53 protein-coding genes and 1 tRNA gene (2 of these 54 cut by a window edge) are annotated in these 56,619 nt (G+C 60.5%); 25 read left to right on the top strand and 29 right to left on the bottom strand.

Translation table 11 applies throughout. From position 1 onward, the window contains the following. Window positions 1-257, bottom strand: partial view of an EF-hand domain-containing protein gene (locus Q1A44_RS10560; protein WP_299624118.1) — the 5' portion only. It extends 190 nt beyond the left edge of the window; only the first 257 of its 447 coding nucleotides appear in the window; the start codon lies at window positions 255-257; its stop codon lies off the left edge, out of view. A gap of 218 nt (window positions 258-475) precedes the next feature. On the opposite strand from Q1A44_RS10560, the gene Q1A44_RS10555 reads away from it, so the two are divergent. Further along, window positions 476-877 carry a DUF983 domain-containing protein gene (locus Q1A44_RS10555; protein ID WP_299624115.1) on the top strand — a complete coding sequence of 134 codons (402 nt, stop codon included), beginning with the start codon at window positions 476-478 and terminating at the stop codon, window positions 875-877. Between the two features lie 39 nt (window positions 878-916). Next, window positions 917-1,612: an NUDIX hydrolase gene (locus Q1A44_RS10550; protein WP_299624112.1), complete on the top strand. Its 696-nt coding sequence runs from the start codon at window positions 917-919 to the stop codon at window positions 1,610-1,612. A 117-nt stretch (window positions 1,613-1,729) separates the two neighbouring features. Here the strand turns inward: Q1A44_RS10550 and Q1A44_RS10545 are convergent, their stop codons facing one another. Then, window positions 1,730-2,632, bottom strand: a complete 903-nt coding sequence (locus tag Q1A44_RS10545) for a DMT family transporter (RefSeq protein ID WP_299624109.1) — start codon at window positions 2,630-2,632, stop codon at window positions 1,730-1,732. A 16-nt stretch (window positions 2,633-2,648) separates the two neighbouring features. Then, window positions 2,649-3,578: a fatty acid desaturase gene (locus tag Q1A44_RS10540; protein WP_299624106.1), complete on the bottom strand. Its 930-nt coding sequence runs from the start codon at window positions 3,576-3,578 to the stop codon at window positions 2,649-2,651. A 112-nt stretch (window positions 3,579-3,690) separates the two neighbouring features. Here Q1A44_RS10540 and Q1A44_RS10535 point away from each other — a divergent pair, with 112 nt between their 5' ends. Further along, the gene (locus tag Q1A44_RS10535) at window positions 3,691-4,551 is read left to right on the top strand and encodes a helix-turn-helix transcriptional regulator (RefSeq protein WP_299624103.1); all 861 of its coding nucleotides are present in this window, start codon (window positions 3,691-3,693) and stop codon (window positions 4,549-4,551) included. A 61-nt stretch (window positions 4,552-4,612) separates the two neighbouring features. Here Q1A44_RS10535 and Q1A44_RS10530 read toward each other — a convergent pair whose 3' ends face one another. Genes Q1A44_RS10530 through Q1A44_RS10510 form a run of 5 tightly spaced genes read right to left on the bottom strand, consistent with a single transcriptional unit; the run spans window position 4,613 to window position 8,632 of the window. Continuing rightward, the gene (locus Q1A44_RS10530; protein WP_299624100.1) at window positions 4,613-5,359 is read right to left on the bottom strand and encodes an SDR family oxidoreductase; all 747 of its coding nucleotides are present in this window, start codon (window positions 5,357-5,359) and stop codon (window positions 4,613-4,615) included. Next, window positions 5,356-6,831 (bottom strand): carnitine 3-dehydrogenase, encoded by a 1,476-nt coding sequence (locus Q1A44_RS10525; RefSeq protein WP_299624097.1) that lies wholly within the window; start codon window positions 6,829-6,831, stop codon window positions 5,356-5,358. Before Q1A44_RS10525 ends, Q1A44_RS10530 begins: the two co-directional genes overlap by 4 nt. 15 nt (window positions 6,832-6,846) lie before the next feature. Continuing rightward, the gene (locus Q1A44_RS10520; protein ID WP_299624094.1) at window positions 6,847-7,179 is read right to left on the bottom strand and encodes a hypothetical protein; all 333 of its coding nucleotides are present in this window, start codon (window positions 7,177-7,179) and stop codon (window positions 6,847-6,849) included. Beyond that, window positions 7,176-7,721 (bottom strand): lipocalin family protein, encoded by a 546-nt coding sequence (locus Q1A44_RS10515; protein WP_299624091.1) that lies wholly within the window; start codon window positions 7,719-7,721, stop codon window positions 7,176-7,178. The genes Q1A44_RS10520 and Q1A44_RS10515 overlap by 4 nt, the downstream gene beginning before the upstream one ends. After that, on the bottom strand, window positions 7,718-8,632 hold the full coding sequence (locus Q1A44_RS10510; protein ID WP_299624264.1) for a 3-keto-5-aminohexanoate cleavage protein: 915 nt from the start codon (window positions 8,630-8,632) through the stop codon (window positions 7,718-7,720). Before Q1A44_RS10510 ends, Q1A44_RS10515 begins: the two co-directional genes overlap by 4 nt. A gap of 85 nt (window positions 8,633-8,717) precedes the next feature. Here Q1A44_RS10510 and Q1A44_RS10505 point away from each other — a divergent pair, with 85 nt between their 5' ends. Further along, window positions 8,718-9,659: a GlxA family transcriptional regulator gene (locus tag Q1A44_RS10505; RefSeq protein WP_299624088.1), complete on the top strand. Its 942-nt coding sequence runs from the start codon at window positions 8,718-8,720 to the stop codon at window positions 9,657-9,659. Window positions 9,660-9,797: 138 nt separating this feature from the next. Here the strand turns inward: Q1A44_RS10505 and Q1A44_RS10500 are convergent, their stop codons facing one another. Next, window positions 9,798-10,841 carry an aldo/keto reductase gene (locus tag Q1A44_RS10500; protein ID WP_299624085.1) on the bottom strand — a complete coding sequence of 348 codons (1,044 nt, stop codon included), beginning with the start codon at window positions 10,839-10,841 and terminating at the stop codon, window positions 9,798-9,800. A gap of 127 nt (window positions 10,842-10,968) precedes the next feature. On the opposite strand from Q1A44_RS10500, the gene Q1A44_RS10495 reads away from it, so the two are divergent. The 4 genes from Q1A44_RS10495 to metG all read left to right on the top strand — a co-directional run bounded on the left by Q1A44_RS10495 (window position 10,969) and on the right by metG (window position 15,359). Then, window positions 10,969-11,610 carry a hypothetical protein gene (locus Q1A44_RS10495; protein WP_299624082.1) on the top strand — a complete coding sequence of 214 codons (642 nt, stop codon included), beginning with the start codon at window positions 10,969-10,971 and terminating at the stop codon, window positions 11,608-11,610. Window positions 11,611-11,677: 67 nt separating this feature from the next. Beyond that, window positions 11,678-12,277 carry a YceI family protein gene (locus tag Q1A44_RS10490; protein ID WP_299624079.1) on the top strand — a complete coding sequence of 200 codons (600 nt, stop codon included), beginning with the start codon at window positions 11,678-11,680 and terminating at the stop codon, window positions 12,275-12,277. A 66-nt stretch (window positions 12,278-12,343) separates the two neighbouring features. After that, the gene (locus Q1A44_RS10485; protein WP_299624076.1) at window positions 12,344-13,567 is read left to right on the top strand and encodes an MFS transporter; all 1,224 of its coding nucleotides are present in this window, start codon (window positions 12,344-12,346) and stop codon (window positions 13,565-13,567) included. 79 nt (window positions 13,568-13,646) lie between these two features. Beyond that, window positions 13,647-15,359, top strand: coding sequence for a methionine--tRNA ligase (gene metG / locus Q1A44_RS10480; RefSeq protein WP_299624074.1), 1,713 nt, complete (start codon window positions 13,647-13,649; stop codon window positions 15,357-15,359). 108 nt (window positions 15,360-15,467) lie between these two features. Here metG and Q1A44_RS10475 read toward each other — a convergent pair whose 3' ends face one another. From Q1A44_RS10475 to Q1A44_RS10460, 4 genes are all read right to left on the bottom strand, one after another. Continuing rightward, a complete protein-coding gene (locus Q1A44_RS10475) occupies window positions 15,468-17,963 on the bottom strand; it encodes a methyl-accepting chemotaxis protein (protein ID WP_299624072.1) in 2,496 nt (831 codons plus the stop codon). 303 nt (window positions 17,964-18,266) lie between these two features. Further along, window positions 18,267-18,353, bottom strand: a tRNA-Leu gene (locus Q1A44_RS10470). Between the two features lie 45 nt (window positions 18,354-18,398). Further along, window positions 18,399-18,953 (bottom strand): tetratricopeptide repeat protein, encoded by a 555-nt coding sequence (locus tag Q1A44_RS10465; protein WP_299624070.1) that lies wholly within the window; start codon window positions 18,951-18,953, stop codon window positions 18,399-18,401. Between the two features lie 52 nt (window positions 18,954-19,005). Then, window positions 19,006-19,506 (bottom strand): Lrp/AsnC ligand binding domain-containing protein, encoded by a 501-nt coding sequence (locus tag Q1A44_RS10460; protein ID WP_299624260.1) that lies wholly within the window; start codon window positions 19,504-19,506, stop codon window positions 19,006-19,008. 81 nt (window positions 19,507-19,587) lie between these two features. On the opposite strand from Q1A44_RS10460, the gene putA reads away from it, so the two are divergent. From putA to Q1A44_RS10445, 3 genes are read left to right on the top strand one after another with little or no spacing between them, the layout of a single operon-like run. Then, on the top strand, window positions 19,588-22,998 hold the full coding sequence (gene putA / locus Q1A44_RS10455) for a bifunctional proline dehydrogenase/L-glutamate gamma-semialdehyde dehydrogenase PutA (protein ID WP_299624068.1): 3,411 nt from the start codon (window positions 19,588-19,590) through the stop codon (window positions 22,996-22,998). Between the two features lie 45 nt (window positions 22,999-23,043). Continuing rightward, window positions 23,044-23,778, top strand: coding sequence for a rhomboid family intramembrane serine protease (locus tag Q1A44_RS10450; protein ID WP_299624257.1), 735 nt, complete (start codon window positions 23,044-23,046; stop codon window positions 23,776-23,778). Then, entirely contained in the window at window positions 23,775-24,137 is a 363-nt protein-coding gene (locus Q1A44_RS10445) for a GFA family protein (RefSeq protein ID WP_299624066.1), read from the top strand. The genes Q1A44_RS10450 and Q1A44_RS10445 overlap by 4 nt, the downstream gene beginning before the upstream one ends. 92 nt (window positions 24,138-24,229) lie before the next feature. Here the strand turns inward: Q1A44_RS10445 and Q1A44_RS10440 are convergent, their stop codons facing one another. Further along, a complete protein-coding gene (locus Q1A44_RS10440; RefSeq protein ID WP_299624064.1) occupies window positions 24,230-25,015 on the bottom strand; it encodes an inositol monophosphatase family protein in 786 nt (261 codons plus the stop codon). A 419-nt stretch (window positions 25,016-25,434) separates the two neighbouring features. Between Q1A44_RS10440 and Q1A44_RS10435 the strand changes: the two genes are divergently transcribed. Continuing rightward, complete coding sequence (locus tag Q1A44_RS10435) at window positions 25,435-26,472, top strand: NADP-dependent oxidoreductase (protein WP_299624062.1); 1,038 nt, start codon at window positions 25,435-25,437, stop codon at window positions 26,470-26,472. Window positions 26,473-26,533: 61 nt separating this feature from the next. Here Q1A44_RS10435 and Q1A44_RS10430 read toward each other — a convergent pair whose 3' ends face one another. Further along, window positions 26,534-27,439 (bottom strand): LysR family transcriptional regulator, encoded by a 906-nt coding sequence (locus Q1A44_RS10430; protein ID WP_299624060.1) that lies wholly within the window; start codon window positions 27,437-27,439, stop codon window positions 26,534-26,536. An 86-nt stretch (window positions 27,440-27,525) separates the two neighbouring features. Here Q1A44_RS10430 and Q1A44_RS10425 point away from each other — a divergent pair, with 86 nt between their 5' ends. Then, window positions 27,526-28,383, top strand: a complete 858-nt coding sequence (locus Q1A44_RS10425; RefSeq protein WP_299624058.1) for a methylenetetrahydrofolate reductase — start codon at window positions 27,526-27,528, stop codon at window positions 28,381-28,383. A gap of 69 nt (window positions 28,384-28,452) precedes the next feature. Further along, window positions 28,453-28,935, top strand: a complete 483-nt coding sequence (locus Q1A44_RS10420) for a PaaI family thioesterase (protein WP_299624055.1) — start codon at window positions 28,453-28,455, stop codon at window positions 28,933-28,935. Window positions 28,936-29,062: 127 nt separating this feature from the next. Here Q1A44_RS10420 and Q1A44_RS10415 read toward each other — a convergent pair whose 3' ends face one another. The 3 genes from Q1A44_RS10415 to Q1A44_RS10405 all read right to left on the bottom strand — a co-directional run bounded on the left by Q1A44_RS10415 (window position 29,063) and on the right by Q1A44_RS10405 (window position 33,265). Further along, window positions 29,063-30,148 carry a DUF2235 domain-containing protein gene (locus tag Q1A44_RS10415; RefSeq protein WP_299624052.1) on the bottom strand — a complete coding sequence of 362 codons (1,086 nt, stop codon included), beginning with the start codon at window positions 30,146-30,148 and terminating at the stop codon, window positions 29,063-29,065. Beyond that, window positions 30,126-32,423, bottom strand: coding sequence for a xanthine dehydrogenase family protein molybdopterin-binding subunit (locus Q1A44_RS10410; protein WP_299624049.1), 2,298 nt, complete (start codon window positions 32,421-32,423; stop codon window positions 30,126-30,128). The genes Q1A44_RS10415 and Q1A44_RS10410 overlap by 23 nt, the downstream gene beginning before the upstream one ends. Window positions 32,424-32,506: 83 nt before the next feature. Then, entirely contained in the window at window positions 32,507-33,265 is a 759-nt protein-coding gene (locus Q1A44_RS10405; protein WP_299624046.1) for a DUF3592 domain-containing protein, read from the bottom strand. 99 nt (window positions 33,266-33,364) lie between these two features. Here Q1A44_RS10405 and Q1A44_RS10400 point away from each other — a divergent pair, with 99 nt between their 5' ends. Both Q1A44_RS10400 and Q1A44_RS10395 read left to right on the top strand, forming a co-directional pair. Beyond that, window positions 33,365-36,421, top strand: a complete 3,057-nt coding sequence (locus Q1A44_RS10400; protein WP_299624043.1) for a valine--tRNA ligase — start codon at window positions 33,365-33,367, stop codon at window positions 36,419-36,421. Window positions 36,422-36,462: 41 nt separating this feature from the next. After that, on the top strand, window positions 36,463-36,789 hold the full coding sequence (locus Q1A44_RS10395) for a DnaJ family domain-containing protein (RefSeq protein ID WP_299624040.1): 327 nt from the start codon (window positions 36,463-36,465) through the stop codon (window positions 36,787-36,789). Between the two features lie 148 nt (window positions 36,790-36,937). Here Q1A44_RS10395 and folE2 read toward each other — a convergent pair whose 3' ends face one another. Beyond that, on the bottom strand, window positions 36,938-38,041 hold the full coding sequence (folE2, locus tag Q1A44_RS10390) for a GTP cyclohydrolase FolE2 (protein WP_299624038.1): 1,104 nt from the start codon (window positions 38,039-38,041) through the stop codon (window positions 36,938-36,940). 157 nt (window positions 38,042-38,198) lie between these two features. Then, on the bottom strand, window positions 38,199-39,386 hold the full coding sequence (metZ, locus tag Q1A44_RS10385) for an O-succinylhomoserine sulfhydrylase (protein WP_299624036.1): 1,188 nt from the start codon (window positions 39,384-39,386) through the stop codon (window positions 38,199-38,201). A gap of 275 nt (window positions 39,387-39,661) precedes the next feature. On the opposite strand from metZ, the gene Q1A44_RS10380 reads away from it, so the two are divergent. From Q1A44_RS10380 to Q1A44_RS10370, 3 genes are all read left to right on the top strand, one after another. Next, window positions 39,662-40,600, top strand: coding sequence for an alpha/beta hydrolase (locus Q1A44_RS10380; RefSeq protein WP_299624034.1), 939 nt, complete (start codon window positions 39,662-39,664; stop codon window positions 40,598-40,600). A 25-nt stretch (window positions 40,601-40,625) separates the two neighbouring features. After that, the gene (locus tag Q1A44_RS10375; protein ID WP_299624032.1) at window positions 40,626-41,312 is read left to right on the top strand and encodes a glutathione S-transferase N-terminal domain-containing protein; all 687 of its coding nucleotides are present in this window, start codon (window positions 40,626-40,628) and stop codon (window positions 41,310-41,312) included. A 61-nt stretch (window positions 41,313-41,373) separates the two neighbouring features. Beyond that, the gene (locus Q1A44_RS10370) at window positions 41,374-42,003 is read left to right on the top strand and encodes a cyclic nucleotide-binding domain-containing protein (protein WP_299624029.1); all 630 of its coding nucleotides are present in this window, start codon (window positions 41,374-41,376) and stop codon (window positions 42,001-42,003) included. On the opposite strand, the gene Q1A44_RS10365 is transcribed toward Q1A44_RS10370, so the two are convergent. From Q1A44_RS10365 to ftsY, 3 genes are all read right to left on the bottom strand, one after another. Next, the gene (locus Q1A44_RS10365; RefSeq protein ID WP_299624026.1) at window positions 42,000-42,623 is read right to left on the bottom strand and encodes an inner membrane-spanning protein YciB; all 624 of its coding nucleotides are present in this window, start codon (window positions 42,621-42,623) and stop codon (window positions 42,000-42,002) included. The genes Q1A44_RS10370 and Q1A44_RS10365 overlap by 4 nt on opposite strands. A gap of 10 nt (window positions 42,624-42,633) precedes the next feature. After that, the gene (locus Q1A44_RS10360; protein ID WP_299624022.1) at window positions 42,634-43,536 is read right to left on the bottom strand and encodes an EamA family transporter; all 903 of its coding nucleotides are present in this window, start codon (window positions 43,534-43,536) and stop codon (window positions 42,634-42,636) included. A 118-nt stretch (window positions 43,537-43,654) separates the two neighbouring features. Next, entirely contained in the window at window positions 43,655-45,052 is a 1,398-nt protein-coding gene (ftsY, locus tag Q1A44_RS10355; protein WP_299624019.1) for a signal recognition particle-docking protein FtsY, read from the bottom strand. Between the two features lie 155 nt (window positions 45,053-45,207). Between ftsY and Q1A44_RS10350 the strand changes: the two genes are divergently transcribed. Further along, window positions 45,208-46,053 (top strand): FkbM family methyltransferase, encoded by an 846-nt coding sequence (locus Q1A44_RS10350; RefSeq protein ID WP_299624016.1) that lies wholly within the window; start codon window positions 45,208-45,210, stop codon window positions 46,051-46,053. On the opposite strand, the gene Q1A44_RS10345 is transcribed toward Q1A44_RS10350, so the two are convergent. Further along, window positions 46,050-47,744, bottom strand: a complete 1,695-nt coding sequence (locus Q1A44_RS10345; RefSeq protein ID WP_299624013.1) for an NAD(P)H-dependent oxidoreductase subunit E — start codon at window positions 47,742-47,744, stop codon at window positions 46,050-46,052. The two genes, Q1A44_RS10350 and Q1A44_RS10345, sit on opposite strands and share 4 nt — an antisense overlap. Before the next feature lie 211 nt (window positions 47,745-47,955). On the opposite strand from Q1A44_RS10345, the gene Q1A44_RS10340 reads away from it, so the two are divergent. After that, window positions 47,956-48,975, top strand: coding sequence for an alkane 1-monooxygenase (locus tag Q1A44_RS10340; protein ID WP_366942602.1), 1,020 nt, complete (start codon window positions 47,956-47,958; stop codon window positions 48,973-48,975). Between the two features lie 52 nt (window positions 48,976-49,027). After that, the gene (locus tag Q1A44_RS10335; protein WP_299624010.1) at window positions 49,028-49,423 is read left to right on the top strand and encodes a hypothetical protein; all 396 of its coding nucleotides are present in this window, start codon (window positions 49,028-49,030) and stop codon (window positions 49,421-49,423) included. A gap of 78 nt (window positions 49,424-49,501) precedes the next feature. On the opposite strand, the gene xseA is transcribed toward Q1A44_RS10335, so the two are convergent. Then, a complete protein-coding gene (gene xseA, locus Q1A44_RS10330; protein ID WP_299624007.1) occupies window positions 49,502-51,043 on the bottom strand; it encodes an exodeoxyribonuclease VII large subunit in 1,542 nt (513 codons plus the stop codon). Between the two features lie 70 nt (window positions 51,044-51,113). On the opposite strand from xseA, the gene purD reads away from it, so the two are divergent. Beyond that, window positions 51,114-52,388 carry a phosphoribosylamine--glycine ligase gene (purD, locus tag Q1A44_RS10325; RefSeq protein WP_299624004.1) on the top strand — a complete coding sequence of 425 codons (1,275 nt, stop codon included), beginning with the start codon at window positions 51,114-51,116 and terminating at the stop codon, window positions 52,386-52,388. Between the two features lie 94 nt (window positions 52,389-52,482). On the opposite strand, the gene Q1A44_RS10320 is transcribed toward purD, so the two are convergent. Both Q1A44_RS10320 and Q1A44_RS10315 read right to left on the bottom strand, forming a co-directional pair. Continuing rightward, complete coding sequence (locus Q1A44_RS10320) at window positions 52,483-53,244, bottom strand: VCBS repeat-containing protein (RefSeq protein ID WP_299624001.1); 762 nt, start codon at window positions 53,242-53,244, stop codon at window positions 52,483-52,485. Continuing rightward, on the bottom strand, window positions 53,244-53,567 hold the full coding sequence (locus Q1A44_RS10315; RefSeq protein WP_299623998.1) for a 2Fe-2S iron-sulfur cluster-binding protein: 324 nt from the start codon (window positions 53,565-53,567) through the stop codon (window positions 53,244-53,246). The genes Q1A44_RS10320 and Q1A44_RS10315 overlap by 1 nt, the downstream gene beginning before the upstream one ends. A gap of 125 nt (window positions 53,568-53,692) precedes the next feature. On the opposite strand from Q1A44_RS10315, the gene Q1A44_RS10310 reads away from it, so the two are divergent. Next, window positions 53,693-54,115: an OB-fold nucleic acid binding domain-containing protein gene (locus Q1A44_RS10310; RefSeq protein ID WP_299623995.1), complete on the top strand. Its 423-nt coding sequence runs from the start codon at window positions 53,693-53,695 to the stop codon at window positions 54,113-54,115. A gap of 66 nt (window positions 54,116-54,181) precedes the next feature. Beyond that, complete coding sequence (locus tag Q1A44_RS10305; protein ID WP_299623991.1) at window positions 54,182-54,712, top strand: peptidoglycan-binding domain-containing protein; 531 nt, start codon at window positions 54,182-54,184, stop codon at window positions 54,710-54,712. A gap of 64 nt (window positions 54,713-54,776) precedes the next feature. Here the strand turns inward: Q1A44_RS10305 and Q1A44_RS10300 are convergent, their stop codons facing one another. Beyond that, the gene (locus Q1A44_RS10300) at window positions 54,777-56,270 is read right to left on the bottom strand and encodes a Do family serine endopeptidase (protein WP_299623988.1); all 1,494 of its coding nucleotides are present in this window, start codon (window positions 56,268-56,270) and stop codon (window positions 54,777-54,779) included. A 169-nt stretch (window positions 56,271-56,439) separates the two neighbouring features. Beyond that, window positions 56,440-56,619, bottom strand: partial view of a DUF2065 domain-containing protein gene (locus Q1A44_RS10295; protein ID WP_299623985.1) — the 3' portion only. The gene runs 15 nt beyond the window's last position; 180 of the gene's 195 nt are visible here — the last part of the coding sequence; its start codon lies off the right edge, out of view — the gene reads right to left on this strand; its stop codon occupies window positions 56,440-56,442.

Genomic DNA, 56,619 nt, shown 5'->3' with positions numbered 1-56,619 from the left:
ATCCGCTCGGCGCGATCTTCGGCGTTGCCACGGGCGTGGGCGGCCAGCTCTTCCTGGGTCACGAAACCATCGCCATCAACATCGACCTCACCAAAGCGGGCCTGAGCGGAGGCTTGCATTTCCTGCAAGGTAATCTCGCCGTTGCCATCTGTATCCAGCGTTGCGAAATCAGGGCCTCGGGTGTTGGCCATGGCGGCCAGTGTTGTCAGGCCCATGGCGGCTGCTGCGACACCTGCGATAAAAGTTGTGCGGTTCATTGGGTCTCTCCGTTTTTTTGTCACGGCGCCGGTGTTTCTGGCCCCGTATGCAAGCTCAAACGGAGCGCGCGGAGGTTTCCGTCGAAAAAAATTTCGAAGGATGCGCAACGCGGCACGCCCCCGCCATAGGGCGCGACATGGCGACGCAAGGACGGTTTGCGCCATTCCGTTTCCGACAAAACAGGCCCAACTATCAATCCTCGCCTGAGGACATGAACATGCACACGCACCCCACAACACCTGCTGAAACCACGCCAGAACGGCCAATGCGGCCCGCCCTGTTGCGCGGTTGGCGCAGGCGCTGCCCACGCTGTGGCCAGGGGCGGCTGCTCAAAAGCTACCTTCAGGTGGCCAAGACATGCCCGGTTTGCAAACTGGATTATTCACACCACCGCGCGGATGACGGGCCTGCGTATCTCACGATTTTGCTGGTGGGGCATCTGATGGCGCCACTGTTGCATGTGGTCTTTGTCACCTGGCGACCCGAACCTCTGGTCTTGTTCACGATATTTGCGGTTGGCTGCGTTGGCTTGTCGCTCTACCTTCTGCCCAGGTTCAAAGGGGCCATCGTGGCCTTTCAGTGGGCACGACAGATGGGCGGCTTTGGCGCAGTGACCTAGAGTGCCCGTACCCTGAAAGCAGGGAAAGAGGGCAAGGCAATGACAACGATCGACAAGTCCCAGGTGCGCAATGCTTCTACTGTGATCGTGTTGCGGGACCGCGAAACACGACCCCGGATCCTGATGGGGCAACGCGGCGCACGGGCCGTGTTTATGCCGAACAAGTTTGTCTTTCCAGGCGGTGCTGTTGATGCCGCCGATGCGCAGGTCCCGCTTGGGTCACCGCTTGCCAAACCCAATGATACCAGGCTTGAAGATGACAGCACGCCGGGGCTTGGGCCCGCACTGGCGGCAGCGGCCATCCGTGAACTTTTTGAGGAAACCGGTCAGGTTCTCGGTCATCCCGGACGGTGGAGCGACGCACCTGCGGATTGGCAGGACTTTGCCGCCACTGGGCACCTGCCCCACGCAGCACCGCTGCAATTTGTGTTTCGGGCGCTGACGCCACCCGGACGCCCGCGCCGGTTTGATGCCAGGTTTTTTCTGATCGATGCGGCCGATCTTGCCTCTGACCCTGATGATTTCAGCCGGGCCTCGGACGAGCTTTCGCATCTGCAATGGGTGCATCTGGACGAAGTGCGCGGCTATGACATGCCCTTTATCACCGAGGTTGTGCTGAGCGAGATTAACGCCCGTGTGACGGATCACACGCCGCCCGACAGCGTCCCCTACTTCAAGAACAACGAGGAAGAGAGCCTCTTCTTGCGCTTGCGCGGCTATCCGATGCCTGACTGACAGCGCGAGGCGGGAGGCTACTCCGCCTGACGGGGCAAGCGAAATCGTCATGCTCCAATATTCCGACGCTCGGTTGCTTCCTGTTAAAACGTACCTCTTGGTACGCGATTGTCCACCTCAGATCACCGCGATCAACAACAGGATAGAGGCCAGCAACACCGCCATGCCCGCCCATTCACGTCCCGATATCGCCTCGCGAAAGATCAGGACCGAAGCCAGCATGCTAAAGACAAGCTCCACCTGCCCCACAGCTTTTACGAAAGCGGCATTCTGTAACGTGAAAGCCAAGAACCAGCAGAAGGAGCCCGCCATCGACATCAACCCGACCCACACGGCCACCCGCCGCGCGGCCCATACGGCCAAAACCTGACCGGGATCCCGCCAGCGCAACCAAACCACCATTGCGACAAATTGCATCATCGTCACAGCGCCCAAAGTCAGACCGGCACGGGCCACCGGATCGCCTAGCTCAAGGCTGAGAGACGCCCCGCGATACGCCACCCCGGACACGGCAAAAAGCACTCCCGCCGCCAATCCAAGGCCCGAGGCGGCGTTTACCATGTCCCGCCACCCGGCATTGGCCAAAGCAGGCGGCGCGGACAGCATCAGCACCCCCACAACCCCCAGCGCAACCGCAGCGAGCGCCCAAAGGCTGACGCCATCGCCCAGAACAATCCAGCCGATAAACACGGACTGAATGGCCTCTGTATTCTTGAAGGTGATCCCCACCGCGAAATTTCGCGCCTTGAACAGGCGGACAACACAGATGGTTGCCACAATCTGGGCCACGCCGCCGATCGCCCCATAGACCCAAAATGCCAATGGGAAATCGGGCCACGCCTGCCCAGAGGCGTACATGTAAGCGCAAATCAGCACCGCCACCAAAGGCGCCGAATACATGAACCGCGCCAGCGTGGCACCGCCCGCACTGAGCGTGCCCAACGAAAGTTGCCGTTGCAGCATGAAACGCAGCGTCTGAAACAGGGCCGCCGCCAGCGTGATCGGTATCCACAGGGTCATGCCCCTCTATGGGTGATCAGTGATCCGAGGGCCAGAGCGGATGCGCCACCGGGTCTTTGGCCTTCAGGAAATGCCGGGCGAAAACAGACCGATAGGAGGCGAATAAGTAGCCGTTATTTGCACGCAGATACCGATCGCGGTTGGCCCGGTAAAGTGTCGGCAATCGGTACCATGGCACCCGGGGATGCATGTGATGCACCACGTGCAAGTTGTTGTTCAAAAACAAAAATGCCAGGGGGCCGCGATCTTCTACAATGACGGTGCGCCCACGTGCAACGCTGTGAGCTTGATGTTCCAGAAAGGTGCGGATCTTGAGCACCGACATGGCCGCATAACAGGCCCCAAGATAAAGCAAAATCGGCATCGGCGCCGCCCAAACAACCAGCGGGATGCTCACAAGGCTCGGTATGTGCCATGCCCACCCCTTGATCACCTGACCATCGCCCGCCTGAATCGCCGCCCAATCTGCCCGCACAAAGGCAAGCTGGCCCACAACCGGACCCAGCAAAACGCGCCCAAGCAAGGTGTTGTTCCGCTCTAGCACCCACTGCCGCCACCACGGCAGCCGTGCCCAGACCGCAGGGTCGAAATAGTTGGATTCCGGATCATCATACGGGTCTGTCAGATTTGCATCCTGATGATGGGCCAGATGGGTGTCGCGAAACCGCAGATAGGGGATCCATAGCCCTGGATTGATCACGACCAGCGCCTGGCTCAGCCGAAAGGAGGGAAAGGGATGGCCATGGATCACCTCGTGAGTGAGCGAGCCATGCAGCACCAGCGCAAGAACCAAAAGCGGCAGCGCCAGCACCAAAGAGACCTGCGGCAGCACAAAAACCGCTGTACACCAAACAACCACGCACGCGGCAAACAACGCCAGCGTGATCCACTCGATCCGCGCCGGAACGTCCTTGGGCAAACGGCGAGTCGAAGGGGGCGTGGACATAGACTTTGTGGCTCCGGATTTGAGGGTGTCGAGTGACCCTAGCAACGCCGCCAGCAGCCGCGAATTCTGAAGATTGTTAACAAAGCACGCATATGGTGATATCTATGAACATATGACCGAAATACTCGACAAACGCATCCGCGCTGATCAATTCCGCACACGCCTGGCCCGCGCGCTTCAAGATCAAAAGATGTCGCAAAGCGCTCTGGCGCGGGCGGTTGGCGCCGACCGGTCCACCATCAGCCAAGCGCTGACCAGCGATACCGCACGACTGCCAAGCGCTCAGGTGGTCGGGGCCTGCGCGCAAGCGCTTGGGGTCTCGGCGGATTGGCTTCTGGGCCTTTCTGACAGGCCCGAAAGCGCATCCGCCCTGAGCGCGGCCGCGCTCAGCCTGACCGAAGCACCCCGCGCCCTGATCGACGAACGGATATTTGGTTGGCATCAAGAGGCCGCAGGCTACAAAATCCGGCACGTGCCCGCCGGCTTGCCAGACATGCTGAAAACCCAAGCCATGCTTGAATGGGAATACCGGCCCCATCTGGGGCGGACGACAACACAAGCGATCAACGCATCGCGCGACAGGTTAAACTGGATGCAATCGGCGCAATCTGACTACGAGATCGCCATGCCCATCTTCGAAGTCGAAAGTTTTGCGGCAGGCACGGGTTATTACCACAGCCTCCCCGCAGATGTGCGCCACGAACAGCTTAACCATTTGCAAAGGCTCAGCGCGCAACTCTATCCGCGCATGCGCATCTGTCTTTATGACGCGCGCGCGCTTTTTAGTGCGCCGATCACCGTTTTCGGCCCGCTCCTCGCAGTAATCTATACAGGCGGACACTACATGGCCTTTCGAGACCGCGAACGCATCGAAACGCTATCGCTGCATTTCGACGAACTCGTGCGGCAGGCCCAATACACCGCGCGGGACATGCCGAACCACTTCGAAACGATGCGCAGAATAATACTCTAGGCGAAATATGGGCCGGTGGGTGGGCGCATTTGCGAATGCAAACAGTGCCACGCCACCGGGCTCACAGCTTTGGGTCGGGGTTTTCGGTGTGCCCGTCCACCGCGATGACCTGTCCCGATACCCGGCGCGCCGCGTCCGATCCCAAGAACACCGCCATATCGGCAATGTCCGACGCGTTCACAAAGGTGCGCATCGAGGTTCCTGCCGCATAACCGTCATAGACCTGATCGCGGGTCATACCCTTGGCCGCCGCCTCGCGGTTCAGCACCCCTTCCATGCGCGGCCCCTCAACAGCCCCCGGACAAATCGCATTGGCGCGCACGCCAAACGGGCCTGCCTCCATCGCCACAGTCTTCATCAATCCGATGATGGCCCATTTGGCCGCCGCATATGGCGCGCGGTGGGGATAGCCGTATATCCCCGCAGTCGACGACGTAAACACGACAGAGCCGCGCCCCGCCGCTTTCATCGCCGGAAGGCCATGTTTCGCAGCCAAGAACGCCCCCTCCAGATTGACGGACACACAGCTGCGCCAATCGCTCAGCGCCACATCTTCGACGCGCGCCGTCGGTCCGGCAATGCCCGCATTGGCGCATAACACGTCTAATGGCCCGGCCTCTGCCATAACCCCCGCGACCGCCACCTCGTCTGCAGCGTCACAGACACGCGCGCACCAAGTGCCTGGCACATCGTCCAATGCAGTTGGATCCACATCCGTTACCCAAACCTCAAAGCCCGCCGCGTGAAACCCATGGGCCATGGCAAGGCCAATTCCGGACCCGCCCGCTGTCACCAAGACGCGCTTCAAGGGCGCTGCCCCACGAAACGCCCCGCCCCCTCAGGCATAAGCAGTGCTTCATGGGCCTCGGCGATCCGCGTCAGCACTGTCAAAATCGCCTGCGACGGGTCAGAGGGCCGCCGCGTCTCAAGGCTCACATGCAGCAGGAAATGCTCTCCTGTCGCCAAGAGTCGCTCGCCCTCATACATCTCATGCCACAGGTGCAGTTTCTTGGCTGCGCCCGCCAGAACCTGGGTCCGCACTTCGATCATGGCCCCGGCCAAGGCCTCATCGACATGGCGGATATGGGTCTCGGCGGTAAAGTAACTGCCGCCTGTCGCGACATAGTCCGCATCACAGCCGATCAGCGCCATGAACCGGTCCGTCGCGTCACCGAAAGCCTGCAAATACCGTGCCTCGTTCATGTGGCCATTATAATCGGTCCAATCCAAAGGCACCGCGCGACGCACGGTCAGGATCGGAGCCGACACATCCTCCAGATCATCCGCGTGCGCCCCCAGAACCGTGCCCGCCCGCAGGCGCGCCTCATGCGCGTTCAACACCGCACCGGCGCCCCAGTCATTGGCCTTCAGGCTCCGCATCATGCCCACCAGATTGTCGTCGCGCGCGGTCAGCATCTGGGCGATGGTCATATGGCCAGATTGTGCATCTGATTGCCCCGCAATCAGGTCAACCAGTTCATCGGTGAACTCGGGCACATCCATCAGCTTGGTCCAGGGCCATTTCAAGGCCGGACCAAACTGCGCCATGAAGTGACGCATGCCCGTCTCTCCACCCGCAGTGCGGTAAGTATCAAAAAGCCCCATCTGCCCCCAACGAATACCGAACCCCATGCGGATGGCCTCGTCGATCTCTTCGGTCGTGGCAACGCCATCCTTGACCAGCCAAAGCGCCTCCCGCCACACAGCCTCAAGAAAGCGATCCGCGATATGGGCGTCGATCTCCTTGCGGACGTGCAAAGGATACATGCCAAGGGAGCGCAGAATATCCTGGGCCTTAGTGACCAAAGCCGGATCGGTCACAGGCGACGGCACCACCTCGATCAGAGGCATCAGGTACACCGGGTTGAACGGATGACAGACCATGATCTGCCCCGGGCGCGCCGCCCCTTCCTGCAATTCGCTCGGCTTGAAGCCAGAGGTCGAGGACCCAATGATCGCCTCTTCCGGGCAAGCCGCTTGCAAATCCGCCAAAACACGGTGCTTGATGTCCAACCGCTCCGGCACACTCTCCTGAATCCAATCAACATCGGCCACAGCCTCCGCCAGATCAGCATGAAAACTCAGGCGCCCCTCATCGGGCAAGGCCACATCCGTCAGGCTCGGCAAGGCACGACGGGCCTGGGCCAAAACCGGGGCCAGCTTGGCCTCCGCCTCAGGATCCGGGTCAAAAACCCGCACATCCCATCCGTTCAGCAAGAACCGCGCGGCCCATCCGCCGCCAATCACGCCTCCGCCAATAATCGCTGCAACCTGTCCCATCGGGGTATTCCTTGTTCAGAGTGTTTGCGTGTCACTGGCGAACATCAGCAAGGCCATCACCGCCATAAGGAGGAAATAGACCCAGCCCGCCGCCAAAAGCGGATCGCCATCCGCGCCAGCCATCGCCGTCGCCCCGGTGGCAACGGTCATCAAAACCGCGCCGAACAGGGCAACGCCGCCGAACCCGGTGTCCAGCAACGGCCAGGCGAGGCCGCCCAGAACGACAATGATGGCAAACATGGCCAGCAAAACACGCGCGCCCCATATTTCCCGCGCGACCACCCCGGCCCAGGTCAGGGCAGCAGGCACAACCGGAAAAAAGAAGACGGCGAGGGCTTCAGGAATCATGGGCGCATCTCCATCGCATTCAGGTCAAAACCACTGAACGCCAGCACCTGCCGTGCGGCCTTGATCCTGTCCGCCCCACCACGCGGAGCACGATCCAGCACCCAGGCGAATTGCCCAGACGGGTCGCCAATCGCAGCTGTACGAAACCCCTCGTCGAGCCAAAGGACAGCGGCCCGGCGATCCGCCGCGCCCCAGGGATCGGCCAAGACCTCAGCACCCGGGCTGCCACCATCCACTTGCCAAACCGTTCCCACCTCTTCGCAATCACCGTTAGGCTCGCAAGTGCGCGCCACAAGCTCCCATGCCGGGCCATCGACAAAGCGCTGGACTTGGGTCAATTGCGCATCAAGCGGATATGCGCCGCGCACATGCCAGGTCCCGGCAAAACGAGCCGCGTCAAAACGGCTGGTTATACCGATTGAGGCGCTTGGATCGCGAAACGTTTCGCGCAATGGCTCAGAGGTGCAAGCCACCAGGACAAGCGGCAACAGTCCTACAATCAGCAAACAGATGGCACCGAACGAGTGCACAACCCTCTTCACCCCTGAGGGGCCTGTTTCATGAGCCCGAGTTTTTCGCGCACTTCTGCCGCACCAATGACGCGAGCGCCCATATTTTCGATAATGGTGCCCGCCCGTTCAACCAACTGCCAGTTCTGCGCCAGCTCGCCCTTGGCCAGCCACAGATTGTCCTCAAGCCCGACGCGCACATTACCGCCAGCCAGGACCGCAGCGGCCACATAAGCCATCTGATTGCGCCCCAGACCAAAGGCGGAGAATGTCCAATCTTCGGGCACATTGTTGACCATCGCCATAAAGGTGTTGAGGTCATCCGGCGCGCCCCACGGCACCCCCATGCACAGCTGGACCAAGGCCGGACTGTCCAGCACACCATCGCTCACCAATTGTTTTGCATACCACAAGTGGCCTGTGTCAAAGGCCTCGATCTCCGGCTTGACCCCCAGTTTGGTCATCATACCACCCATGGCGGTCAACATTCCGGGCGTGTTGGTCATTACATAATCAGCCTCGGCAAAGTTCATGGTGCCGCAATCGAGCGTACAAATCTCAGGACGGCATTCCGCCACATGGGCCACGCGCGCACTGGCCCCGATCATGTCGGTGCCCGCCTCTTGCAGGGGCAATGGATTCTCCACATCGCCAAAGATCATGTCGCCGCCCATACCCGCAGTCAGGTTCAATACGACATCAACATCCGCATCCCGGATGCGGTCCGTGACCTCTCGATAGTATTCGAGCTTACGGCTTGGCGCGCCTGTTTCCGGATCACGGACATGGCAATGGACGATGGCGGCACCCGCTTTGGCGGCAGCAATCGCACTGTCCGCAATCTGCTGCGGCGAACGGGGCACATGGGGGCTGCGATCTTGGGTGCCGCCCGATCCGGTCACGGCACAGGTGATAAAGACGTCTCGGTTCATGCTCAGCGGCATCATAGTTTCCTTGCGATTGAGGCCTTGTGTTTCCCTCCATTCTGCCGTCTTTCTGGAAAAGGTTTTGACAAAAAGCGCAACTTTCATGACAAAAACTGTCGTTTTGGCAATGGATGAAACCAATACGCTATCGTTGGCCGCAGCCGTGGACCCAATGCGCGCGGCCAACCGACAAGCAGGCAGAATGGTTTTTGACTGGCAGTTCGCAACGCCAGAGGGGCGCGATGTCTCGCTCACCAGTGGCCTTACCGTTCCTGCAGCCCCGCTACACCGTATTGATGCCTGTGACCTCCTGATCGTGGTGGCAGGATTTGATTTGCAAGGACAGTCAACACCGCAGTTGATGGCTGGTTTACGCAGGCTCGCCGGAAAGGACACGATGATTGCGGCAATTGATGGGGGGCCCTGGGTGGTGGCAAATGCCGGTCTCCTCGACGGCCAGAAAGCCACAACGCATTGGGAAGACTTGGAGACGTTCGCCAACAACTTTCCCGATGTTGACACTGTCAACGCACGTTACGTTGCGGCGTACAATCGTTGGACCAGTGGCGGGGCCGCGCCAGCGCTCGACATGATGCTTCATCTGATCAGCGACCGGCATAGCAGCAGTCTGGCGCGCAAGGTCGCCGCCAGCTTCATTCACAACAGCCGACCTGCCCCAACAGACCCGCAGTTGCGACATCCGCATCCCAACATGCGAAGCACACTGACCAAACGCGCCCACCAGTTGATGGAGGCGCATCTGGACCAACCGTTGCCCATACACCAGATCGCGAAACAGCTCGGGCAAGGCACACGAACACTCCAGACCCATTTCCAAACCGAATTCGGCACAACGGCCAAGGCGCATTATCTGATGCTACGGCTATCAGAAGCGCACCGCTTGCTAATCCAAACCGACATGTCGCTGCACATGATCAGCCTGGCAACCGGATTTGGGGCACAATCCAGCTTTAGCCGCGCCTACAAGGCCCATTTCGGCCAAAGCCCCAAATTCGCGCGCCAAAACAAGTCGCGTCGTTCCTGAACACCCCCCGGAGGCCGGTTCAAGCCAAAGGCAAACGACGCCATAGCTGGGTCGGCCCGAACAAGGCTTCCTTCCCCCGAGGGGAAGGCCAGGTCGGGGGTCACGGAAATCGGATGCGCCGTATGGCGCGCAATTGGATCAATACGGCATCGGATGGGCGCGATGGGCCGCGTCCAGATCGGCCATCACCTCATCGTTCAGGCTCAGATCGGCCGCTCCCAAAGCAATCTCCAACTGGGCCATGGTCGTGGCCCCGAAAATCGCAGAACACATGAAAGGACGGGTCAAACACCAAGCCAACGCCATCTGTGACGGATCAAGGTCATGGCGTTTTGCGACGGTCAGATAGGCGTCTACCGCCGCAAAGGCACGTTCCGTCTTGCGACCACCGAGGTCAGCATTCAGCGACAATCGTGACCCTTCGGGCACGGCACCACCTTGATATTTGCCGGTCAGCAAACCCGCTGCAAGCGGCGAAAACGCCAAAAGGCCAACGTCCTCATTCACGCTCGTTTCGGCCATATCAGTGTCATAAAGGCGGCACATCAGCGAATATTCGTTCTGCATCGAGGCCACGCGCGGGCCGCCCACCCGCTCGGCCGCAGCTAGCCATTGGCCCGTGCCCCACGCGCTTTCGTTGGACAATCCAAAGGCGCGGATCACGCCGCGGTCCACCTGATCCTGCAACGCGCCCAGACAGTCTTCCATATTCTGGCGCACGGCGGCGGGGTCTTGGCCGGACGGGTCATAGCCCCAGTTCTGGCGAAACATATAGCTGCCGCGATTGGGCCAGTGAAATTGATAAAGGTCAATATAGTCGGTCTTGAGGCGGCGCAGCGACCCTTCGATCGCTTCCGGTATCGTTTGGGCCGTAATCTCGGCCCCCTCACGCACATGGCCCATGCCTGCACCGGAATGCTTGGTGGCGAGCACCACATCGCTGCGGCGCGCGTCACGCTCAAACCACAGACCGATGATACGTTCGGTCCTGCCGATGGTTTCCGCACTGATCGGGTTCACGGGATACATTTCGGCGGTGTCGATAAAGTTGATGCCCGCGTCCAGGGCGCGATCAATCTGGTCGTGCCCCTCTTCAGCGGTGTTCTGCGTGCCCCAGGTCATGGAACCCAGGCACAAGACCGATACATCAATTCCTGTCCGCCCCAATGCGCGTCGTTCCATGGGTTTATCCTTCTTCGGTATTTGTGCGAACGGACCCTAGCCCTCAGATAAAGCGCCGCAAGTTAATTTTCCCCGAAAACGCAAAATGACATCTTGAAAACAAAACGGGAACATGTAAGCTTGGATCATGCCTTCGTCTCAAACCCTGCTCGCGCGGGCACCTGCCCGTGCCGTGCCCTGCCTGCCGCTTTTGCCCGACGCGGCACAGCACGGTCTGGGCCATGGTCTGGCACTGGGCCGGGTGCACGAGGCCTGCGGCCCCGCACGGCACCGTCTGGCCTTGTGGCTGGCCGCACAGACCACCGGCCCCATCTTATGGATCGCCCCGGAGTGGGGCGCCGATCAGATCAATCCCTGTGGCGTGATGCCCTTTGTGGATCCCGCCAGGCTCATCCTTGTTCATCCCAAACGGGCCGAGGATGTGCTGTGGAGCATGGAGGAGGCGCTGCGCGCAGGTACGGTGCGCCTGGCGGTGGCCGATCTGCCGGGGTTGCCTGCACTGACCCCGGTGCGGCGGATGCATCTGGCGGCGGAAAATGGCGGCAAGATGGGCGGGCCTGCTCCTTTGGGTCTGTTGCTGACCCCCGGAATGGGCGGCGCGCAGGGGGTTGAGACCCGCTGGCATCTGGCGCCTGATCATCACTGCACCCCCGGCGCGTGGCAGCTCACACGATTGCGTGCGCGCACCGCGCCCCAGCAAAGCTGGCATGTAACGCGCCAGCAGGGGCAAGCTCTGCCCCGGATCACCGGCGCGATCAAGGCTGCGTGAGCAGGCCGAATAAACCGCCGCGATACGTGTTATACTTTGTGACAGGCATCGCCAAAGGAGCTTTTACATGCATCGCCGCCACCTCATCGCTCTTGGCCTTGCCGCCTGCGCCACACCGGCCCTCGCGACTGCGAGCCTTGCCGCGCCCCGCACCTACCGGCTGGGCGGCAAAGGTGCGACAATCACCTACACCTTCATGCTCAGCGGCGCACCGGTCAAAGGGACAGTGCCCGTGGAGGGCGCAGACCTGCTTGTGGACCCCGAAAACCTGGCCGCCTCAAAAGCGGACGTGACCGCAGATGTGCGGCGCGCGCGCACAGGTCTGATCTTTGCCACCGAAGCGTTGAAGTCCCCTAGCGTGCTGGACGCGGCGCAATTTCCGCTGGCCCGTTTTCAATCGACCAGGGTGGTCCTGGGGCCAGGCGGACGCATCTCGAACGGGGCCAGCATCGAAGGGCGGCTGACACTACGCGGGGTGACGCGGCCTGTCCGGTTTGATGCAAACCTTTATCGTCAGCCGGGCAGCGACGCGAACGACCTGACAACTTTGATTGTCGCCCTCAAAGGCCAAGTGAACCGGCGCGATTTCGGCGCCATGGGCTATGCCGACCTTGTCGCGGATACAGTCGACATCGCCATTGATGCAGAAATCACCGCCGCCCGCTAAAAACGACGCCCTGCAGTCGATTAACCGCTAGGCACCACCTGCGCGATAGGCCACGTTGCCCCTGTCATGCGCATGCTCATTTCCTTCGCGGCCCTGTTTTTGTCGGTCATCCTGATGCAACTCAGTTCGGGTGCGCTGGGGCCTCTGGATGCGCTGTCTGGTCTGGCCCTCGACTTTTCGCGCCAAGAGATTGGTGTGCTGGGCTCGGCACATTTTTTGGGCTTTTTCATCGGATGCTGGTGGGCGCCACGCCTAATGGGCAGCGTGGGTCACTCGCGTGCCTTTGCCGCCTTTACGGCCGCAGGGGCCATTGGCCTTCTGGCCCATATGATCATTGTCGACCCTATCGCCTGGGCGGTGATGCGGGTGGCCTCCGGGCTCTGCGTCGCAGGCTGTTATACGGTTGTCGAGGCCTGGTTGCAGGCCAAGGTCAACAACGAGACGCGCGGGCGGACCATGGGCATCTACCGCGTGGTCGATATGGGGGCATCTCTGGCTGCGCAACTGATGATCGGCGTCTTGGAACCGGCCAGCTATATCAGCTACAACATCCTTGCCATCGTTTGCTGCGCCGCCCTGTTGCCGCTGACCTTAACCACCGTCAAACAGCCTGAAACGCCGAGCGCGCCTCGGTTGCGGCCAAAATTGGCCGCGCAACGCTCACCTCTGGCCGCCGCAGGGGTGGTCGTGGCGGCGCTTTCCAGTGCATCCTTCCGCATGGTCGGCCCGATCTATGGTCAGGAGGTGGGCCTGAGCGCGAGCCAGATCGCCTGGTTTCTGGCCGCCTTCGTCCTCGGTGGCGCCATCGCGCAATATCCCATCGGCTGGTTGGCAGACAAATACGACCGACGCTGGGTGCTGATCTGGCTCTCGGCGGCGGCCATGTGCAGTTGCGCAGTGACGGTGATGTCGGCGGGGCTGGGCACAGCCGGCATCATGCTGACCGCAGGGCTCTTTGGGCTGACCACATTCCCGATCTATTCGGTGGCCGCTGCACATGCTCACGATTTTGCCGATGCCTCCGAACGGGTCGAACTGTCGGCGGCGCTCATGTTCTATTTCGCGCTGGGGGCCATTGCAGCTCCCTTTACTGCCTCCGCTCTGATCGACGCATATGGACCTACAGCTCTTTTTGCGATGATCGCGGTGGGGCATGGGGCGCTGATCCTGTTTGGCTTGGTGCGCATGCGCGCCCGCGCTGCACCGTCCGAGCGGACGCGCTATATCTATGCGCCGCGCACCTCTTTCCTCATCGGGCGTTTGACCGGACGATCCCGAGAGAAAGGCTAGGCATCCGCGCCTTGAATGCGCCCTTTTCCCAGCTGCGCCGCGCTGTTAAACGGGGCACAACTTTGCCAAAGGCCTCCTCATGCAGCGTCACCTTATCACCTCCGCCATTCCCTATATCAACGGGATCAAGCACCTGGGCAATCTGGTGGGCAGCCAATTGCCCGCTGACCTCTATGCCCGATACCAGCGTGCGCGCGGCAATGAAGTCCTGTTTTTATGCGCTACGGACGAACACGGCACCCCGGCCGAATTGGCCGCCGCCAAGGCGGGTAAACCCGTGGCCGAGTATTGCGCCGAAATGCACGCAGTCCAGGCCGAGATTGCCGAAGGCTTCGGCCTGTCTTTTGACCATTTCGGGCGATCCTCCTCACCACAGAACCACGCGTTAACCCAGCACTTTGCAGGCCGATTGGCCGATGCTGGATTGATCCGCGAAGTGGTCGAAAAACAGGTCTATTCCAACGCGGACGGCCGCTTTCTGCCGGATCGCTACATCGAAGGGACCTGCCCCAATTGTGGCTATGACAAAGCGCGCGGCGATCAATGCGAAAATTGCACAAAGCAGCTCGATCCCACCGACCTAATTGACCCGCGCTCAGCTGTCTCGGGCTCCACTGACCTTGAAGTGCGCGATACGAAACACCTGTATCTGCGCCAGTCGGCCCTCAAAGACGACCTCGATGCGTGGATCGACAGCAAATCGGATTGGCCCATCCTCACCACGTCGATTGCCAAGAAATGGCTGCATGACGGCGATGGGTTGCAAGACCGTGGGATCACCCGCGATCTTGACTGGGGCATTCCTGTCCGCCGCGGTGATGCGGATTGGCCGGGGATGGAAGGCAAGGTGTTCTACGTCTGGTTTGATGCTCCGATCGAATACATCGCCTGTGCAGATGAATGGGCGCAAGCCCAGGGTGGCGCGGATTGGCAACGCTGGTGGCGGACCGACAAGGGGGCCAAGGACGTGCGCTACACCCAGTTCATGGGCAAGGACAATGTTCCCTTCCATACGCTCAGCTTTCCGGCCACGATCCTTGGCTCGGGCGAGCCGTGGAAGATGGTCGATCATCTCAAATCCTTCAACTACCTCAACTATGAGGGTGGCCAGTTTTCCACCAGTCAAGGCCGCGGGGTCTTTATGGACCAGGCGCTGGCGCTGCTTCCGGCAGATTATTGGCGGTGGTGGCTTTTGTCGAATTGCCCCGAAACATCCGATACCGAGTTCACGTGGGAGCTTTTTCAGCAAGGGGTGAACAAGGATCTCGCCGATGTGTTGGGGAATTTCGTGAGCCGAGTCACCAAGTTTTGCCGCTCCAAATTCGGCGAGACTGTGCCAGAGGGCTGCGCATTTGGTCCGCAGGAAAACGCTCTGATTGAAACCCTGAACAGTCGCATGGACCAATATTGCCAGTTGATGGACAAGATGGAAGTGCGCAAATCCGCTCAGGAATTGCGCGCTATCTGGGTCGCGGGCAATGAATATCTGCAAACAGCAGCACCATGGGCCACGATCAAGGAAGACGAAGCAAAGGCAGCCATGCAAATTCGCCTCGGTTTGAACCTGATTGCGCTCTACGCGGTTTTGTCGGCCCCCTTTATTCCAACTGCTTCCGCACGTATGCAGGATGCCATGAATGTGCCCGACATGGATTGGCCCACCGACGCAGGTGAGGCGCTCGCCAAGTTGTCGCCTGGGCACGCATTTTCTGTCCCGGACAACCTCTTCGGCAAGATCAGCGATGACGATCGCAGCGACTGGCAAGAGCGGTTTTCCGGAATTCGAACTTAAGACAATCCGGCGGTTCTGCCCGAACGAGACTGCGCCCGGCATCGCAGGATGCCGGGCACAATTCTTGGTACATGCCTTTGCTGATTGGGCGAATTCAGCCCAATTCGCTTAGAATTCTTCCCACCCCGTGGCTGTCGACGGGGCCACATCGTCAAGCTTCAAGGCCGTGTTTCCTGCTGTCATGGGCGTTTGGACGGGTTTTGGGGACGCGGGCGGTGCTGTATTGTCAATAGGCAAAACCGAAGTGCTACCGAGTTCAAATCGCGCCACAGCCGAGGCCAATGCATCCGCTTCCGAAGTCAAAGCGTGGCTGGCGGCGGTGGTTTCCTCAAACATTGCGGCGTTTTGCTGGGTCACGTGATCCAACTCGTTCACAGCAACGTTGATCTCGTTCAGGCCTGCAGATTGCTGACGCGCAGAACTTGCAATCTCCGCAACCCGTTCAGAAATTTCGGCGACCGATGACACAATGGATGCAAGTGCAGTACCGGTGCTGTCCACCAGATCAACACCCTGTTGAACCTGATCGCCACTGCTGGAAATCAACGTGTTGATTTCACGCGCCGCTTCCGATGATCGCTGCGCCAACGCACGCACTTCGGTGGCAACGACTGCAAATCCGCGTCCCGCCTCGCCGGCACGCGCCGCCTCTACGCCCGCATTCAAGGCGAGCAAGTTGGTTTGGAACGCGATATCGTCGATCACGGAAGTAATTTTGGAAATCTCCTGAGATGACGTTTTGATGCCATCCATGGCCAAAACCGCCTTGCGCGCAATCTCTCCGCCTTCTTCAGCGTTCGCTTGCGCATTTGCGGACATTTTACTTGCCGCGTCAGCCCCTTCTGCTGCCGAGCGGACGGATGAGGTCAGCTCATCCAACGCGGCTGCCGTCTCTTCAAGCGTGGCCGCCTGTTTTTCGGTACGACGTGAAAGATCATCGGCCGCGCTGGTGATTTCGGTGGTCTCATTGCGAATGGATTCCACGTTTTGCGTCACCGCGCCCACAGCCTCACGCAATGCCACCACGGCCGAATTAAAATCCTGGCGCAGTTTTTCGTAGTCCTGCGGAAAGGACTGCGGCAAATCCACCGTCAGGTCGCCGCGTGCCAGGCGTTGCAAAGCTTGGCCTAGGGCCGTGACCACCATGTCCTGATCTTCGCTGATCCGCTTTTGCGTTTCACGTGTGGCGCGCAAGTCGTTTTCAACATCCGTAACGTCCGATCCCATGAGGATACACCGCTCAATCGCGCCATCCTCAGTTCGAACGATGATAAAGCCGCCGTCCAGCACGAACCTGCTTTCTTCCTGCGCCAGCAAATCAAGTTTGGCATGCACGGCTTCACCCGCCAGGACACGCGCGGCAATATCAGCGCCCTTCATTCCGTCGCTTTGTGTTTCTGCCAAAACAGTGGTCATTGATAGTTCGTCGCAATCGCGCGCCGCAACACCCAAGCGGTCCGACGCGACTTCATTCAATGTAGAGCATCGCCCATTTGCAGCAAATTCAATCCGCAGCTGAGTACCATCGATGCTGTCCAAGACAGCCGCGTTGCGTTGCGCAATTGTTCTGTCGCTCCATTCGACAACCGCGCCTATTGTGCGGTCCTTGCGGTCTCGTGCCGGGTTCACCTTGACCCGGATGAAACGCTCGCCGATCCGCAGATTGACCGAGCTGGCTTGCATATTCGCACCCGCTTCGCGGATCTGAAGGCCGGTCTTGGCCAGATCGCGCAGGCCGTTCAAATCAGCTCCGACCCAATCGCCTTGCACGGCTTGCGGCCAGCACGCCGTCAAATCAGGCATTAGTCCATTCAGCATCTTTATACAGGCAGGGTTGACGTAGGTGATGCAAAACGCCTCATCCACCATCATCATCGGGGCCGAAGACCCCTCAAAGGCAGCACTTTTGAACGCGTTCTCCCGCTGTGCGGCACGCGCCTTGGACAGGGCTTTGCGAAAGTCTTCAAGTCGGCGGGCAATACTGCCCACTTCGTCGCCGCGCCCCGTGTAGGGGATTGTTATATCGTAATTCTTTCGCGCGACCTCACCCATGGATTTACCGATTCTGTCGAGTGGTTTGGACATCGAAAACCGCAAATAAAAGGCGATACCCAACAGCCCAACAAGTAGGATAAATCCACCGAGAACCATCATTTGCATCTCGCTTTGCCGGTAGGAGGCCAAGACATGCTCTTTGGTCCATTTCGTGAACACGACGCCGGAAACAGCGTTGTCTGCACCAAACATAGCGGGCGTCGCAACGGTCAGGCCGTTGTCCGAAATCGCGCGCTCGCCGGTTTCCAGTGCCTGCTGGGCAAGCGCCATTGCCGCATCCGTCGACACGCCGCTATCGGCCGTTTCATAAAGGATGACACCGGCGCTGTTCATGACCAACACCCCTAACGCGTCAGGTTTCGCGGCGTCGATCACGCTGCCGGCAATCTCGGCAACTGCCACCTGATTGCCGAATTTGATCGCCCCGCCCATTTGCAAGGCAAGCAGGGTGGTCACGTCAACAGCACGCGCGCTGAGCGCTTCGGCCACCATCTTCCGTTTGCCCTGAGTCTCAAGAACCGTGATCGTCGCCACCACCACAACCGTCATCAGGGCCGTGATTGCAATTGTTTTGACCAACAGGCTGTTAAACCTGTTTCCAACTGCCGACATTTTTTCCGCAACTTTCATGTTTTGGCACCTACCACGTTTTTCACCGCACCCGAGCAAGGGCACTGATTTTGCTCTTTGGCGTTGTGGTAACGAATGCCTCTTACTGCGGGCTTAACGCTGTCTGAGTTTTCAGCAGGAACAGGGGAATGGTTCTTCAAATTTTAGAATAACTTCGCGCAAGCGTTCACCCACAGGAACTAAATGAACCGACAGTCGATCGCCGCATTCATGTCAGATGAGTGGTACGGGCGGTGGGACTCGAACCCACACGGGGCTACACCCCTTCAGATTTTAAGTCTGATATGTCTACCATTCCATCACGCCCGCGCATCTTCTTGTTAGGCAATCGGCGCAGGCACCTCAAGCCCGCGATCAGATATCTTCGCCTTGCGGGGCAAGTGGCGCGCCTTTGGCCAGCAGGTGACGCTCTGACAGCCAAGGGTTATTGACCAATGCCGCCTCCAGCTGGACACGCGCGGCGTCGGTTTCACCCAATCGCATCAGGGTCAAGGCCCGGCCCGATTGGGCCCCCACGTGGTTGGGTGACAGGGCGAGGGCTGCGTCCAAGTCGCGCAAGGCGGCCGAAAAATCTTCACACAAAAAGCTGATATAGGCGCGCTGATTGTAGCCTTCGGCATAGGCGGGGCAATAGGCGACCAGCCGGTCAAAACTGGCGTAAGCGCCGACAAAGTCGTAGTTCCCCCGCTGACGCATCCCCGTGTCGAGCACAGATTGGGCCGCATCATCCGGGGCGTCCAACCACAGCTCCCACATCTTGTCTGACACGGCGCGGCCCGCACGTTCATCGGGGGCCGCATTGGCTGCGGCCACAAGCTCTGACAAGGCTTGGGTGTGATCCGGGGCGGCGGGGCACGCGGCCGCCAGGACGGGAGCAGCGATCAGGGCGGTGATGATGGCAAGTCTCATGCCCAAACAATGTCGCGCAGGCCGCCCGGGTCAAGGCCATCTCGGCTCACATTTACTCTATACTTGGCAGCATCTCTTCTTTGACCGCTTCCATCGCCACGAAAGTGGACGTCGATGCCACATGCGGCAGCGTCGAAATAATGTCGCCCAGAAAAGCGCGGTACGTCGCCATATCGCGGGTCCGGATTTTAAGGAGATAATCAAAATTCCCAGCAATCATATGCGCTTGCTCGATCTGGGGCACTTGGCGTACCGCCGCGTTGAAGGCGCGTAACGCGGCCTCGCGCGTATCGCTCAGCCGCACTTCGACAAAGGCCACATGGTCCAGGCCCAGCGAAATCGGATCAAGCAGCGCCCGATATCCCATGATCACGCCTGTTTTTTCCAACCTTCGCAACCGCGCTTGCGTGGGCGACTTTGACAGCCCGATCCGGGCTGCCAGATCGGTGATACTCATCCGACCATCTTCCGCCAGGGCCAAGAGAATCGATTGATCCAGCCGGTCAAGATGCGACAGGTCAATAGACTGCTTTGACTGTTCTTTTTCAATCATATTATCAAACTCATCATTCTTTTCAGGACAAATCACCGCCAAGTCACTGCTATACTGGCCGAAACGGAAAGGAAAGCTGGCATGGCGCGCAACACATCTGACAATCTGGCTCTCGGCATTGATGCAGGCATGTATGCCGACCCTGAATTGGTTCTTGCGGACTTGGTCAGGACCGCTGATCTCAGCCCCTCTGACCGTGCCGAGATCAGCGCAAGCGCCGCCCAACTGGTCACAGCGATCCGAACCACTGCGGCCCCCGGCCTTATGGAGGTGTTTCTGGCTGAATACGGCCTATCCACGGACGAGGGCGTGTCGCTGATGTGCCTGGCTGAAGCATTGTTGCGTGTTCCCGATGCCGACACGATCGACGCTCTGATCGAGGACAAGATCGCGCCATCGGACTGGGGCAAGCACCTGGGCCATTCCACATCGAGTCTGGTGAACGCCTCGACGTGGGCGCTGATGTTGACCGGCCGGGTTCTTGACGATGACCAGCCAGGCCCCATCAAACATTTGCGCGGCGCCATCAAGCGTTTGGGTGAACCTGTCATCCGGACTGCCGTTAGCCGCGCGATGAAAGAGATGGGTCGTCAGTTCGTGCTGGGCGAGGATATCAACGCCGCCATGGACCGCGCCGCCGGCATGGAGGCCAAGGGCTTTACCTATTCCTATGACATGCTGGGCGAAGCCGCGATCACCGAAGCCGACGCGCGGCGCTATCATCTGAGCTACAGCCGTGCCATTTCGGCCATCGCCAATGCCTGCACCCATGATGATATCCGGGTCAACCCAGGCATTTCGGTCAAGTTGTCGGCCCTGCACCCGCGCTATGAGCGGGCGCAAGAGGGTCGCGTTCTGCGCGATCTGGTGCCGCGTCTGCGATCTCTTGCGCTGCTTGCCAAATCGGCGGGTATGGGCCTGAACGTGGACGCCGAAGAGGCGGATCGTTTGTCGCTGTCGTTGCAGGTGATCGACGCTGTCCTGGCCGAAGAGGCCTTGGCCGGTTGGGACGGGTTTGGCGTTGTTGTCCAAGCCTATGGGCCCCGGGCGGGCACCGTAATCGACACGCTTTACGACATGGCAGACCGGCATGATCGCAACCTCATGGTGCGCCTGGTCAAAGGCGCCTATTGGGATACAGAGATCAAGCGCGCCCAGGTTGAAGGCATCGACGGTTTCCCCGTGTTCACGCGCAAGGCCGCGACGGACGTGTCCTACATCGCCAATGCACGCAAACTGCTGGGCATGACCGACAGGATTTACCCGCAATTTGCCACGCATAATGCGCATACTGTGGCGGCAATCCTGCACATGGCAGGGGATCAACCCTTTGAATTCCAGCGACTGCACGGGATGGGCGAGGCGCTCCATAACATCGTTTTGCGCGACCATGGCACGCGCTGTCGCATCTATGCACCGGTGGGCGCGCACCGTGATCTCTTGGCCTATCTGGTGCGAAGGCTGTTGGAAAACGGCGCTAATTCCAGCTTTGTGAACCAGATCGTGGACGAGGACGTGCCACCCGAAACGGTCGCCGCCGATCCGTTCAACACGCTTGCCGACACGGCCATCACTATTCCACAGGGCCCCGATCTATTTGAGCCTGAACGGCGAAACTCGATGGGGTTCAACCTGAGCCATGTCCCAACGCTCGCCCGGGTCGAGACAGCGCGAAGCGCTTTTGCCATCCATCAGTGGCGCGCAGCCCCCCTGACCGTGTCCCAAGGCACGGGGCCAAGCCATGAGGTCCGCAACCCCTTTGATGGAAACGACCTCGTGGGCCACGTGCAAACAGCGACCTCTGAGATGGTCATGCAAGCCTATGCTGATGCCGCCCCTTGGGATACGACCGCCGCCGCACGCCAGAAGGTGCTGACGGCTGCGGCTGACCTCTTTGAGGCCCGCTTTGGCGAGATTTTCGCCCTCTTGGCACGCGAGGCGGGCAAGACTCTGCCCGATGCAGTGGCCGAGCTGCGCGAAGCGGTGGATTTTCTGCGCTACTACGCCGCGCAAGTGGGCGATACCGACCCGGCGGGCACCTTTGTGTGCATTTCACCATGGAACTTCCCGCTGGCCATATTCACCGGCCAGATTGCGGCGGCCCTCGCCGCCGGCAATGCGGTTTTGTCCAAACCTGCCGAACAGACACCGCTGATTTCGCACTTGGCAGTGACGCTTTTGCATGAGGCAGGGGTGCCCAGCGCAGCTCTGCAACTGTTGCCCGGTGACGGCCAGATTGGCGTGGCCCTGACAGCCGACGGGCGCGCGGGTGGCGTGGCTTTCACCGGTTCAACAGAGACAGCGCTGCGCATCCGTGCCAGCCTTGCCGAACATGCCGCCCCAGGCACACCGCTCATTGCCGAAACCGGCGGGCTGAACGCGATGATCGTTGACAGTACGGCGCTGCCTGAACAGGCCGTGCGCAGCATCGTAGAAAGCGCATTTCAGTCTGCGGGACAACGCTGCTCCGCCCTACGCTGCCTCTATGTCCAAGAGGATATCGCCAAGCCTTTCACCGAGATGCTGATAGGCGCCATGGACGCCCTTGATGTCGGCAACCCCTGGAAGCTTTCGACCGATGTGGGGCCGGTGATCGATACACAGGCCCGCGCCGGGATTGACGCGCATATTGCTAAGGCGGTTTCCGAAGGCCGCTTGTTGCACCGCCTCAAAACCCCGAGCCACGGCACCTTTGTCGCGCCAACCCTTATCAAGGTGGATGGCATTGCAGATATGGAGCGCGAGATTTTCGGCCCCGTCCTGCACATCGCCACCTTCAAATCCGGTGATCTGGACCGCGTGATCGACGATATCAACGCAACGGGTTATGGCCTGACCTTTGGGCTGCACACACGGATTGATGACCGCGTCCAGCACGTGGCCGACAGGATCCAAGCGGGCAATACCTACGTCAATCGCAACCAGATTGGTGCCATCGTGGGCAGCCAACCCTTTGGCGGAATTGGGCTTTCTGGCACAGGCCCCAAGGCGGGCGGCCCGGATTACCTGTTGCGCTTTCATGCACTATCATCTGCCCCCACGGCCGCGCCGTGGGACAAAACTGCGCCCCTACCCGCACCACCTTCGCAAACCATGCAAACTCATAGCGACGTCGCCCTGCCGGGTCCGACCGGCGAATCCAACGTCCTCAGCCACTTTGCCAAACCCGCCTTGCTGTGCGCAGGCCCCGGTGCACAGGCCGCCAAAGCTCAGGCCGATACCGTCCGCGCATTGGGCGGACAGGCCGTCGTGGCCACCGGTGGCTTCGACGCGTCCGACCTCATCGCAGGACCCGCCTATGGGGGCGTGATTTGGTGGGGAGACGCCGCCACAGCCCGGGCCTTTGAGCGTGCTCTCGCTGCCCGCCAAGGCCCGATCACAGCACTGATCGCCGGGATGCCAGACCGAGCCCATGTTTTGAACGAACGGCACATTTGTGTGGACACGACAGCCTCTGGCGGGAACGCAGCCCTATTGGGGGCTGCAAGTTGATCCAAAGGCCTTGACGATGCGTGCCCCATGCCACAGCGTGCCGGCATGTTTCCAATCCGCGACCACAATCCTTCGGGCCGTATCCCATATGTGACCTACATGCTGATGGCCGCCAATATCATGGTGTTTCTCAGCTATGTGGGGTTGTTCAGCGACCCGCGCGGGCTGAACGCCTTTTTCGTGACCTATGCGGCGATCCCCGCGCGGCTGACTTCGGGCGATGGATTGCTGACGCTGCTCACTTCGATGTTCCTGCATGGCGGCTGGATGCATCTGGCGGGCAACATGCTGTTTTTGTGGATATTCGGGGACAACGTCGAGGACGAGATGGGGCATATGCCCTTTCTCGGGTTCTACCTTCTGACAGGAGTGCTTGCCGGGTTGGTCCACGTGATCTCGGCCCCTTATTCCACCGTGCCTACGGTCGGGGCATCAGGCGCAATTGCAGGAGTGATGGGCGGCTATCTGCTGCTCTTTCCCAAGGCGCGGGTCGATATCCTGCTGTTTCTGATCATCTATGTGCGGATCTTCCCCATCCCTGCGTGGATCATGCTGATGGTGTGGTTTGCCATGCAATTCATCGGCGGGGTCGGGGCTGATCCCGATACGGGCGGTGTCGCCTATTGGGCACATGCGGGTGGCTTTGTGGCGGGGCTTGCTCTGACCTTGCCGCTCTGGCTGATCCGGGGGGGCTTTGGATTTTGGCGGCGCACCGATGGACATCCCCCACATCCAGAGACGCAATATGTCCGCTCAAACATTCCAAGGGTGAGACGATGAAGGCCAGGTGTCACTGCGGCGCTGTGGTGCTTGAGATTGCAGCCCATGATGGACTGGATTCGGCAGCACGATGCGATTGCTCGTTCTGCCGTCGGCGCGCGGCGCCAGCGCTCCAGGCCCCCAAGGCCGGTATGCGGGTGGTGCAAGGCCAGGACAACCTGACGCTTTACCAATGGGGCACCCAAACAGCGCGGCACTATTTCTGCAAAACCTGCGGCATATACATGTATCACAACCAACGGGCTGACCCGACCAAGGTCGGTATCAATATGGGCACGCTCGACGGGGTGAACCCGGCAGACCACGAGCCAATCCGCTGGAATGACGGGGTGAACCACCCCTCCGACACAAAGGATTAAGGCAGAACAACCGCCACACAGCGCCAAACAAAAAATGTCGTCTGGCCGCGTATGCGGACAGTCCGTTGGATCACGGCAAAGCCCGTGAAACCCTAGGCGCGGACGACCTTGGCCAATTGCGAGAACATCGCCTCGTTGGCACAAATGATCTCGCCATCTTCAAGGATGTCATTGCCCGGCGTCAGTGGCTCAACCAAACCGCCTGCTTCCTTGACGATCAAGAGGCCCGCCGCAATATCCCAGGCGTTCAACCGACGCTCCCAATACCCATCATAGCGACCCGCCGCGACATACGCCAAATCAAGGGCTGCCGACCCGAACCGGCGCACGCCCGAGCAGACTGGCATCAACCGCGCGAGTTCTTTCAGCGTTTCGGGCAAATCCGAACGCCCGCCGAAAGGCAGACCTGTGGAAAACAACCCTTCGATCATCCGCGACCGGCCCGAAACCCGCAAACGGGTGTCATTCATGAACGCGCCCTGCCCCTTTTCGGCAAAGAAAAGCTCGTCCTTGGCCGGGTCATAAACAACGCCCGCCACAACCTGGCCCTTGTGTTCCAGCGCAATGGATACGGCCCAATGGGGCAACCCGTGTAAAAAGTTGGTGGTGCCATCCAGCGGGTCCACGATCCAGCGGCGTGTGGGGTCCTCGCCGTCTTCCTCGCCGCCCTCTTCGGCCAACCAGCCATAGGTCGGGCGCGCGGTACGCAACTCTTCGCGAATGATGGCTTCGGCAGCCAGATCGGCCTTGGAGACAAAGTCGCCCGGGCCCTTGGTCGATACCTGAAGGTTCTCGACCTCGCGAAAGTCCTTGACCAGCGACCGGCCCGCCTTGCGCGCGGCCTTCATCATGATGTTAAGATTTGCGCTGCCGATCATGGGGTCGCTCCGAAAGGGGGTACAGGGTCAGAGGCGCGCTATACGCTGACCCGCAACGCTTGCCAAGAGCGCTTGCGTCTGACCGCCCCCACGCTGGCTCGAACGCCAAAAAGGGAATTCAGGTTGTTTCATACATCCGCCCGTCGCGCCGCTCTAGTCGGTATCGCATGGCGCGGCAAAAGAGCAGTGGCCTAAAGCATACTGGCGTCGACGCGACGACCGCGTTAGGTGTTGAAAGAAACAACGCCAGCGCGCACGGCCGCTGCATCGTTTGGACACACACCAACGCTGGCGCATCTTTCGGATCGACGACACCGGGTGCGGTGATAAAGCGGGCTCTCTGATTGCCGACGTGACCGGACCGTAGAAATACAACTGAGACTGCGTCGAACGCATCTTGCCACATAACGGAGCCTGCAATGACCGAACACATGCACCACATCACCCTGGCCAGCCGTCCCGTCGGGCCCCCGACAGCCGAAAGCTTTCGCCTGGAAATCACCGATGTGCCGACACCGGGCGAAGGTGAAGTGCTGGTGCGGGTCCACTACATGTCGCTTGATCCCTATATGCGCGGCCGGATGGATGACGCCAAATCCTACGCCGCGCCGGTGCCAATCGGGGGTACGATGGAAGGGGGCGGCGTGGGCGAAGTGCTGGTGTCAAAGGCAGATGAATTTGCCCCCGGTGACATGGTCTTTGGCATGCTGGGCTGGGCCACCCATGCCATTCAACCGGGCAAGATGCTACGCAAGATTGATCCGACCCTTGTGCCCATCACAGCCGCGCTTGGCGTGCTGGGTATGCCCGGTTTCACCGGCTGGCACGGGCTGATGGAATATGGGCGCCCCAAGGCAGGCGAAACGCTGGTTGTCGCGGCGGCCACCGGGCCCGTGGGTTCGATGGTGGGGCAGTTGGCCAAATCCCTCGGCCTGCGCACCGTAGGCATCGCAGGGGGCTCAGAAAAATGCGTACTGGCCACAGACACCTTCGGGTTTGACGCCTGTATCGACCACCGGGCGCACAGTGACGCGCGCAGCCTGCGTGGCGCACTCAAAGAGGCGACACCAGACGGCATCGACATCTATTTCGAAAACGTGGGCGGCAAGGTGCTTGAGGCCGTCATGCCGCTCATGAACCCGTTCGGGCGCATCCCCGTCTGCGGCATGATCTCGTGGTACAATGCGGGCGGGCTTGGCGCGGGCGCAGATGCGGCCATGTCCGCCCCGGCCCTATGGCGACCGATCTTGGTCAACTTCCTCAGCGTGAATGGCTTTATCATCTCAAACCACTGGGACAGACTGCCGACCTTCCTCGGCGAAGTTGCACCAAAGGTCATCAGCGGCGATATCAAAGTGGTCGAAGACATCACAGAAGGGCTGGAGAACGCGCCCAGCGCCTTCATCGGCCTCCTCGAGGGCAAAAACGTTGGCAAACAGCTCGTCAAACTGATCTGAGGCGCAAACCGGGGTCGGTGGGCGGGCGCCTTTGCGCAGCAAACAGAGCCGCGCACCGACTTCACGTATTCTGAAGCTTTCGCGCCTCAGTCCGCGCCAGCGAAATCAGCTTGTCCATATAAGGCTTGTCGCGATCATCGGCACGCACGGCGGCATAAAGCCTGCGGGTCAAACCCTTTTTGGTCAGGGGCCGGGTGATGTAGTCACTGGAATACTTCACCTCGCGCACCACCCAATCGGGCAGGACGGACACACCCCGATTGGACGCCACCAAAAGCAGAATGACGGCCGTCAATTCGGCCTGCCGCAAGGCTGCAGGCTCCACCCCGGCCGGGATCAACAACTGGCTGAACACATCCAACCGACTGCGCTCCACCGGATAGGTAATCAACGTCTCACCTTTGAAATCCTCTGCCTCGATAAAGGGTTTCTGAGCCAATGGGTGGGTGCTAGCAGCCACAAAAACCGGCGCATAGTCAAAGAGTTCAATGAATTCGACCCCCTGCAGATCCTCGGGATCGGACGAGACCACCAGATCGACCTCTTCCTTCATCAAGGCGGGCAGCGCGTCAAAGGCCAGGCCTGGGCGAATATCGACATCCACATCCGGCCAAGTGCGCCGAAACCCTTCCAGAACCGGAAACAGCCACTCGAAACACGCGTGGCACTCAATCGCAATATGCATCCGCCCCGATGACCCGTCTCGCAGCGACACAAACTCGGCCTGCATCGCCTCGACCTGTGGCAAAACCTGTTCGGCCAGACGCAAGAGCCGCAAACCCGCCGCTGACAGCTTGAGGGGTTTGGAGCGGCGCACAAACAGTTCGACACCCGCCTGTTCCTCAAGACCTTTCACCTGATGGCTGAGCGCGGATTGCGTGATGTGCAACTGATCCGCCGCGCGCGCCAGCCCGCCTTCTTCGTGGATGGCCTTGATGGTGCGCAGATGGCGAAACTCGATATGCATATGAAACTCATATTAATGTTGAGAGTTATGAATTTGCCTCAACATAAAGCGCAGTCCATAACCAGTACAACCCCAAAGGAGCTGCCATGACCGCCCTATCCTTCGAGACGTTTCCGCCCAAGTCCCTCAACGCGTCCTTTCATTTGTGGGAGACGGTGCAGGCGCTGGCCCCTCTGGACCCCCGATTTTTCTCCGTCACATATGGCGCGGGCGGCTCGACCCAGTCGCTGACCCAGGAGGCCGCACAGACCTTACGCAAGACGTCCGGCCTGCCTGTGGCAGCGCACCTGACCTGCACAGGGCAAAGCAAAGATGAAGTCCGCAAAACCGCCGAGCGCTTTGCCGCCTCCGGTGTGCACGATATCGTGGCTCTGCGCGGCGATGCCACCGATGGCGGCACGTTTGAGCCGCATCCCGATGGGTATGCCAACTCTGTCGAACTCATCGAGGCGCTGGCAAACATGGGCAAATTCAACATCCGTGTCGGTGCCTATCCTGACGGCCACCCCGATGCGACCTCGATGGCGCAAAATATCGACTGGCTGAAAGCCAAGATGGACGCAGGCGCCACCGAGGCCCTCACGCAATTCTTCTTTGAGGCCGACAGCTTTCTGCGTTTCCGGGACGCCTGCGCCGATGCGGGGATCACCGCCTCCATTACGCCGGGTATCCTGCCCGTCAGCAACTGGAAACGCGCGCGCAGCTTTGCCGAGCGGTGCGGCACGCCGATCTCACAGGTCACAATCACCGGTTTTGACCGGGCAGAGCGCGAAAACCGGGCTGAACTGTATGCCCTGACCCATTGTGCCGACTTGTGTGATACGCTGATCAGCGAGGGCGTTGATGCGCTGCACTTTTACACGCTGAATCGGCCTGACCTGACACTTCACGTCTGCCGCGCCCTGGGCCTTGTGCCCCCCGCCACGATCCGCAACGTGGCCTGATCAGTTAAGACTGGACCGATCGGTCCAGTCCCCTTAGGCTCCGAAAGGTAACAACCTGCGGAGCCCTCCATGCCAACCCTCGCCCAATCCCCTGCCGACCTTTTGCCAATGGAAACCGTGTTGTCCATGTCGGGTATGGAATTCATGCAAGGCATCCTCGATGGCAAACATCCCGGTCCGCCCATTGGTGCAACGATGGGCTATACGCTACACGCGTTGGACGACGGCACAGCCACCTTTCGCGGCGCGCCTGAATTCAACGTCACCAATCCGATGGGCACGGTGCATGGCGGCTGGTACGGCACGCTTTTGGACAGCGCCATGGCTTGCGCCGTGATGACGCGGGTGCCACGAGGCGCGGTCTATACAACGCTGGAATACAAGATCAACATCCTGCGCCCGATCCCATTGGGCATGACCATCGACTGCATCGGCACGGTCAACCATGCCGGTCGTTCAACCGGCGTGGCCACGGGCGAGATCAGAGGCGTGGAGGATGGCAAGCTTTATGCCTCCGGGTCGACCACCTGCATCATCATGCAACTTGCCTGAACAAACGGTGTCCGAGCGCTTGTGCGGTGATGTCGCCGCCAAGTGAGCGTTCGGGGGCCTACCACGGGTGTTGTTGGAACAGAAAAGTAGGACAGGACATCGTACAGATCCACCGCGTAGCGTTGCGCTACGACGTGCCAAGACCAGCCCCTTGCCTCAGCCGCGCGCGCCAGCCGGGTTGGTCAGATACCTGCGAGACGGACGGGTGCACCCTTTCGGAAGGATCGTGGCCAACCTTGCGCGCCCGTCGCGTGATGAACCAGCGCCCCATGCCTCTGAATGTTCCAACCGAAGGGGCCGATGCATCCTGCACAAACCGATCGGACCATCCTTCTGGCAAGGGAAGGCCGCAGGTGGCGGCCTGGTTAAGCATCCAGACAAGCGCGACATTGGACAAAGGGCGTGCGGCATTGAAACCAGTCAGGTGCCCGCCCACATCGCCATGGGTGCCCCGAAACCACATCTGCACCAGATGGCCATCCCAATCATCGCGGCTGTCCCACATCACCGGCGCATAGGCGACGCGGGTCTCATTTCGGGCCAGCGCGTGAAAGCCGTGCTTGACCGACTTTCCCAGCTGGTGGCTGTGAAAAGCGTGGCGCGGCGCACTCAACCGCCAGAGCACCGGCATATTGAGGCCCAGGGACTTTACAGTGTCCCAGACCCCGATCATCTCGATTTCGACGCGGTCATGGCAATGGGCACGGGCAAAGACGCGGGCCGCGTCGCTGTCTGGTGTGCACTCGTAATGGCGATAGATGTCGCGGATATTCCGCACAGTTGCATGATCGGCGCGCAAGAGCCCCACCATGTCTATGACCCCTGCGAGCGATCGGACTGCATAGGCCCCTCGCGAATACCCCATCAGGAAAATGCGGTCACCGGGGCGATAGCGCGACGCCAGATACCCATAGGCGCGGCGTATCTGTCGGTTGATACCCCGACCAAAGATCACATCGCCGGCGCGTCGCCAGTGCGACCACTGTAAACCGGGCTCGTAGTAGACTGATACCTCGCTGCCCATCTCGCGCAAAAGCTTGTAGGTCAGGCCGGCATTGCTTTCGTCCCCCTCGGCAAGGGTCGACATGGTACCGTCAAGGATGATGACATGGATGGTGGGGCCCCGCGTGGGCGGGGCCGCTTCGGGCAGGCCCTTGCCAAACTGGCTTTGCAGCCAGTGGGCGATGGTTTTATTCAGCCGCGACCGCAACATCCCCGATCAGTTCCCATACCTTTGACGGTGTGAAAGGCATATCCGCCTGGCGCACACCGCGCTCCCATAGCGCGTCCTGCACCGCGTTGGACACCGCAGCCAACGCTCCGACCGTGCCCGCCTCGCCGCAGCCCTTCATGCCCATGACATTGGCCGTCGACGGAACCGGTTCGCTTGTGAACCCAATCATGGGAACGTCGTCAGCGCGCGGCAAGGCGTAGTCCATGAACGTTGCCGTGAGCAATTGGCCGTCTTCGTCAAAAATCACGTGCTCGGTCAGCGCCTGACCGATGCCCTGAACAACACCGCCATGCACCTGCCCTTCGGCCAGCATCGGGTTGATAAGATTACCAAAATCGTCAACGACAGTATAGCGGTCGCAGGTTGTCACTCCGGTGTCGGGGTCGATCACGACCTCTGAAACATGGCAGCCATTGGGATAGCTGCGTGCAGCCAGAGTGACGCGGCGTTCATGAACAAGCAGGTCATCGCGCCCCTTTTCGCGGGCCATCTCGGCGACCTCCAGCATGGTGGGTGTCATGTTCGACCCATCTGCCCGGAACCGCTCATCGTCAAAGCTGATGTCGGAGGCGGGTACGCCCATCTCATCCGCCAGGAAGTCGGTAAAGGCTTCGGTCATCGCCTCGACCGTGTAGACTGTCGCGTTGTTCTGCACTGTGACCGAACGCGAGCCGCCAGTGCCGCCGCCCACCTTGATCTTGTCACTGTCACCCTGGACCACGTCGATCATGTCCGCCGGAATGCCAGTTTGATCGCTCAGGAACTGGGCATAGACCGTTTCATGCCCCTGCCCGTTCGATTGCGTGCCTACATAAATGTTCACACGGCCCTCATCGGTATATTCCACTTTGGTCGTCTCTGACGGATCGCCCAAAATGCTTTCGATGTAATAGCACAGGCCAAGACCGCGCAGCAGTCCCTTGTCCGCGTCCGCCTCCTTGCGCGCAGCGAAACCGGCCAGGTCCGCCTCGACCTCGGCCCGGCGCAACACTTTGTTGAAATCGCCCACGTCATAGGTCTCGCCAGTGGCTGTGACATAAGGAAACTGATCGGGCTTGATAAAGTTGATGCGGCGCAGTTCCAGCGGGTCAACACCCAATTCGCGCGCGGCCCGGTCCATGGCCCGCTCAAGGATATAGATCGCCTCGGGGCGGCCCGCCCCGCGATAGGCGTCTACCTGCGTGGTATTGGTGTAATAGCCGACAGAGCGCAAATAAGTGGTCTGCACATCGTAAACGCCCATCAAAACCTTGCTGAACAGGGCCGTCTGGATGGCCTGCGCGAATTGCGAATTATAGGCCCCCATATTTGCCTTGTTCAGAACGCGGTAGGCGGTGATCTTGTTGTTCTCGTCAAAGGCGAGTTCGGTCAGAGAGGTCAGATCGCGGCCTGCATTGTCGCTCAGCATCGCCTCGGTCCGCTCTGACATCCAGCGCACAGGGCGACCCAAGTCGCGGGCGGCGTGCGCCAGAACGAAATATTCCGGATACATCATCCCCTTCATGCCGAACCCGCCGCCCGTATCGGGATTGGTGACGCGGATATCGTCGGCGGGTATGTCCAGAACCTCGGCCAGCTGGTCCTTAGGGCCCCAGACGCCTTGACCGTTGATCGCAACGTGGATGCGGTCGCCCTCAGGCTCGGCATAACAGCCGCGCGGCTCCATCGAGTTCACGATAATACGGTTGTCGCTCACGTCGAGGCTGACCACCTTGGCCGCGGCCTCAAAGGCGGCGTTTGTCGCCGCCTCGTCGCCCATATGCCAGTCATAGGCGACGTTGTCGGAGGCTTCGGGGTGGATCGTCTCGCCACCTGCGTCGATGTCCATCTTGGCGGGCAAATCGTCGTAATCAAGCATGATCATCTCGGCCGCATCACGGGCGTGGGCCAATGTATCGGCGACGACCACGGCCACAGGCTCGCCCACAAAGCGCAAGCGATCCTTGGCCAGAACCGGACGCATCGGCGCCGCCCCGTCGGTGCCATCACGGTTTGGGACCGTGGCGCCGCGCATTCCGATCTTGAGGCCCGCCGCCTCAAGGTCGGTAACGGTATAAACGGCGTGCACGCCGTTGGCGTCCCGTGCGTCGCTCACATCCAGCGCAGTGATCACCGCATGGGCCACTGGCGAGCGAAAGACAAAAGTCTGCAAGGCGCTTGCGGGCGCGATGTCGTCCACATAACGACCCTCGCCCGTCAGAAAACGAACGTCTTCGGTGCGCTTGACAGGCTGGCTTTTTCCGAACTTTTCCATGGGGGTAACTCCTGAGGCTGGAGGGACGTTTGGTTAGGTGCGAACCTAGCGGCTTGAGGGCCAGTGTCCAGAGGCAGAAACGACTAGGACTTGCCCGCATCCGGCACGGGTGGGTGTTCGCTCCGGGGGCCTACGTCGCCGATCCACCAGGCCCGCCCTTTTGCACCGCGATAAATCTCGACACTGGCGTGCTTGGGATAGGGATCGTAACGGCTGCGGCCAGACGATGAGAGACTGGTTGCGATGTCACCGTTCTTGTCGAACCACTGCAATTGGTAGCTGGTGGAATTCTTGTGTTGATGTACCAATACATCCAGGACAGTCACCCGCTCAATCGCCCCGAATTTCCGGGCCCGGATGGCATCAACTGCACGGCCCCCCTTCCACCAAATTGCGGCCAAGGTCGCAAGCCCAAGGGCCAGAGCAATCCAACGGGTTGTCCGACCCTCTTTCATGGTTTTACCAATGCGGAATTCGACCTTTCGCGGTTGATCCTGAACATAGCGCACGGTGCGCGGTGTTCCGACCACTATCGCCTCGTATTCGCTGCGCGACACCTTGGCCCGTGCCTGTTGCGTGGCCCCTTCAGCAAAGTATTCATAGCGCACATAATATTCGGTCTCGGTACGATCATCGCGCCTGACTTGCTTGCTATAGCGCTCGATGATTTCGGCGCGCGTTTCGACACCGCGCGTCTCGAACGCCAACCCATCGCGTAGATTGCTGAAACTGACACCGCTCGCGACGACCGTTATCACGGCCAGAACAAAGGGCAGCGCACCGCCAACCCGCCACAGCATCCCCCAGAACCCGGGCGCAGGCCCATGCGTCAAATCATCCATTCCCGTTAATTAGCGCAGGCCGCACAGACCCAAAACCCCTTTCCTTCACCCCCTCGCCCCGCTATCTCAGCGCCCAAGCAAGCAAGGGGGCCGTGGGCCATGGCACTGGGAAAATTCAACGCGTCCGAGGTTGAGGCGCGCATTTACGCAGACTGGGAAGCAAAGGGGTGTTTTGCCGCCGGCGCAAACGCGTCGCGCGACGACACCTATTCCATCATGATCCCGCCCCCGAATGTCACTGGCGTCCTGCATATGGGCCACGCCTTCAACAACACGTTGCAGGACGTGCTGGTACGCTGGCACCGGATGCGCGGGTTCGACACGCTCTGGCAGCCCGGCACCGACCACGCAGGCATCGCGACGCAAATGGTGGTCGAGCGGCGGCTGGCCGAGCAACAGCAACCCACACGAACTGAACTGGGGCGCGAGGCCTTCACCCAGAAAATCTGGGAATGGAAGGCAGAGAGCGGCGGCACCATCGTGTCACAACTCAAGCGCCTGGGCGCCTCCTGCGACTGGTCCCGCGAGGCGTTTACCATGTCCGGCGCCCCCGGAGCGCCCGCAGGGAACGAAGGCAACTTTCACGACGCGGTCATCAAAGTCTTTGTTGAGATGTACAACAAGGGCCTGATCTATCGCGGCAAGCGTCTGGTCAATTGGGACCCGCATTTCGAGACAGCGATTTCCGATCTTGAGGTCGAAAATATCGAAACGCCGGGCCATATGTGGCACTTCAAATACCCGCTGGCGGGCGGTGAGACCTATACCTATGTCGAAAAGGACGAGGACGGGAACGTCACGCTTGAGGAAGAGCGCGACTATATCTCCATCGCGACCACGCGACCCGAAACCATGTTGGGCGACGGCGCTGTTGCCGTTCATCCATCGGATGAGCGTTACGCGCCAATCATCGGAAAACTCTGTGAAATCCCGGTTGGGCCAAAAGAACATCGCCGCCTGATCCCGATCATTACGGATGAATATCCAGACAAGGATTTCGGGTCCGGTGCGGTGAAAATCACCGGCGCGCATGACTTCAACGACTATCAGGTGGCCAAGCGCGGCAACATCCCGATGTACAACCTGATGGACACGCGCGCGAACATGCGGGCCGATGGCAAGCCCTACGCCGAAGAGGCCGCCGTGGCCCAGGCCATCGCCAATGGCGAACAGGACTTCGACGAGGCCATGATCGCGGCGATGAATATGGTGCCCGAAGAATATCGCGGCCTCGACCGGTTCGAGGCGCGCAAGCGCGTGGTGGCCGACATCACCGCCGAAGGCTTGGCCGTGATGGAGACGTTCACGACAACGGACGACGACGGGAACGAGGTCACCGACACCCGCCCCATGGTCGAAAACAAACCGATCATGCAGCCCTATGGCGACCGCTCAAAAGTGGTGATTGAGCCGTTGCTCACGGATCAATGGTTTGTGGACACAGACAAGATCGTTGGCCCCGCTTTGGATGCGGTGCGGAACGGCGACGTGAAAATCATGCCCGAAAGTGGCGAAAAGGTGTACTTTCACTGGCTGGAAAATATCGAGCCATGGTGCATCTCGCGCCAATTGTGGTGGGGCCATCAGGTTCCTGTTTGGTTTGGACCCAGCGTCGACAAAAACGGCGAAACGATTGACATGCTTGGCAAGCAGTTTTGTGCGCCCAATGAAGAACAGGCGTTGTTACTTGCGAAACAATACTATGAAAGCCTACTCGGTTCCGGAGTGGAAGTTGGCATCCAGAGTATCGAAGACACGGCCGATGGGAGAAGGGAACCTTTGCCCTCAGCCGCAAGTGGCGGATGGGGTGACGGCCCTTACCCGTTGAGCTTGGTAAACATTGCCCGCGACCCCGACGTCCTAGACACGTGGTTCTCATCCGGCCTTTGGCCCATCGGCACCCTCGGCTGGCCTGAGGACACGCCTGAACTGAAAAAGTATTTCCCCACCTCCGACCTCATCACCGGTCAGGACATCCTGTTCTTCTGGGTGGCCCGCATGATGATGATGCAACTGGCTGTTGTGGACGAAAAACCCTTTGATACCGTGTACTTGCATGGCCTCGTGCGCGACGCCAAAGGCAAGAAAATGTCGAAATCCACCGGCAATGTCGTGGACCCGCTCGACCTGATTGACGAATACGGCGCCGACGCGCTGCGGTTTGCCTCTGCTGCTATGGCGAGCCTCGGCGGCACCCTCAAACTCGACACCCAGCGCATCGCGGGCTACCGGAATTTCGGTACAAAGCTTTGGAACGCGGCCAGCTTTGGCGAGCGTAACGGCACTTTTGACATCGCCCATAGCGATGTTGTCCCCGCGGGGACACTCACGCCCAACCGCTGGATCAAGGGCGAGATTGCGCGTACCCGCGAGACCGTTGATGCCGCTCTCGCCGAGTATCGCTTCAACGACGCGGCGAGCGCGCTGTATGCCTTTGTCTGGGGCACGTTCTGCGACTGGTACATCGAACTGACAAAGCCAATTTTCGAGAACGGCACCGATGCGGAAAAAGCGGAAACGCAGGCGGTCTATGCATGGGGCCTTGATCAATGCCTCATCCTGTTGCACCCCATCATGCCCTTCATCACCGAAGAGCTTTGGGGCCAAAAGGCACGACCCAAACAACTGATCCACGCCGACTGGCCCGAGTACACAGCCGCCGATCTGGCCGATCCTGCTGCGGACGCTGAACTGGGCTGGGTCACCGGTGCGATCGACGCCATCCGCTCGGCCCGTGCGCAAATGCATGTGCCCGCAGGGGCGCGCATTCCGATGGTCGTCGTCGGCCTGAACGATCAAGCCCGCGCAGCGTGGGATGCCAACGTGACAGCGTTCAATGCGCTAGCCCGGATCACGGACCTCAGCGAAGTGGACGAATTCCCCAAAGGCACTGTGACACTGGGCCTGTCTGGCGGGCGCTTTGGTCTGCCGCTGGATGGGGTGATTGACGTGGCAGAAGAAATCGCGCGGCTCGAAAAGACCTTGGGCAAATTGGCCAAGGAACTGGGCGGATTGCGCGGACGGCTCAAGAACCCAAAATTCGCCGAGAGTGCGCCCGCGGAAGTGGTCGCTGAGACGCAAGCCAACCTCGCCGCGCGCGAAGAGGAAGAAGGCAAATTGAAAGAGGCACTGGCCCGGTTGCAGGAACTGGGCTGAGCCGGCTTGGCGAAGTGCGGCCCGTTTGATAGGATCAAGCCATGCTGAGATCGCTGCGCAACCTCGTGGAACGCCAGATCGCCAAAACTCAGGCCACCGGTGGGCTGAGCGGGTTGAAGGGGGAAGGCAAGCCGCTGCCCTACCGTTCGGCACATGAGGATGCCGGGCAAAGCGCGGGTATGCGGATGATGGTCGAGGCGGGCGTCGTGCCGGAAGAGTTCAAGCTAAAGCAGGCGTTGGACGCGGCACGGCGGCGGTATCAGGACCTTGCGGATGCGGGCGAACGCAAAGCGCAAAGCGCCAAGATTGCGGACCTCGAACTGCGCTACAACATCGCGCGGGAAGCGCGGCGGCGGTTCTTGTCCTAGCGTTTTGCGGATTGCGTTACGGACACGGGTTTGATGTGCTGCCCCCGGCCTTCGGCCTCCCCCGGGATTTATTGGAACAGAGAATTTGGACGCGACTGTCTTCGTGATCCCCGTAAGGCGGAGGTGTCCTCCGCCCCACGGTTGAGATTTAGCCGACGTGGAACAGGGTCGCGAACATCTTTGGATCGATGCTCTCATTGGCAAAGGTCTCGCCTTCGGTCAGGACCGACACGGCGTCGTGGCTGTGCAGGCTTTCCTGATGGCTGGCCACAACGCGAAAGTCGCCGATGCGCACGTCTGCCAACAATTGCTGGCAAAACAGGCGCGCAGCATCTTCGACAAAGATCGGGTTGGCAGCGTTCAACTCTGCAAAGGCTTGCTCGTCTTCCCGCTTGACCATCACTTGCGTTTCGGTCGGTACCGCGCGGCGGCATGCCTCAATCAGATCCTCGAACCACAGGCAATCGGCGTCATCCTCAAGCACAACTGACACCCGCGCAACCGAGCGCTGCGAATGAGGTGTCGCCAACTGCCCCCGCGTCGCGCGGGCATGTTCGCTGAGTTCCAGCGAGCACGGGCAAGTTGAGGAATAGACATAGTCGAGATGCATGATCTTTTTGCGCACGCCCGCCTGCTCAACCAGTTCCAGCGCAATGTCGTAGTATTGGTAGCCCGACAAGCCCGAGCGCAAACTTTCGACCTGCATCGGGAAGCTGAAACGCATCTGGATGCGCGCATCAAAGCTTTCCAGGTCGGTTTTGTAATCGTCAAGCGCGGCCTCAATCACTTCAAAGCTGAAGGTTTCACCAGCGTGTTTGTAGAAGGAGCGCATGATGCGGGACATGTTGATGCCCTTCTTGTCCGCTTCAAGGCTGACAGTGCCGGTCACTGATGTTTCGAGCGTCAGCGCCTCGCCAGAGCGCGTCTCGACCCGCAGCGGAAGGCGGAAGTTCGAGATGCCCACGTGCTGGATCTGTTGCTTGGCACCGCGGATCAGGCTTGACGGGCCATTTTGCAGGTCGGGCAGCGTGTCCTTGTAGGCGCCATCGACTTTGAAGGCCTCTGGATATGTGCGTTCAAAGGCTGGATACTCGACCCCTTCGCCGCCCGGCACCAGCCGCGCGACCGATGGGTCAAGTTCAAGAATTTCGGTTGTGCTGGCGGCGTTGGCCCAGCGGCGGAGTAAATTCAGCGCGGCCTCTGCCTCGTCGCGTTCGGGTATTGCGGTGATGTCGGGCGTATGAATGTTCATAAAGTAGCCCCCCTTTCTTTTTTACGTCTGGACAGCATGTAGGTGCGCCGCCGGACAAGTCCATCATTGCTAACATATACGTGTTGCTTTGAAATATGGATGACATTGCGCCAAGGATACTGACAGAAACAGGCAGCACCCTGCCCGGCTCTGTATTTTAGCCCGCTTTCTCAAGCGCTTGCAGCACATCGGCTACCAGGTCATCTGCATCCTCGATACCCACCGACATCCGAACCAGCCCCGGCGTAATGCCCAACAGATCCTTTTGATCCTGCGGCAGCCGCTGGTGAGTGGTGGTCGCAGGATGGGTCAGGATCGACTTGGCATCGCCCAGATTGTTGGAAATCACTGGGATCGTCAGCGCGTTGAGAAAGGCAAACGCAGCCGCCTGCCCGCCTTTGAGGTCCAGCGACAAAACGGTGCCGCCCTTGCCCCCCATCTGGGTCTGTATCAGACCGTTTTGCGCATGGCTTGGATGGCCAGGGTAAATCACGCGAGACAGGGCGTCATGCCCGTGCAATACCTGCGCCAGCTTTTGGGCTGTGGCCGCCTGGGCGCGCACGCGCAGCTCCATCGTTTCAAGCCCCTTGAGCATTACCCAGGCGGTGAAAGGCGACATCGAACCGCCTGTATGTTTCATGTAAGGTTCAACCGTCTTGCGGATGAATTCTTCGGTGCCCATGATCACACCGCCCAAGGCGCGGCCCTGCCCGTCCACATGTTTGGTTGTGGAATAAATCACCACATCGGCCCCTTGGGCGATGGCATTGGAAAAGACGGGCGTGGCAAAGACATTGTCGACTAGGACAGTCGCGCCGACCTTGTGCGCCAGTGCGGAAACCGACTGAATATCAACAACTTCCAGAGTGGGGTTGGAGAGGGATTCGAAAAATACCGCCCGCGTGCCGGGGGTGATCGCAGCCTCCCATGCGGCCAGATCGGTGCCATCCACAAATTCCACCTCGACCCCGTAGCGGGTGAGTATCTCTTCCAGCACATAGAGGCACGAGCCAAAGAGGGCGCGCGCCGACACCACGCGGTCGCCCGCCTTGAGCATCGCCGCCAGCGCGCCAGAGACAGCCGCCATACCGGAGGCGGTGGCAAAGGCATCTTCGGCCCCTTCCAGCAGCGCCATGCGTTCCTCGAACATCCGCACAGTCGGGTTGCCATAGCGGGCATAGATGAACTCATCCGGTCCAGCCTCGTTAAACCGCGCCTCTGCGGCCTCGGCGCTGTCGTAAACAAACCCTTGGGTCAGGAAAATCGCCTCGCTCACCTCGCCATACTGACTGCGGCGGGTGCCGCCATGCACGGCGCGGGTGCGCGGTTTCCAATTGTCGCTCATCTTCAACTCCACACGGGCCTGAATAGGGGCCAGGCCACGAAAAAGCCCCCGAAACGCGGTCAAGCGAAAGGGGGGCTTTCATCCTGACCTTTTAGCGGTTTTGCCGGTCTTTCGACACAGCGTGGCCCGCAATCCGGTTACAAATCGCCACGTGCAATCGCTACGCCCCAAACCGCTGCGCGTCAACACCGTCACGGTGCTGTAACCTTAAATTCACCTGCGCGTCATATGTCTGGTCCATAGCAGCCCCACTAGATGTGGTAGGAGGTGCGTCAATGCCGATCCTGAGACTGAATGCTGGTGCCAAGGGTTTAGTGCTAGATGGCTCGCCCGCTGCGGCCCTGTCTGCGATCCGCACGGCCGCCACCGGAGCCGGGCCGGTGATCGTCATGATCCACGGATATAAATACGATCCCAACAGCATCGGCTACTCGCCCCACGCTTCGATCTTTGCCTACCGTCATCACCCCGACCGCCCGAGACAGGTGCCCTGGATGCGCCATATGGGCTTTGGGACAGGTAATCGGGACGAAGGGCTGGCCATCGCCTTTGGGTGGCGCGCGCGGGGCAACCTTTGGCGCGCACGCCACTCCGCCCGCCAGGCCGGACAGCAACTGGCCTTTGCGATTGCTGAGATCCACCGTCTTGCGCCAACCCGCCCCATCCATGCGATTACCCATTCCATGGGGTCGGAGGTGATTTTTGAAGCCTTGACGGCCTTGCCTGCGGGCGCGCTGCACCGGATCGTGGCCCTGACCGGGGCAAGCTATGCCAGTGACGCCTTTGCCGCAATGCAAAGCCGAGCCGGCCGCCACTCCGAGCTGATCAACGTGACAAGCCGCGAAAACGATCTGTTCGATTTCATGTTCGAGCGGTTGATGCCAGCGCCTGTACCGGGTGATCGGGCGATGGGCGTGGGCCTTGGCCTGCGCAACGCTGTGACCTTGCAACTGGACTGCCCACAAAGCCTCGCGATGCTGACGCGCTTTGGCGGTCACATCGCAGAGCCGATGCGGCGGGTTTGTCATTGGTCGGGCTATACAAGGCCCGGCGCATTGCGTTTTTACGCCCACGCGCTGCGCCACCCGGAGGCGGTGGACCTTTCAGACCTGAAACGCGAACTGCCCGCACATTACGGCCCGCGCTGGTCACGTACCTTTGCGCGCCCGAACCTGCCCCTGCCCTTGCCCATGGCTGGAAAAGCGGCATCATGACGCCCTGACCAACCCGGAGGGCGCTATGATTGATCTGTACTTTTGGCCGACACCCAATGGGTGGAAAGTGTCCATTGCTCTGGAAGAGTTCGGGTTGGACTATGACACCCATCTGATCGACATTGGCGCAGGCGCGCAGTTTGAGCCTGAATTCCTGCAGATCTCGCCCAATAACCGAATGCCTGCAATTGTCGATCCAAGTGGGCCGGACGGGGCGCCTATCTCGATCTTTGAAAGCGGGGCAATCCTGCAATATCTGGCGCGCAAGACAGGGCGGTATGGCGGGTCCAGCGAACGTGAACGGGTGGCCGTTGAACAATGGCTGATGTGGCAGATGGGCGGTGTGGGTCCGATGGCGGGCCAGACCCATCATTTTTTGAAATACGCCCCTCAAATGGGCCATGACATTCCCTATGCCAAGGATCGCTATAAGAATGAAACCGCGCGGCTCTATGGCGTGCTTGACCGGCAACTGGCGCATCATGAATTTGTGGCGGGCGATTACTCCATTGCCGATATGGCGATCTGGCCTTGGGCAAGTCTCTGGGAAGGTCAGCAACAGACACTAGATGACAAGCCAAACTTGGCCCGCTGGCTCGATACTGTCGGCAGTCGCGAGGCGGTCCAAAGGGGCCGCGCCCTGCACGCGGACAAGCGCAACACAAAACCGGACCCGGATGCGCAGAAAAAGCTTTTTGGCAAAAAGGACTAAGCTGGTTCAATTGTCAGCACGTGCCTGACAGGATGGCCGAAGATTTGAAAAGGTCATTGCAATGCTAAGTGATTTCATAGCCCCCGAAACGGTGGTCCTGCTGGCTGGGGCGGCCCTGACCATCGGGTATCTGATTATTCATCAGGTCATGTTGCGCTTGATGGTCCTTTTGGGCACGGCGAACCTGATCGGGCTGGGTAACCTTTTGTGGCACCAGTCCAAGATGGCCGTGCCGCGCGCGCATCGCGACATTTATCCAATGTTTCAAAGCTTGCCACCCGGCGATTTTCGCAACCTTGTCCAATATGCCGACCGCAAGGTGTTGCAAGAGGCGATCCAAGTGACCACCGAAGGCGCCCCGGTCGACAAACTTTACTACGTGATTTCTGGTGGCATCGAAGTGGTCAAACGCGGGGAGCGGTTCAACATGCCCCCGAACCTCTTTGTCGGCGAGGTGGCCTATATCACGGGTCAAAAAAGTGCGGCCACCACGTGTTTGCCAGCAGGGGCTGAGGTGTTGGAGTGGGATGTCGCCACGTTGCGGGCGCGGGCCGCCAAACGCGCGCGCTTCAAGCTGGCGATCGAGGCGATGATCTCAAGCGATCTGGCGCTGAAAGTGGCCTTTGCAGTAGCCCCGCATCGCAATAGCTGGGTCGCCGATGCCCAGGCGCATCGCAGCCAAAAAGCCTAAGCCTCGTCGCTGTCCGATTTGGGCGCATCCTCGATCAGGTAGCCTTGGAGCGCGCTGATCTGCCAAAACAGGAAGGCCATGAGCGCGATGGGAAAGCCAAAGGTTTCGATCTTGACCCAGGCATCCGTCGACATGGTGCGCCAGATGATTTCGTTGGCTATGGCAAGCCCTGCAAACATGGCACACAAGCGCCGGGTCAGGATCATCCACCCCTCGTCCTGCATCGGCATCGCATCCTTGAGGACAAAGGCCAGCCAGCTTTGGCCACGCAACAAGCCAATCCCCAAGAGGGCCGCGAACAGGCCATAGACGATACTGGTCTTCATCTTGAAGAAGCGTTCATCATTGAACCAGGCCGTGAGGCCGCCAAAGAAAATGACCATAAAGGCGGTGAAAATCTGCATTCTGCTGAGCTTGCCCGTCAGCGCCCAAAGAACCGCCATGGCAATCAGCAGGATGGGGACAAAGATCAGCGTGGCCACGATAAACCCCGAATATTCCGTGCCGCCCATCACATAAGTGTTGTCGCGGATGCGCAGGTAAATCAGGAAAAAGACCAGCGGCGGGCCCAATTCCAGCACCTGTTTCATAATCGGGTTGATCTCGCGCGTGTCCGCCATGCTTTGCCTCTTATCCGCCCATCTCGACGATTACCGCCCCAAGCGCGATGAGCGCCATCAGGGCAACTCGCCGGGGGCCTACCGTTTCTTTCAGCACCAGCCAGCCGATGACGGCGGCAAACACTGTCGAAGTTTCGCGCAATACCGCAGCTTCGCCCACCTTGTCGAGGCGGGTGGCCATCATGATGGACCCAAAGCTGAGGAAGGCCACGATCCCGCCGATGAATCCCCGCAACATAAGCGGCGGCAGCGCAGGCGGATTGGCCATTTTACGCCAACGCATATAGGCGACCGGCGGCATGAAGATGCCGTCGATCATGAAAAACCATGCAAGGAAGGTGAACGGGTTTTCGGTGGCCCGGATGCCATAGGCGTCATAGGTCGTATAGAGCGCCACGAAGAGCCCCGTCAGGAAGGCGAGGCCCAATGCCAGATGCAGCGTGTCCCGTTCGGTTTCGAGATAGCGCAGGTTGTAGCCTGCAAGGCCGAAGATACCCGCCAGCAACGTCGCGACGCCCAACCATTGGACGGCTGTGAACGTCTCGCCAAAAAGCAGATAGGCCCCGATCACGGTGAAAAGTGGGCCTGTCCCCCGCACCACCGGATAAACCACGGTGTAAGAGCCTTTGGTATAGGCCCAAGCCTGCAGGCACTTGTAAGCCACGTGGATCACCCAGACGACGGCAAATATTGGCCACATATGCGGTTCGGGCCAAGGCACGATGAACAGCGCAAAAGGGGCGGCCATCAGGCCATAAGCGGCATCGATGGCCCCGCGCGTCAGCCAGGGATCATGGCGCCCCTTTTGCAAGGCGCCAAAAACCGCGTGCAGGAAGGCGGCGAGAATTGCCAACCCCAACGCCACCTGGTGGCCCGTGCCCGTCCCCTCGATGCTGGCAAGCCATTGCGTCATCTGGCGGATGGCGGATCAATATCCGCGCTACGGATATACGCGCGCGGTGTCTGCATGTGGTACTGCCCGGCCTTTGACCTTCCGTAAGGAGAGATCAGGCCGAAAGAAGGCTGTGCCGTCATTCGGGGTCGAGGCCTGTGAGTGCCGCGGCAAACTCTTCGGGGTCGAACGGCGAAAGATCATCAATCTGTTCACCCACGCCGATAGCATGGATCGGCAGGCCGAATTTGTCGGCCAGCGCTACCAACACACCACCTTTGGCTGTGCCGTCCAGTTTTGTCATCACGAGGCCGGACACGTCCGAGACCTCTTGGAACACCTTGACCTGATTCAGCGCGTTTTGCCCCGTTGTCGCGTCGAGCACCAACAGCGTGTTGTGTGGCGCGCTTGCGTCTTTCTTGCGGATAACCCGCACGATCTTGGCCAGTTCCTCCATCAGGTCACCCCGGTTTTGAAGGCGGCCAGCGGTGTCGATCATGAGCAGATCCGCGCCATCCTCTTGCGCCTTGGTCATTGCCTCAAATGCGAGGCTGGCCGGGTCGGACCCTTCGGGCGCTGTGAGTACGGGCACGCCCGCGCGGGTGCCCCAGACCTGCAACTGTTCAACGGCAGCGGCACGGAACGTGTCGCCTGCGGCGATCACCACGGATTTGCCCGCAGCGCGGAACTGGCTGGCCAATTTGCCGATTGTGGTTGTCTTGCCCGAGCCGTTGACGCCGACCACCAGCACAACTTGCGGCTTTTGGGGATAGAGCGGCAGCGGTTTGGCCACCGGATCCATGATCCGGGCGATCTCCTGGGCCATCAACTCCTTGATTTCCTGAACCGACAGCATTTTGCCAAAACGCCCTTCGGCCATGTTGGCGGTCACGCGCAGGGCGGTGTCGACGCCCATGTCAGCAGCGATCAGCAACTCTTCGAGCTGTTCGAGCATATCGTCATCCAGCGCACGCCGCATGACGGGTGCTGCATCTTCGCGCCCCAGAAGGCGGCCCAGAATGCCCCGTTTGGCGGGGGCCTGGGACAGATCGGGTGCAGGCTCTGTCAGCGTGGGCATTTTAACGGGCGAAGCGCCGGTGATCGGGGGCAGTTCGGTTGGAACACTCGGTATCTCGACGGGCGGTTCTGCCGGAACCTCCACTGGTGCAGGCACCTCGGGCACTTCCAAGGGTGCGGGTGCTGGGCCTGGGTCGGGCTGCGGAGTCGGCATTTCGAGCGGCGCATCCGGGAGGGGTTTCGGCTCTGGTTCTGGATCTGGCACCGGTTCGGGCGTTGGCTCTGGTACCGGATCAGGGTCAGGTCCCGGCGCAGGCTCGGGTAATGGCGCAGGCTCGGGCGTCGGCGTGGGTTCCGGCACCGGATCGGACATACTCTGCGCCGCGGGTGCGGTCGGCGTTTGGACCACCGGGTCCGGCGCGACCTCGACACCGCCGTCTTCGACAATTGCTTCCAGCCCCTCGTCGATCTTGGACGAAGAGTTGAACAACCGGTCCTTGAGCTTTTTGAAAAACGCCATGTGAGCTCCACGCTTATGCGGTCATTCTCACCTAATACGGCTGCACGGATATGAAAAGGTGGCATTGCGTGCTGATCGCCACCGCACGCAAACCGAATTGGCAACGGCGCGTAGGGTTGCTAAGCGTGGGCGAGCGAAATTGAGGGAGGCCGGATATGGTCATTGAACGTGACACGCGCGCGGTGACAGAGGCCGAGACCGGCGCCCCTGTCGGCTTTTTCGATGCCCCCTTTGGAACCCACACCCCCGGCGCGCTGCAAAAGGCGCTGATCGGTTTTGCGCGCCGTACGTTTTTTCATCGTGGCAAGTTGCGGTACCACATGACGAATCTGATCACGGCCCTGGGCCACCCTTTGGATGTCACCCGGATGGGCTGTGCTTTTCGCGTGGAGGGGGCCAACAACCTGATCGAATACGGGCTGTTGCTGCATCCCGGTTACAACAAGCCCGAGATTGATTTTTTGTGTGCCGATCTTGGCCCCGCCAAGGTTGCGGTCGATATCGGCTCCAATGTGGGGCTCTATGCGCAGCCGCTGGCCCGGACCGGCGCGCGGGTCGTGGCGGTGGATGCCAATCCGTCGATGATCAAGCGCCTTGCCTTCAACGCAGACGCCAGTGCGCTGGACACGCTGGATATCGTGCATGCCGCTGTGGGCGAAGGCAGCGGCATGGCGAGCCTTGAAATTCACCGCGATGACGTGGCGATCGTGAACATCGTCGAAGATCAGGCAGGCACGGTCCCGATCCGCACCCTGGCGGATATTCTGGCATCATTGGATGTGACGCGGGTCGATGCACTAAAGATCGACATCGAAGGGCATGAGGACGCCGCGTTGGCACCATTTTTGGCGGATGCGTCCGAGGACATGATCCCCGACCGCATCGTGATCGAGCGCGTAGGCCCGGAGGACTATCCGGGCTGCCACCGCGAATTTACCCGGCTGGGGTTCGAGCCGGTGGGCCGCACCAAGTCGAACTCGATGTACTTGCGCAAGCCTTAAACTTCGTCCGGAAAATGCTTCATCGTGAGGCGAATCGGGTTTGGCGCCGCCTGACCCAGCCCGCAGATCGAGGCATCCGTCATTGCCGTGCACAACTCGTCGAGCAACCCCTGATCCCAAGCATCCGCCTGCATCAGCTTGACCGCCTTTTCACAGCCGACCCGGCAGGGCGTGCACTGGCCACAGCTTTCGTCTTCAAAGAAACGCAGCATGTTGAGCGCCGCATCGCGCGCCCGGTCCTGATCTGACAGGACAACCACAGCCGCCGAGCCAATGAAGCTGCCCAAAGGCTGCAACGTGTCGAAATCCAGCGGGACGTCGTTGATGCGCGCCGGGAGCAGGCCAGAGGACGGGCCGCCCGGTTGATAGGCTTTGAACACGTGACCCTCGGCCATGCCGCCAGCGGCCTCGATAATGTCGGTGATCGTGGACCCGGCAGGCAGCAGATAGACGCCAGGAGCCGCCACACGTCCCGAGACGGAATAGCTGCGCAGGCCCTTGCGCCCATTTCTTTCGGTGCTGTTCAGCACCTCTGGCCCCTCGCGGCAAATGCGCGTGATCCAGTGCAGGGTTTCCACGTTGTGGACCAGCGTGGGTTGGCCAAAAATGCCAACTTGGGCCACGTAGGGCGGACGATGCCGCGGCAGGCCGCGCTTGCCCTCAATGCTTTCGATCATCGCGGATTCTTCACCGCAGATGTAGGCACCGGCCCCGCGCCGCAGGTCGATAAAGCCGGGGGCTACGATGCCCGCATCTTCCAACGCCTTGATCTCTGTCGCCAGGATATCAAGCACAGCGGGATATTCGTCGCGCATGTAGATAAAGGCTGTGTCCGCCTCGACCGCCCAGGCGGCGATCAGCATCCCTTCAAGAAAAAGATGAGGGACACGCTCCAAGTAGTAGCGATCCTTGAAGGTTCCGGGCTCGCCCTCATCCCCGTTCACGGCCAGATAGCGGGGGCCCGCATTGGCGCGGACAAAACCCCATTTGGTGCCAGAAGGGAAACCAGCGCCACCGAGGCCACGCAACCCGCTTTCCTTGATCTTGGCCTGTACGTCTTCCCAATTGCCGCTATCGCGCAGGGATTTCAGCGTGGCATAGCCACCCTCCGCCATATAGGCGGCGAGCGCTTCGTAATCGGGAACATGGGCGTGCGTGTCGTCCTTGGAGATGGCGGCCTGCACCTTTTCAGGTGTCGCGTTGTCGATATGGTTGTGGCCCAGTTCCAAGACGGGTGCTGTGTCGCAGCGGCCCATGCAGGGCGCGCGCAAGACACGAACCTGGGAGGCATCCAAACCGTCTTCGAGCGCGGTTTTCAGTGCCTGCGCGCCCGCCAATTCGCAGCTGAGCGAGTCGCACACCCGGATGGTCAGCGCAGGCGGCGGCACCTCCCCCTCTTTGACCACGTCGAAATGGGCATAAAAGGTGGCGACCTCATACACTTCCGCCATGCTCAGGCGCATTTCTTCGGCCAATGCACGCAAATGGGCGGCTGATAGATGGCGAAAGCTGTCCTGGATCAGGTGCAAAAACTCGATCAGAAGATCGCGGCGACGGGGTTGATCACCCAAGAGGCTGCGCACCTCTTCCCAGGCCTGATCCTCCAGCGCGCGGCCTTTGGGGCGCACCCGTCCCTTGCCTTTGCCGGACTTCCAGACGCCTTTGCCTTGCTTTGCATTATCCAGCGCCATGTCGCACTCCCTGAGCCTGATTTGACGCAAAGATACCAGCGGCTTGCCCCCCCTATCAGCCCAAAAGCGACGCGTGGACGCACAAAGCACGCGCCGATGATCACCGGCGTGGCGCGGATCGGTCACGCTTTGGCCCAAATGGGGTCGTAAGAGGCGATGAACCTGTGATGTGATACGGGTCGTGCGCAACCGCTTGAGGTGATTCTGAGAAATGGTCCAACTGTTGCCCTTTGCCTTGGCCAGTTTTGGCCCCGCCCTTTTGCTGGGCGCGGGTGCAATATGGGGCGGCCTTTGGGCAGGGCTTGGGATACTCGCGATGACGGTGGTTGTATTCTTCCTGGACAAACTCGCGATCGAACAACCAGTTTCCGCAGCCACGGGGCACCGGTTGTCCGAGGCATTGGGCGTGATGCACTTTGTTCTATTGGGTCTGGCGGTCTGGTCCGTGGGCGGGCCGCTGCCCCTGCTTGACAAGGGGCTGATTGTGGTCGGCTGTGGCCTCTATTTCGGGCAAATCTCGAATTCCAACGCTCACGAGCTGATCCACAGGGCGGATCGCTGGGCCTTTCGGCTGGGGGCTGCGAACTACACTGCGCTTCTGTTCGGGCACCACACCAGCGCGCACCGGCTGGTGCATCACGTGCATGCAGCGACGCCGCACGATCCGGCGACTGCGCCCAAAGGCGTGGGCTTTTGGCGGTATGCAGTGCGCGCCTGGAACGGTGGGTTCGGCGCAGGGTTGCGGGCCGAACGCCAACGACATGGCGGTGCTTGGCTGCCAGCCCCCTATGTGGGCTATGTGCTGGGCGCGACAATGTCTTTTGCGGCTGCGGCCTCGCTGGCAGGGCTCGCCGGGGTGATCGGCTTGGTCACGATAGCAGCCTATGCGCAGCTGCAACTGCTTTTGTCGGATTACGTGCAACACTACGGCTTGGAACGGGCCATCCTGCCTGACGGACGCCGCGCGGCTATGGGGCCTGCGCATTCGTGGAATGCGCCACAGTGGTATTCCTCGGCGATGATGCTCAATGCGCCGCGTCATTCAGAGCATCATTTGAAGCCCGCCAAACCTTTTCCCGCATTGGAGTTGGACGGAGAAACGATGCCGATGCTGCCACGCTCCCTGCCCGTTATGGCGGTGATCGCGTTGATCCCACCGCTTTGGCGAAAAGTGATGGACCGGCGGGTGGATCGCTGGGCAAAAACCCGCGAAACTGCGCTTGTGATCTGACAATTCTGTGCAAAGGGTGGCGTGGGATGATTGCCTCTGCCACAGTGGCACCATGCGATATATTTTTTCTTTTCTGGCCCTAGGCTTCTTTATCCTGCCCGCTGCGGCAGACCCCATGTCTGCGGCCGAGTTCGAGGCATATGTGACGGGTCGAACGCTCTATTACGGCAATCAGGGCACGGCCTACGGCGCTGAAATCTATCATGAAAACCGGCGGGTGACCTGGTCGTTCCTGGATGGGGAATGCAAGGAAGGCTATTGGTACGCCGAAGCGGCGAATATCTGTTTTGTCTATGAGGACAGGCCTGAGCCGCAATGCTGGACGTTCGAGCAAACCGGCAACGGGCTGCGCGCGACCTTTACCAATGACCCGAACACGACCGAGCTTTATGAGGCACAGGACGTGGGACGCGAGTTTGTCTGTTACGGGCCCAAAGTTGGGGTCTGACCCGTAGCAGCGATGGCGGACGAGACGTCCGCCTTACGGGGATGCGTCTGATGTCATGTACCTGCGGGCCGCCATGGCTCAGAACAGAGACCCTTGCTCGGGCGGTTTGCTGCCCGCCTTGCGTGTCGCTTTCGCGCCGCCCAATCGCAATCGGCCATCGGCAAATTCGATTTCCAACCCGCTGGACGCTTCGGCTGCCGCCTTGGTCGTGACAATCTCGCCGCCGCCGCGCACCACGGCATACCCCCGCGCCAATGTCGCCTTGTAACTGAGGGTTTCTCGCAGCCGGTCCATCGCTTCAAGGCGCTGGTTCAACCGCTCGATCTGTCGCGCGCCTGTGCTTTGCAACCGGACAACAAGCGCTTGCAGGCGTTGATCGGCGAGGCGCGCATCTTGCGCCAGCTTGCGTGGGTTCAGTCGCGCGGCCCGCCCCTCGAACTGCGTCCGCTTTGTCAGCGCCGCGCGCCCAAGCGCAGGACCAAGCCGCGCGCTCACGCCCTCCAGGCGTTGCCGTTCATTTCGCAGCTGACGCGTCAGGACACCCGGACGCAAACTGCCTGCCGCATCCGCAAGGCGGACCTTGCGCCGCTGCACACCGCTGATCAGCGCAGGGCCCAACCGGTCGCCTAATACATCCAATCGCTGACGCGGCCCCTCGACCAAAGCGTCAGGCCGCGGCAGTGCCCGTCCCAGATCGCGGAGCCGTTGGTCGCGGCGTTGCAAGCCGGTGCTGAGCGCGCCTGTCATCCGCGCACCTGCACTTTCAAGCCAGGCCATCAATTCATGCCGCACCGGAACAGCCAATTCCGCCGCCGCGGTGGGCGTGGGTGCGCGCTTGTCTGAAACATAATCGATCAGGGTCGTATCAGTTTCGTGCCCGACTGCCGAGATCAACGGAATATCAGAGGCCGCCGCAGCCCGCGCCACCACTTCCTCATTAAAACCCCAAAGGTCTTCAACCGACCCGCCGCCGCGCGCCACGATCAACAGATCCGGGCGCGGCATCGCGCCGCCACGGGTCATCGCATTAAAGCCCGCAATGGCGCGGGCCACTTCGGGGGCACATTTGGCCCCCTGAACCGCCACCGGCCAGATCATCACCTTGCGCGGGAAACGGTCGCGCAAACGGTGCAAGATGTCCCGGATCACCGCGCCGGACGGCGAAGTGACCACCCCGATCACATCCGGCAGATAGGGCAGCGGGCGCTTGCGCGACAGGTCAAACAGCCCCTCGGCCTGCAACTGCGCCTTGCGTTTTTCCAACAGCGCCATAAGCGCGCCCATGCCTGCGGGTTTGATGTCTTCGATGACGATTTGATATTTGGACTGGCCGGGAAAGGTCGTCAGGCGGCCCGTGGCCACAACCTCCATCCCTTCCTCGGGCTGAGTCTGAAGGCGGGCCGCTACCCCTTTCCACATTACACCTGCGATGACCGCGCGATCATCCTTTAGGTCGAGATAGACATGCCCCGAGCGGGGCCTGCTGACACGGCCGACCTCGCCCTTGATCCGCACATGGGAAAATTCACCCTCGATCAGCCGTTTGATCGCGCCAGACAGGTCCGAGACGCTGAATTCCGGGGCATTCAGCCCGTCGCCGGGATCATCGATTAAGTCCATTTCGCTTCCTTGTGCCGCGCCGCACTCCAGCTTAGAACGAGGGCGCGCAAAGGCCAAGGAGTGCTGCCCCATGAACATCCTCATTCTCGGCGGCGGCGGCCGCGAACACAGCCTGGCCTGGGCGGTCTTGCAAAACCCCAAATGCGACCGGCTGGTTGTGGCGCCCGGCAATGCCGGCATTGCGGCCATTGCCGATTGCGCGTCTATCGATATTGAGGACGGCGGCGCGGTGGCGAATTTCGTCGAAGAAGAAGCGATTGATTTCGTCATCATCGGGCCCGAGGCCCCGCTGGCCGCAGGCGTTGCGGACCGGTTGCGTGATGCAGGCGTGTTGGTCTTTGGCCCAAGTCAGGCCGCGGCAGAGCTGGAAGCCTCGAAGGCCTTTACCAAAGCAATTTGCGACGCCGCCAAGGCCCCGACAGCGGCTTACGGCCATTTCACCGATGCAGGCGCCGCCAAAGCCTATGTCCAGGCCCAAGGCGCGCCCATCGTGGTGAAGGCGGACGGGCTTGCGGCAGGCAAGGGCGTGATCATCGCCGAGACCGTGGCCGAGGCCGAAGCCGCTATTGACGACATGTTCGGTGGTGGATTTGGCGCCGCTGGCGCAGAGGTCGTGATTGAAGAGTTCATGACGGGCGAAGAGGCATCCTTTTTTGTCTTGTGCGACGGAACAGACGTGTTGCCCATCGGCACGGCGCAAGATCACAAACGGGTTGGCGAAGGTGACACCGGTCCCAATACAGGCGGCATGGGGGCCTATTCCCCTGCCCCAGTCCTGACGGATGCAGTGGCAGAACGTGCGCTAGAAGAGATCATTCGGCCCACGATGGCGGAGATGGCGCGGCGCGGCACGCCCTACCAAGGGGTGCTTTACGCAGGGCTGATGATTGAAGATGGCGCGCCGCGTCTGGTGGAATACAACGTCCGCTTTGGCGACCCGGAATGCCAGGTGCTGATGATGCGGCTGGGCGCGCAGGCCCTGGACCTTATGCATGCCGCTGCGGAGGGTCGACTGGCGCAGGCGCAAGTCAACTGGGCGGATGATCATGCAATAACGGTGGTGATGGCCGCGAAGGGCTATCCTGGCAGCTATGACAAGGGAGCGGTGATTGGCGGCCTGGACGCCCTGCCCGCAACCAGCAGTCAGATTGTGTTTCACGCAGGCACGGCACAGCGAGACGGCACAATTGTGGCCGCAGGCGGGCGCGTATTGAACGTGACGGCACGCGGGTCAAGCCTGGCCGAAGCGGCAGAGCGCGCCTATGCCCTGGTGGAAGCTGTGGATTTTCCGGGTGGGTTCTACCGCGCCGATATCGGCTGGCGGGCTTTGGGCGGCAAAGGTTAATCCAAAGGACGCTGACGCGACACGATCTATTTTGCGCATGCGCGCGATTGGGGCTCTGCCCCAAACCCCGGGATATTTTTGGCCAAAAGAAGGTTTATTCAGTGCAAGCCATTGCGTTGGCGAACGCGGCTCGGGACGTGTTTGACCCCAGCTGTTCTGTCGTGAAACGGCGACCGTCCCAACGGACGCCGCGCAACTCGGACCAGTTGGCTGAGGCAAGGATCATCTCGGGCGCGCCATCGCAAAGCCGTATGCCCCCGGCGATATCGCGTTCCCCGATGCGATGATTGGTGAGGCCGGGCAAGTCCGCCACAGGCGTCAGCTTTTGATCGTCGTAGCGCCAGAGGCGTAGGGTCTTGGCCAAGTGGGGCCGGTCGATATAGGCCAGTTCTACGGTCCCGTCCCCATCCAGATCGGCAGCCCCCAAAGGGGCGAGCCATCGGTTGCGGGTGCCGATATGCGGGGTTTCGGTGATCTTGCCCTTGGTCCCGTAGATGGCCAATGCGCTGCCGCGCGACGTATCCGTTTCCACTACGACGACTTCAGGGTGACCGTCCTGATCCAGATCGGCCAGGCGAGGGGCGACGTCCTCAAACACGTGATCCTGCGGCAAGGTGATTGTCACCGTTTGGCCACTGTCAAGGGTCAGCTCCAACGCGCCCCATTCGATTGCGTCGCCCAGGATTCCGTGGGCATAACGGTCTGTCGGTGCCGCATAGCGGGCGCCCGTTATGACATCCGCAAGCGACGGTGCCGCACAGAGCATCGACGCTAGCAACACGCGCAGCATTTGCCGCGCGCCGCGGGCGGCACGTGGCCAGCAGCGGAACGCCAGACGCGGCGCCCCCTTTGGCATCAGATCTGCTTTTCCGGCATTTGCACGACCAGTCCGTCCAGCGCGTCACTGACCTTGAGCTGGCAAGTCAAGCGCGAGCGGGTTTCGTCCGGCTTATAGGCGAAGTCGAGCATGTCGGTTTCCATATCATCCTTGGCGGGCAATTTCTCGACCCAGTCGGGATGCACGTAGACGTGGCAGGTGGAACAGGCGCAAGCCCCGCCGCAATCAGCTTCGATGCCCGGAATATTGTTGTCGCGCGCGCCTTCCATGACCGTCAGGCCATTGGCCACGTCCACCACATGCTCGGTGCCGCCATGTTCGATATAGGTGATCTTGGCCATCGAAAGCCCCTTTTTACCTTTGGTTCCGCTCGGTTCTAACCGCCTCGATTTGCGCGTGCCAGCCCCTTTTGCGACCCATCACTTTTCCACTTGCGACAGAAGGCTTATGTTCTATTTTTGTTCTTATGCAGGTACTCACCTCCCCCTCTCCGACATCGGCCGCTTGGCCCCGCCCGCCCGCGTGCCTGCGCGCCGCCGATCTGGGTGTGCCGCCCATCAACGCACGCGTGGCGGTTGCGGGGCTGGTGATCCTGCGCCAGCGGCCGGGCACGGCCAAGGGCGTGATCTTTCTCACGCTTGAGGACGAGACGGGCGTGGTCAACATCATCGTCTGGCGCCATATTTACGAGCGCTTCCGCCGCGCCGTCGTGGCCGGGCGCATGCTGCGCGTCATCGGGCGGATGCAGCGGGCCCATAATGTGACCCATGTTCTGGCCGAAGAGGTCGAGGATATCTCGGGCATGCTTGACCATTTGCTGAGCGAGGGGACGGGCCGGACCGTGGCGGCAGAAGCACGCACCGATGCACAGGACAGTCGCCGGGGCTAGGCAGGCCCACCTGCCCACGCTACATTTGCCCAAACGCCCGTTCAGAGGCACCAAAGAGGCACGCGCATGCATATCTCCCCCTTGTTCCCCGCCCTTGCGGCGGCTCTTGCCCTGTCGGCATGTGCCGAAAACGGCATTGTGACCAAGTCAAACATCGATCCCATTTCACTGGCCACCGCCCCGCCCGGCGCCGCGCCCGGCACCTGTTGGGGCAAGACGGTGAGCCCGGCAGTCGTCGAGACGGTCAGCCACAAGGTCCTGCTCCAGCCTGCACAGATCAGTAGCGATGGGCGCATTCAGGCCCCCCCGATCTACAAGACCGAAGAGATGCAGCAGGTCGTGCGCCCGCGCAAGGAGGACTGGTTTCAGGTGCCGTGCGACACCCAGATGACCCCCGATTTCATCGCCTCCGTCCAGCGCGCGTTGGAGGCGCGGGGCTATTACCGCGGCCCGATCACCTCCGAGATGGACATGCGCACCCGTGCGGCCGTGCGCCGCTATCAGCAGTCCGAGGGCTTTGACAGCCCGGTCCTGTCCACAGCAGCAGCGCGCAAGTTGGGCCTGATCGCCGTCGAACGGCAACCGTCCGAAGCCTGAAAGTCAGAGCCATAAAAAAGGGCGCCCATTTGGGGCGCCCTTTTCCTTTGTCATATGGCAGTGCTTATTCACCGACGCCCAAGGCCACAAAGCGCGGGTCACCTGCACGTCGTACCAAAAGCAGCAGTGACTTGCGTCCTGCATCCTTCACCTCTTCCAACCGCGTCTCGAAATCGGCGATAGAAGTGACCTTTTGCTGACCCGCCTCGGTGATTATATCACCGGCGCGCAGACCTTTTTCAAAGGCCTCAGACGTCTCATCCACATCAGTCACGGCCAGGCCATCCTGGTCTTCGGCAGCGCCCAGTTGCTCGCGCAGCTCGTCCGTCAGGCTACTCAACGTAAGTCCAAGTACCTCTTTGGTCACCGGCTCTTCGGGCTCGTCGGGCGCGGTCGCGACGGCTGGTACAGCCCCTTCCGCCTCTTCACGGCGACCAAGAGTGACGCGCAGTGTGACGGTTTCGCCGTCGCGGTAGACAACCACGCGCACTGTTTCACCCACGGGGCTGTTGCCCACCTGGCGCACCAGGCCGCGCGTGTCTTCGACGTCAACGCCTGCAAAGCTCAGGATAACGTCACCGTCTTCCATGCCCGCATCCATTGCCGGACCTTCAGGCACGGATGTGACCAACGCACCTGCGACTTTTTCAAGGCCAATCGCCTCGGCGATGTCATCTGTCACGTCCTGAATGCGCACGCCCAACCAGCCACGACGGGTTTCGCCAAATTCCTGCAATTGGTCCACAACACGAGTCACCACGTTAGATGCCATGGAAAAGCCGATCCCGATGGAACCGCCATTGGGCGACAGAATGGCCGTGTTCACGCCAATCACTTCGCCATCCATGTTAAACAAGGGACCGCCCGAGTTGCCCCGGTTGATGGCCGCATCCGTCTGGATGTAGTCGTCATAGGTCCCGCTCAGCGCGCGGTTGCGGGCCGACACGATACCGGCCGAAACGGAAAAGCCCTGACCCAGCGGGTTGCCCATGGCCACAACCCAATCGCCCACGCGGGCCAGATCACTGTCACCAAAAGGCACAAATTGCAGCGGCTGATCCGCCTCGACCTTCAACAGAGCGATGTCTGTATTGGGGTCGGTGCCGATCACTTCGGCCTTGAGCTGTTCAGCGGGCTGGCCTTCACCGGGGTAGAACTCGATCAAGATCTCGTCCGCGCCCTCAATGACGTGGTTGTTGGTGACGACATAGCCGTCTTCGGAAATCACAAAGCCGGAGCCAAGGGCCGATGACCGACGGGGACGCTGGCCCTGGCCGTCATTGTTGCGGTCTTGGAACTCGCGGAAAAAGTCCTCAAACGGGGATCCTTCGGGCACGATGCCCTGGGGGCCGGTGCGACCAGCCACCACGGTCGACGTGGTGATGTTCACCACCGACGGGCTGATCTGTTCGGCCAGCGGGGCCAGGCTTTCGGGGCGGGCCGTTACAGCCAGCGCCTGGACCAGCACAAAGGCCAAGGCCAGCGCGCCAATCCACAAGGCACGTAAATAGGTCATATCGGGAAGCTGTCTCGAAAGGGCAATTGCCTGTCGTTGCATCAGGTCTCTCCTGCATCTTCGTCTTGGCCACGCGGGCCATATTGCACATATCTTTGCGCGATTACGCACAAGGTGCATGTAGGGTTGCATCCGTGCAACATTAAAGATGGTTTTGCATTACAGGGTTTCAACTCGATGTTACCAAAGCGTGAAGATTTCGGGCCATAAGTTACAAACCGATAAAAAACGCGAGCCAGACCAGGATCAGCCCAGACACCAGCACCAATGCGCCAAACTGGCGGCGGGCGGCTTCGGGCAGGCTCCGCAAAACCTCCAGCACCTTTTCAATAAGCGAAGGGGCCAGCACATAGGCCAGCCCCTCCACCATCATCACAAGCCCAAGGGCAAG

The organism is uncultured Tateyamaria sp. (assembly GCF_947503705.1).
Lineage (GTDB): Bacteria > Pseudomonadota > Alphaproteobacteria > Rhodobacterales > Rhodobacteraceae > Tateyamaria.
This window is presented reverse-complemented; position numbering and strand designations above follow the sequence as displayed.

Coding starts and splice junctions, on each gene's coding strand:
- Q1A44_RS10540 (WP_299624106.1), bottom strand. CDS start 3,578: ATGTCCACGCCCCCTTCGACTCGCCGTTTGCCCAAGGACGTTCCGGCG.
- Q1A44_RS10305 (WP_299623991.1), top strand. CDS start 54,182: ATGCATATCTCCCCCTTGTTCCCCGCCCTTGCGGCGGCTCTTGCCCTG.
- folE2 (WP_299624038.1), bottom strand. CDS start 38,041: ATGAACATTCATACGCCCGACATCACCGCAATACCCGAACGCGACGAG.
- Q1A44_RS10435 (WP_299624062.1), top strand. CDS start 25,435: ATGACCGAACACATGCACCACATCACCCTGGCCAGCCGTCCCGTCGGG.
- metZ (WP_299624036.1), bottom strand. CDS start 39,386: ATGAGCGACAATTGGAAACCGCGCACCCGCGCCGTGCATGGCGGCACC.
- Q1A44_RS10550 (WP_299624112.1), top strand. CDS start 917: ATGACAACGATCGACAAGTCCCAGGTGCGCAATGCTTCTACTGTGATC.
- Q1A44_RS10460 (WP_299624260.1), bottom strand. CDS start 19,506: ATGATTGAAAAAGAACAGTCAAAGCAGTCTATTGACCTGTCGCATCTT.
- xseA (WP_299624007.1), bottom strand. CDS start 51,043: ATGGACTTAATCGATGATCCCGGCGACGGGCTGAATGCCCCGGAATTC.
- Q1A44_RS10440 (WP_299624064.1), bottom strand. CDS start 25,015: ATGATCGGCAGCGCAAATCTTAACATCATGATGAAGGCCGCGCGCAAG.
- Q1A44_RS10555 (WP_299624115.1), top strand. CDS start 476: ATGCACACGCACCCCACAACACCTGCTGAAACCACGCCAGAACGGCCA.
- Q1A44_RS10400 (WP_299624043.1), top strand. CDS start 33,365: ATGGCACTGGGAAAATTCAACGCGTCCGAGGTTGAGGCGCGCATTTAC.
- Q1A44_RS10410 (WP_299624049.1), bottom strand. CDS start 32,423: ATGGAAAAGTTCGGAAAAAGCCAGCCTGTCAAGCGCACCGAAGACGTT.
- Q1A44_RS10375 (WP_299624032.1), top strand. CDS start 40,626: ATGATTGATCTGTACTTTTGGCCGACACCCAATGGGTGGAAAGTGTCC.
- Q1A44_RS10405 (WP_299624046.1), bottom strand. CDS start 33,265: ATGGATGATTTGACGCATGGGCCTGCGCCCGGGTTCTGGGGGATGCTG.
- Q1A44_RS10510 (WP_299624264.1), bottom strand. CDS start 8,632: ATGCCGCTGAGCATGAACCGAGACGTCTTTATCACCTGTGCCGTGACC.
- Q1A44_RS10495 (WP_299624082.1), top strand. CDS start 10,969: ATGCCTTCGTCTCAAACCCTGCTCGCGCGGGCACCTGCCCGTGCCGTG.
- Q1A44_RS10340 (WP_366942602.1), top strand. CDS start 47,956: ATGGTCCAACTGTTGCCCTTTGCCTTGGCCAGTTTTGGCCCCGCCCTT.
- Q1A44_RS10535 (WP_299624103.1), top strand. CDS start 3,691: ATGACCGAAATACTCGACAAACGCATCCGCGCTGATCAATTCCGCACA.
- purD (WP_299624004.1), top strand. CDS start 51,114: ATGAACATCCTCATTCTCGGCGGCGGCGGCCGCGAACACAGCCTGGCC.
- Q1A44_RS10335 (WP_299624010.1), top strand. CDS start 49,028: ATGCGATATATTTTTTCTTTTCTGGCCCTAGGCTTCTTTATCCTGCCC.
- Q1A44_RS10445 (WP_299624066.1), top strand. CDS start 23,775: ATGAAGGCCAGGTGTCACTGCGGCGCTGTGGTGCTTGAGATTGCAGCC.
- Q1A44_RS10475 (WP_299624072.1), bottom strand. CDS start 17,963: ATGACGGTTGTGGTGGTGGCGACGATCACGGTTCTTGAGACTCAGGGC.
- Q1A44_RS10500 (WP_299624085.1), bottom strand. CDS start 10,841: ATGGAACGACGCGCATTGGGGCGGACAGGAATTGATGTATCGGTCTTG.
- Q1A44_RS10370 (WP_299624029.1), top strand. CDS start 41,374: ATGCTAAGTGATTTCATAGCCCCCGAAACGGTGGTCCTGCTGGCTGGG.
- Q1A44_RS10465 (WP_299624070.1), bottom strand. CDS start 18,953: ATGAGACTTGCCATCATCACCGCCCTGATCGCTGCTCCCGTCCTGGCG.
- Q1A44_RS10430 (WP_299624060.1), bottom strand. CDS start 27,439: ATGCATATCGAGTTTCGCCATCTGCGCACCATCAAGGCCATCCACGAA.
- metG (WP_299624074.1), top strand. CDS start 13,647: ATGCAGCGTCACCTTATCACCTCCGCCATTCCCTATATCAACGGGATC.
- Q1A44_RS10360 (WP_299624022.1), bottom strand. CDS start 43,536: ATGACGCAATGGCTTGCCAGCATCGAGGGGACGGGCACGGGCCACCAG.
- Q1A44_RS10450 (WP_299624257.1), top strand. CDS start 23,044: ATGTTTCCAATCCGCGACCACAATCCTTCGGGCCGTATCCCATATGTG.
- Q1A44_RS10300 (WP_299623988.1), bottom strand. CDS start 56,270: ATGCAACGACAGGCAATTGCCCTTTCGAGACAGCTTCCCGATATGACC.
- Q1A44_RS10345 (WP_299624013.1), bottom strand. CDS start 47,744: ATGGCGCTGGATAATGCAAAGCAAGGCAAAGGCGTCTGGAAGTCCGGC.
- Q1A44_RS10365 (WP_299624026.1), bottom strand. CDS start 42,623: ATGGCGGACACGCGCGAGATCAACCCGATTATGAAACAGGTGCTGGAA.
- Q1A44_RS10320 (WP_299624001.1), bottom strand. CDS start 53,244: ATGCCAAAGGGGGCGCCGCGTCTGGCGTTCCGCTGCTGGCCACGTGCC.
- Q1A44_RS10485 (WP_299624076.1), top strand. CDS start 12,344: ATGCGCATGCTCATTTCCTTCGCGGCCCTGTTTTTGTCGGTCATCCTG.
- Q1A44_RS10525 (WP_299624097.1), bottom strand. CDS start 6,831: ATGGGACAGGTTGCAGCGATTATTGGCGGAGGCGTGATTGGCGGCGGA.
- Q1A44_RS10420 (WP_299624055.1), top strand. CDS start 28,453: ATGCCAACCCTCGCCCAATCCCCTGCCGACCTTTTGCCAATGGAAACC.
- Q1A44_RS10350 (WP_299624016.1), top strand. CDS start 45,208: ATGGTCATTGAACGTGACACGCGCGCGGTGACAGAGGCCGAGACCGGC.
- Q1A44_RS10415 (WP_299624052.1), bottom strand. CDS start 30,148: ATGTTGCGGTCGCGGCTGAATAAAACCATCGCCCACTGGCTGCAAAGC.
- Q1A44_RS10505 (WP_299624088.1), top strand. CDS start 8,718: ATGACAAAAACTGTCGTTTTGGCAATGGATGAAACCAATACGCTATCG.
- Q1A44_RS10520 (WP_299624094.1), bottom strand. CDS start 7,179: ATGATTCCTGAAGCCCTCGCCGTCTTCTTTTTTCCGGTTGTGCCTGCT.
- Q1A44_RS10395 (WP_299624040.1), top strand. CDS start 36,463: ATGCTGAGATCGCTGCGCAACCTCGTGGAACGCCAGATCGCCAAAACT.
- Q1A44_RS10425 (WP_299624058.1), top strand. CDS start 27,526: ATGACCGCCCTATCCTTCGAGACGTTTCCGCCCAAGTCCCTCAACGCG.
- Q1A44_RS10315 (WP_299623998.1), bottom strand. CDS start 53,567: ATGGCCAAGATCACCTATATCGAACATGGCGGCACCGAGCATGTGGTG.
- ftsY (WP_299624019.1), bottom strand. CDS start 45,052: ATGGCGTTTTTCAAAAAGCTCAAGGACCGGTTGTTCAACTCTTCGTCC.
- putA (WP_299624068.1), top strand. CDS start 19,588: ATGGCGCGCAACACATCTGACAATCTGGCTCTCGGCATTGATGCAGGC.
- Q1A44_RS10310 (WP_299623995.1), top strand. CDS start 53,693: ATGCAGGTACTCACCTCCCCCTCTCCGACATCGGCCGCTTGGCCCCGC.
- Q1A44_RS10490 (WP_299624079.1), top strand. CDS start 11,678: ATGCATCGCCGCCACCTCATCGCTCTTGGCCTTGCCGCCTGCGCCACA.
- Q1A44_RS10380 (WP_299624034.1), top strand. CDS start 39,662: ATGCCGATCCTGAGACTGAATGCTGGTGCCAAGGGTTTAGTGCTAGAT.
- Q1A44_RS10545 (WP_299624109.1), bottom strand. CDS start 2,632: ATGACCCTGTGGATACCGATCACGCTGGCGGCGGCCCTGTTTCAGACG.